Below are 57671 nucleotides of genomic sequence, written 5' to 3' on the forward strand. Positions count from 1 at the left end.
GATACATACATATGTACATGATCTGTCATTGTAGCCGCCTTAATTATTGTTACGCCTTCCATCTTGCACACTTTTCCTAATAGCTGTCCTACCTCCGCTTGTAGTTTTCCATACATTACTTTACGTCTGTATTTCGGAATGAACACGATATGATATGTGCAATTATACTTGCTATGTGATAAACTTTGATTGTCCATTGGACCTAATCCTCCGTTTCAATTAGTGTGGTTTGCTAGACCTGCACTTATTGTACACCGGAGGTTTTAGTTTATGTTACTCCGTTTATCGCTTCCGCTTTTATTGCTCCCCCAGCTCAGCTGGGGGATTAAGACTGTTTCATTCATATCATAAAACTTAAAAATACCGAAATATTATAGCTGAAATAACTATATTTTCTCCATTTCCATATTCTCTATATGCACCGGTTTACGCCAGGATCAAAGCATATTCGTGTCTCACCCGACCTTCCATTCCGTCATCTGCCTGGTCTCCGAGCTGAAATTCACCCCGATCTTATACAGCTTCCTGCTGTCCGCTGCATAAGGCTCTGCATAATGCATATCCTCGATCTGTTTAAGAGCTGCATCGGCACTCTCGTCACGCTTAAACTCAAAAATGTAGATAAACTGCTTTGTCCTTAGGATACAGTCGATCCTGCCAGTATATGTATGCTGCTCACACTCAACATATTGTCCGAGCAGCGTGAAGGTGATATGAAATACTGTCTGGAAATAATGTTCAAAAGGTGTGTCATTAGCTGTATAAACAATACTTGCAAACAATGCCTTGAAAACATTCATGATAGCTTCGGTATCTCCGTTTTCAACATGCCTCCTCAGTGCAAGCACATCCTTTCCCGAGCCTGATCCGCATTCCCTGACATATTCCGGCATGAGACTCTGCAGGAACGCAAGCCTGACTTAAGAATTGGGAAATCCAAGGGTATATATTCCGTTTTCGTCATAGTCCGTAACAGTAAGATATCCTTTCTGGTAAAGCAGAGGCACAGGATCCGGATTATCTGCCCTGTAATCAGAAAGGATAGTTTCCGTGGACTCGATCGTCTTTTCACTGAACTGCCGCACATCAAAATCCATTTCCTTCAGGCGGTGAACAAGAAATGCAGGCGTTCCTGTCTCAAACCAGAAGTTACCGAATCTCCGTTTCTGAAGAGCAGACAAAAGACTGTAGGGATTATATACTCCGACACCGTCAGCAGAAAAGTGATATCCATCATAGGTCGATCTAAGCTTTCCGATACACTCCTCTAATGTAATGGAGCGCTCATTTGCCATTCTCTCTATTTCAGGTTTAAATCCCGCCAGCATTTCCTCCTCTGTGATACCGCACAATCCGGAATAGTCATCGTCAAAGGAGATATCCTCCAACTGGTTCAGGTCACTGAAGATACTCACCTTGCTGAACTTCGTGACTCCTGTAATAAAAACAAAACGTATATATGCATCCTCACTTTTCAGGGAACTGAAAAAACCCTTGAACACAGCCTTGTTATGCTCCACCAGCTCCCTGTTCCCCATGGTTTCAAGCAGCGGCTTATCATACTCATCCACCAGCACCACACAGCGTTTACCGGTCTGTTCCGAAGCTGCCCTCAGCACTCTTTTGAACCGGTCACCAAGAGAAAGCTTTGCATCAGTTAATGTATGATACTGCTCTTCCCAAAGCATCAGCTTAGCATTAAGAGCGCTTTCAAGCGAATCCCTTTCCTGATAGTCATTACCGTTGAAATCAAAGTACAACACAGGATATTTCTGCCAGGCTTCCGGATCATCCTGTTCCAGCCTCTCGATGGCAAGCCCACGGAACAACTCCCTCTTTCCCTCCCAGTAAGCCTTCATGGTAGATAACAGAAGACTCTTTCCGAATCGCCTCGGACGGCTCAGGAAATAGGGCTTCCCCGTATGGACCAGTTTATAAATATACTCAGTTTTGTCTATCAGCAAATATTTATCCTGAACAATTTGTTCAAAGCTCTGAATACCAACCGGCAGCTTTCTCTCTTCCATAATTTACCCAGTATAATCTTTTTCTGCTCTCATACTCACAGATTCATTTTTCTTTCAATTTCAAAACAAACACGGCGTATGCTTACTCGTCTGAATACCTGTCGGCACCGCAAATCACGTATCTCTTAAATTCCAATCCGCTTCTCATCAAGCTTCTTTTACGATTATCCGGCTTAACTACTCAAGATGTAATATTGGCATTCCTGCCGCAGCACTTCTTGTATTTCTTTCCGCTGCCGCAGGGACAGGGGTCATTAGGATAAACCTTTTTCGTCGAGGTAACCTCTCTGCCGATCACTTCTACAGGCATGGATCCGCTACGGGTCTTTGTGCTATCAGGCATGCTTACGACATTAACGCCCATCTTCTCTAAATTGCCTCTTCCTGTATTTAAAACATTTCCGATAATCGGGTTTACGGGGCTGCCTGTCGGTCCCACCGTTGTTACTTCCTGAGGCATAAGCTGATAAACTTCATCGGTTGTGTGCCCATGCATATGAACATTTCTCGTATTATTATAGACATCGATAACCAGCTTCATGATTTTTCTGATTTCATCCGGATTATCTCTGGGAAAACCTTTTTCATATAATTCTTCCAGATATTCAGGCACATCTTCATCATATGAAAAACCTCTGGCCGCTTCCGTGCACATTGCTGCAGCCTTTTTCTTTTTCCATTTAAGCTTCCGGATAAAGTATTTATACAGTTCAATGTATTGCGGTACATCTGAAGGATACCGGTCTCTTGAATATGCCTCAATGTTTTCAACTGAAGGAATATAGTATCCTATATCCAGCATCCTTTTTTCCAGCTTTTTATAACGATCATCCTTTATAAGATCGTTCTCAACAACCTTATCTCCCACAAGGGAACAGATCGAATAATCCTGTGGGATTTCATGGAAAATGGCTCTGAAAGCGTCGATACCTATGTCCATTCCCGCTTTTTGACTGAATATCCTGTAAAGCTTTTTAATGGGCATCACAGCATAAAACAATCCCACATACCCTAAACAGTCACGAAGCCATCTTGCCTGCCTGTGTGTGCTCCTGAAGCCGGACTTCTTAAGAATTTCATATGCATCTGCTATGTCTCCGGTCACGCCTGCGTAATCGTCAGAATATCCGAGATAATATCCCCGCATGTAAATATTATCGTATTTCTTCCAATCATTTACCTTGAAGAATGTATCTCTTTTTTTAATAGCTTCCTCAAATATATCCAGCTCATCTTCCGTTGCCCATAACAACTGTCGTTTCATGGTATCAGGTGATAAATATCTTTCCGCCAGAGCCTTTGCAAGCTTTCTTTTATCTTTTTCCGCAGTTTGGAAATTAATTTCTTCGGCAGATTCCATTAAATCTTCATAGGATAGATGTTCTAAAAAGCCTTCAAGAGATGAATGTCTGGAACCGGCTCCGGCATTTGAATGCTGCTCTTCGATACTGCTTGTATTAACAATGCCGGAATGGATCGAGTCATTGTTATAGTGATCGGACTTTCTTTGATTCTCAGACATTAACTCAAAATTTTCAGCGAATTCCTTAAAATAGCTTTGAAATGATCTCTCAACATGTGTCCTGCGATTCACAGGAGCATTGCTGTAAAGGATCCCTTTGCCACTATCTATCCTTTCATGAACCTCAGAATAAACGTCAAAAGAAGGACCTTCTTCAACGATAAAGTAATCCCTTCTCATAATCTCATTCACTTCATAAAGACTGCTGAAATAGTCGTCATTTGTATCAAAGACCTGCTTTTCTATCAGAGGAAATACAAGCTCTTTAACATCTCCTGTTACCTTGTCCTTCAAAGTGATACCTTCAATACTTTTTTCTATTTCCAGACGATACCCCGGAACTACATCCTTCATATCCGGAATAGTAAAGGAAAAACTATTCTTAGCATCAAAATACTCATTAATATAATTTTCAGCAGCATCATAAGCTGAATAGTAGTTATTTGAAGGAAGCTTCTTCCCATCCTTATATTCAGAAAACCTCACCTGAGACGAATAAGATTCGAACATATAAGTATCATGAGGAGGAATCTCCAGAATCCCCTCCAGTATGACTGCAAGCTGCGAGAATGTGATATTGGCCGGAACCAGGATTCTTCTCCAGACAGGCGGTTTAATATTTTTTCTTATTGCTTTGATCTGATAAAACTTCATATGTCTCCAATCAATATCCCACTACTTAACCTTCCACTCCGTCATCTGCCTTGTCTCCGAGCTGAAGTTCACTCCTATCTTAATTCCCCGCATAGACCGGGAATAAGCTCTTTAAAAGCCCATACTTGACTTCCTCATTGGGGAATCCCAGGGTATAAGCTGATTTTGCGGCATCATACTCCGAGATCGTCAGATACCCCGTCTGATACAAAAGCGGGATTACATCCGGATTATCATCCCGGTAATCCTTTAGCTCGCTCTTTGTTGCAAATATTGTATTATCTGTAAAACGTCTCGGGTCAAACTGCAGCTTCTTTAGCCGCTCTACAAGAAAAGTGGGGGTTCCTGTTTCAAACCAGTATGCGTCAAATTCCCTGTCCGCAAATGCACAGAGCAGGCTGTAAGGGTTATATACTCCCTCAACCTTTTGATGAAAATGATAGCCATCATATTCCTTCTTAAGCTTAAAAAGACACTCACTGCGGCTCATATCCTGCTCTTCGGCAAGTGCATCGATCTCCGGCATAAAGACATCCGTCATTTCCTGTTCCGTGATACCGCATATCTCCGCATAGTCCATACTCATGGATATATCCCGAAGCTAGTTCAGGTCACTGAAGATGCTCACCTTACTAAACTTCGTGACTCCTGTAATAAAAACAAAACGTATATATGCATCCTCACTTTTCAGGGAACTGAAAAAACCCTTGAACACAGCCTTGTTATGCTCCACCAGCTCCCTGTTCCCCATGGTCTCAAGCAGCGGCTTATCATATTCATCCACCAGCACCACACAGCGCTTTCCGGTCTGTTCCGCAGCTGCCCTAAGCAATTGTCCAAATCTGGCACCAAGGGGCGCATCTTCAGTGGTTTTTCCGTACTGCTTTTCCCACTCTTCAATATGCAGTTTCAGGACTGACTTCAGTGCCACGTTTTCATGATAGTCTGCCTTATTGAAGTCCAGATAAAACACAGGGTATGTCTGCCAGGCTTCCGGATCATCCTGCTCCAGCCTCTCGATGGCAAGTCCCCGGAACAGCTCCTTCTTTCCCTCCCAGTATGCCTTCATGGTGGATAGCAGAAGACTCTTTCCAAATCGCCTGGGTCTGCTTAAGAAATAGGGCATACCCGTATGTACAAGCTTATAGATATACTCCGTCTTATCTACGTAGAGGTTATGGTTTTCAATTATTTTCTCAAAGCTCTGAATACCTACCGGCAGCTTTCTCTCTTCCATCGCTTTTCTCCATTCAATCTGCTTTCTCTGCCATCGTACCCGTAAACACAATTATCTGACTTTTCCAAATCCGGCATGATGTAAGTTTACTTGTTGTACTTAAATGATTTTACTATTGTAAAGACAGGAATATTATAAAAATATCGAAAAATGCTACGATACAAACGGCAGACAATTCTGTCTTAACCTGCTTATATCGTAGCATATTCTTAACTTATAAAAAATGATGTTTTTCTATCCCGGATAATCTTCTACCGCATAAATATCTGCACCGGTACAACCGCAGGATTACATCCTGATCAACCACACATCGTTTACCGGGTCGGCTCCGGTAAGCTTAAAGTCCGTTTGCTCTGTTGTAAGCGCTGCAGATGGCATTGATATTCTTTATGAGAATATACCATGCAACCAGCGGACCGATACCGCACAAAAATGAACCGAGTACATACCACATAAGGATCGTTGTACCGTTTTCCTGAATTGACAGACCGTATCTGTATGAATTAGCGGATAATCTGTTACCGAGCTTATACAGCCAGATAAGAGAATAGATACCGCAGGTGATTATCGAAAGCAGCATGTACTTTACAAGTCCGGCAGTTTCTTCACCGTCTCCGTTGCAGGCGGTGTTCACATCCTCCGCAAGCTTATAAATAAAGAAAAATGAATATATACCGCAGGTAACGATAGTGAGGACTATGTACATCAAAAGACTTCTGTCTTCCTTAAGTCTTAGGCCTCCGTTATAACCGCCGTTTGGGGCATTGTTATATCCCTGGTTATAACCGCCGTTTGGAGCATTATTGTAACCCTGGTTGTTCATTCCGTTTGGAGTATTATTAAAGCCCTGGCTGTTCATGCCATTGGAATCACTGTTATATCCCTGGCTGTTCATGCCATTCTGTGCATTATTGTATCCGTTGTTATAACCATTATTATAACCACTTATATTTCCTGCCATCTGGCGTGCAGCTTCTCCCAGTTCATTCTCAGCACGGTTAAATGCAGCGTTGGCAGCATTAACAGCACCTGCACCTAAGTCTTTTAAATTAACAGAATCGACCGGTTCTCCGCACACAGGACAGAACTTAGCATTATCCTCAATCTGATTTCCACATTTCTGACAAAACATAATGTTTCCCCTCCAAAATTGCAGTTTTGAAAAATTACTCTTTTATTATAGCATAGTTAATCCATTTTTTTATATCACCCGTCGGGATTCTAAAATACTTCGGTTACAGGCATGTAAAACAGAAATACCGGTAATCTTTTTCAAGATCACCGGCACTGTAAAACCAGTCTGAAAACTATACAGCCCTTTCCTGCAGAATTCCAAAACGCAGTTCGTCAAGCATTGCTTTTTTATCAGCCGCTCTCATGAGGGTTTCGCCGATGAGCACGCCGTTAACATTACCCGCTTCCAGCTCAAGGATATCTTCGTGACAGGTTATACCGCTCTCTGCAATGAATAGTACGTCCTCCGGTACTGTTTTTCTCAGATTAATGCTGTTATGAATGTCAACCGTGAAATCCTTCAGATTACGGTTATTTACACCGATTATCCTGGCTCCCGCCCTCACTGCCTTCTGAATCTCCCGCTCGTCGTGGGCTTCAACGATAGCAGATAGACCAAGACTGTCAGCAATCTCCATGTAGGATTTTAATGTCTCCTCATCCAGCAATGCACAGATAAGCAGCACGATCTTCGCCCCCAGAACCTTTGCCTCATAGATCATATAAGGATCGATCACAAAATCCTTCCTGAGACACGGAAGCTTCACGGTCTCTGCAATCTGTCTGAGATACTCATTGTTGCCCTTAAACCATTTTGGCTCTGTAAGTACCGAGATTGCAGCAGCTCCTGCTTTTTCATACTCGTACGCGATCTTGAGATAAGGAAAATCCATTGCGATGATCCCTTTTGAAGGTGACGCTTTTTTGCATTCGCATATGAAGCTCATTCCGGGTTCTCTGAGAATCTTCTCGAAAGGGAAACCCGTATTGGGATCCATAGCCTCAGCTTTTTTCTTCATTTCCTCAAACGACACTAACCTTTTTGCCTTTTCCACCCGTTTAAAAGTGTAGGCGGCAATATCCTCAAGAATATTAGCCATTTTCGTCTTCTCCCCTGTTGATGATTGACTGATTTCAGCCATAGACATTCACACCCAAAAATGTCTGACATCAAATTAAATTACCACATCTGATATTTATATGCAGACATAACTGCATATAATCCTATAACAGCATCGTATCACAAGGAGTTATGATTGTAATCTATCAAAAATGACTGGCAGATATAACAAAAAATCCTCTTTCAGGCACTAAAAAAGGAGCAGATTTACTGCTCCTTTAAAAACAAAGTAACCTTAGCATATCTTTTTCAGCAGAAAAGAAAATCTCTGAAAAAATATTATAGGTTTATCACTTTTAAACTATACTGTTATAACTCAGGGACTATAAGGGTTCCTTTATTAAACGGCTGCTTTCTGCTTCCTGGTCTGAAGTACGTCGATACCCATGATCACAGCGATGGTTCCGATACCGATTACATCTGTAAGAGTTCCCGGATAAAGCATCATAAGACCTGCAACGGCAAGCAATATACGTACTACCATGTTGATCGGCTTAACCGTATAGCCCTCAAGTGCTGCTGAAATCGCGAACATTCCGAGGAAGCTGGTGATAACGATCATCACAACTCCTAAAGCATCTGTATCTATAAGAAGCATAGACGGATTGAGCGAGAATATGTAAGGCACCAGGAATGCTCCTATAGCAAGTCTCGTCGCATTGATAGCTGTCTTCATAGGATCAGCCTTTGCGATAGCAGAACCCGCATAAGCTGCAAGTGCAACCGGCGGTGTGATATCCGCAACGATACCAAAGTAGAATACAAACATATTTGCGCTCAATGCATTAAGTCCCATACCAGTGGTAAGGATCGGTGCACATGTTGTTGCCATGATGATGTAGGTTGCTGTTGTAGGCACACCCATTCCCAGGATGATACAGCAGATCATGGTAAGGAAAAGGGCAATCAGAAGGTTACCGTGTGATACACCAACGATGGCTGTGATGAATACCTGGCCAAGTCCTGTCATGGTAACGACTCCGGCAATGATTCCGGCGATACCGCAGGCAGCTGCAATTGACAGAGTATTTTTCGCACCTGTTACAAGAGCATTGAACATATCCTTCGGAGACATACGGTGATCCTTGTCAAACATACTTACAACTACACAAAGTATGGTGGCAATGATGGCTGCACGGCTCATGGTATATCCGGCACAGATAAGATAGATCAGCGCAATGATAGGAATCAGAAGGTAAATTCTCGGAAGAAGCACCTTCCACTTAGGAAGCTCCTCTTTTGGAATTCCCTTAAGTCCAAGTCTCTTGGCTCGGAGATGAACCATAAGGAAGATACCGGTGAAATAAAGTATCGCTGGCAGAATGGCTCTCACAACGATATTGGAATACGGCACACCGATCATCTCTGCCATAAGAAATGCAGCTGCACCCATGATAGGCGGCATGATCTGTCCTCCTGTAGAGGAAGCTGCTTCAACCGCACCTGCGAACTCTCCCGGGAATCCGGTTTCCTTCATCATAGGGATAGTAACTGAACCTGTGGTAACAGTATTACCAACAGAAGATCCTGAAACCATACCGCAAAGAGCACTGGAAATAACGGAAACCTTTGCGGGACCGCCGGTTGCTGAACCGGCTAAAGCATTGGCACACTGGATAAAGAACTCGGAAATACCTGTTGCTTCCAAGAATGCTCCGAAAATGATGAAAAGTACGATGTAGGTACTGCATACGCCTATAGGAGTACCTATAACACCTGTTGTAGTATAGAACAGGTTGTAAACTATCTTACGTAAAGATGCTCCGGTACTGAAAGCGTAAACCACAAAGAGTGCGGCAACCACAACGATAGGAATACCTGTCACTCTTCGGCAGCACTCGGCAAGAACTATGATACCGATAACACCGAGGATGATCTCTGTCTGGTTGATACGGGTCGCATGATTGATGATCTCACGATTGTTGATTACAAAATAGAAAAAGCTGAAGGAACCTGCCACCGCAAGGATCAGATCATAAAACGGTATGTGGTTCTGCTTCTGTGGCTTCAGATGGTTTTTACCTGACGGATACAATATGAATATGAATACGATAACTATACCAACGAATAAAGGACGTCTGATACGCTCATCCCACACCGCAAAAAGATTCATGTAGATCATAAAAAGCGAGAATAATGCAAGAAGCACCTTGATAACCTTGTCGTAGACACCTTTCCAGGGTCTGACATTTGACTCACGGTCATACTTTTTCATGATCTCATCGACAACTGCCTGAGCTTCAGCAGATTGTCCGCCCTGCGGGATGCTGTTCACACCCACATCTTTTGTTGTGTTGTTTGTTTTTTCTTCCAAAGTTGTGTCCTCCATTCCCATCGGTTTAAAAAAACTTCCACTTCATATATGAAAATCTGACCCGTGAATTCCTGCCGCAAAGATCCCTCAGGCTAATGTCTTTTCCTTCATTGATCCTTAAGGTATGATCAGATACCGTTCCCACAAAATAAGTGAGATCAGGCATCTTCTTATCAAAGCCCGAAACTATCATACTTCCATCCTGCCCGTATTCAAGTTTCTCCCCTTCGGAAAGCTCTGTCTGAACCCCGGCACCAAAACCGTAATAAACGGTTTTCTCCACATATATTCCGTCAGCCTTTATTTCATAATAATCAATGAGCGGGCTCTTGTTTACAGAATGAATAAATCCAATGCTGAAGGTATCTCCAACCCTTACAGGATACATCCCGTACAATTTGCCATCCGATGCATCGGAAACAGCCAGAACTCCGATTCCCACCAATTGAATATAAATAACAACGGTAGCGGTAACCGCTAATAAAGCAATCACCGCCACTAAGATCTTCTTATGATTTATAAACTGATTTTTCATCAGTCAACTGTGATACCCTGCTCTTCATAATACTTCTTAGCACCCGGATGGAATGGAATGGTAATTCCCTTTGTTGCATCTTCAAGGTTAAGAAGCTCGAACTTTGCATGACCTGCAGCAAGAGCGTCCTTGTTATCAAACATAGCCTTGAGCATCTCGTAAACAACATCCTCGGAAAGCTTTGTTGAAGCGATGATAGTTGCTCTTACGGAAACAGTCTTGGCATCTGCATCAACACCTGTGTAGGTGCCGCCGGGAATTGTGGTCGGTGTATAGAAGCTGTACTTGTCCTGAAGTGCCTTGATATGCTCGTCATCAAGCTCTACAAGGTGAACTGCCTTTGTTGTTGAAAGATCAACTACTGCTGTTGTAGGAGCACCTGCAACGATAAATGCTGCATCGATCTTCTCATCCTTAAGAGAATCAGCTGAATCACCGAAGGAAGCATTAACAACCTTGATGTCATCAAAGCTGATGCCGTAAGCATCAAGGATCTGACGTGCGTTGAACTCAACACCTGAACCTGCATCACCAACGGATACTGTCTTGCCCTTAAGATCTGCTACTGTCTTGATATCGTCGGTGCATGTGATGATCTGAACTGTCTCATCATAAAGACCTGCAACAGGTGCAAATGTCTCATAAGCACCTTCGTCAGCGAAAAGGTCTGTTCCTTCGTGAGCATAAGACATAACGTCGTTCTGAACGATAGCGAGGTCTGCATCACCGTCATCGATAAGCTGGATGTTTGCCTTTGAAGCACCGGTTGATGTAACAGTGAGATGAGAATTCTGCATAAGAGGATTCAGAACTGTTGCCATAACACCACCAACTGCATAGTAGGTACCTGTTGTTCCACCTGTACCGAATACAACTTCTTCTCCGGAGTTTCCGGTTGAAGCTGCACCGGCAGCAGCGGTCTCTGCAGCAGCTGCGGCTGTAGTTTCAGCACCTGCAGCAGCCTGAGTTGCTGTTGTAGAACCGCTGGAACCGCATGCTGTTAAAGCACTTGCTGCGAGAACACCTGTCATCACTAAAGACAATAACTTCTTCATAATATTTCTCCCTCTCTGAAGACAAATCATATATTCTTTGTTATGGAATACTGATTTTCCATAACCTTTGCCTCAGGTATTGATTAAAATGATAAAGCCCTGAATGTGTTTTGTCAACCTGTTTTTATATGCATAAAAAATGCATATATTTCACGCGATTCCTGCATAAATCGTATATCTATGCATTGAACGTAAATATATGCATGTTTATGAGTATTATAGTTAAAGGACGCATATTCATATGTCCTTTTACTTTGTTTTGGTTATGTCTGATATTCCCTGTGTTTCACCATCCCTCATAAGTGCTGATCTTATACTTCTGCAGCTTGTACTCATAATTCTCGGGATGATTTCTCCATTCATGTGTAGTCATTCCCACAAATTTCATGAAGTTTCTCTGGAAAGTCGACATCGATGTAAAACCTGTCTCATAGGCCACGGTACGTATAGGTTTGTCAGAAGTCCTCAGTTCCTTGCAGGCCTCATGTATACGTATGGAATTGACATATTCAAGAGGAGAAAGGTGCAGGTTATCATTAAACAGCCGTCTGAAATGTGTTTCCGATAATGCGCAAAGCTCCGCAAGCTTTCCTATGTATATCTCCTCCATAAAATGCGCCTTAATGTAATCTATTGCAGGAGCAAGTCTCTCCATATCTCCGGGTTCTTCCTTAAAGGCATCCTTCTCAACCTGTTCCGATTCAGACGAGGTCTCATTCATACGTATGATGTTGATAAGAAGATCCACCAGATAAGCATCACTCTTTTGCTTATAGAGATTTTTTCTCTCATTCTGCTCTTCAAATATTGAAGCTATATCCTTCATGAGAGCTTCCCCATCACCGGATTTGAAAAAGTAGGGTCTCCTATAGAGCTCATCCAGGGCAGCCCTTGCTTTATCTTCATTTTTTGAGAACATCAGCTTGATCAGTCCTTCACAATCAACAAACAGATATTCCCAAAAGCCCAGTGTTCCGGGATCGGAATTGGTTGTATGAGGATAGTTCGGAGGTATCAGCGTAAAACAGCCCGGTTCAAAGCGGTAAACTGTATTTTCATAAACCATCTCTCCCGTACCCTTATGGCATACCCCGATCTCCAGATAATTATGAAAATGAAGATAGGGTATTCCGTCTCCGTATATTCTTACCCAGGACTGACCCGTAAGTGCAAGCACATAGGAGTCCTCAGGCATTTCGTAATATCTGTATTGCATTTCCTGTTTCTTCTTTGACATACAGGCTATCCCCTTTCTGTAGTTTCAAGCCCTAAATCATTGATTTTATGACTTGTTGATTCAATATGATGCCTTTCCTTAATCATATCATTCAGCAGATCCGGCAATGAACACTGCCGGAGACCATACTGAAAAAACTCTGATCATCCTTAATCTGATAAAACCCCGAAAAAGGGCAGGTTTCCGCAAAAGAAACCTGCCCATAACAACCGGATAATGCTCATCAAACACCCTTAAATTCAAAGCTGAATGTCAATGGACTCTTATTGTCAAGCAGAAACTCTTTATGGGTCATTGCTCCCCATGAATCATCTCCCGCAATGCCCATCTGTTTCATAGAGCATCTGACCACAGTATTCATAACTCTCGGGAGTTCATAGGGATGTCTTGCTTCTTCCAGCTGCTCCGGTGTGAATGGAATAGCAGAAAACTCCATACCATCAGGATCTACTGAACGGAAGCTCATTCCTCTTCCCAGTCTGTCGGTCACAGTAGCCCATCTCACAGCTGTATGATTGCCGGTTTCCTGAGGAACAAGATAAGGTGCCATGGAATCTCCGGCAGTAGTTCTGTAAACTCCAAGTCTTGATCCTGCATTTCTATCACAGTAGTTTTCTTCCGGACCGTTTCCATAAAAGCAGATTTTATCATAATCCGCATCAAGTTTCATCATGAAACCAAACTCAGGCATCGGTGGAAGCGCCTTTCTCGAAGAAGGATCATAGTTCATTGTTACTCTGCAGGTTCCGTCGCCGAACACACTGTAGGTCACAGTCACAAAACAATCCTTCTCCATAGGGAACAGCCAATGTTTAAATGTTACATTAACATGATCCTCAAGCTCCAGAACCTCCGGATAAGCCATAACCTCTTTCTGCCAGCCTTCATCCCCGACTATATTCTTCGGTGTTGTAGTCTGATAAAGGCTTGCCAGCTTCCATACTCCATATCTACCAGGCATCTGATTACCCTCATCATTGGCAGTTGGTGCCCTCCAGAAATTAGGTCTGGGAACAACACCTATCATTTCCTTTCCGCCATAGCGGTAGGAAGTGATTCCTCCTTTAAGCGTAGAGATAAGGATGTCAAAATTTTCACCCTTTACACCTACGTTTACGGAGCCTCTAATTACCTTAAAAGGTTTCTTCAATGAAAGCTCATGCCGTTTTTCCATATCCTCGGCATTAACCCTCACAATTCCCTGACCATACGCTACTTCATGCCCCCTCTTTGCATAAAGTGTATCGTTTTTTAATGTGAAAGATACGTCGACCGTATACTCACCCGCTTCTTCCGGCAGTGTAAACGGCAAATCAAAACTCTTATCTGAAAGAGGCGGAACAGAAACTTCTATCTCTTTTCTCAAAAGCTCTTCACCATATTTATTTAAGGTAACATGGCAGTCAAATGCATTCGCATCTGTAAAAAGATTTCTGTTGAAGACATTGATCTTTCCATCCTGAACCCTGATTCTCAGAGTCTGGAAGTTAAAACGTACTTCCTGCATCTTGCCTTTATATTCATGACGGGTTCCGTCCATGATACCGTTACCGCTGAACTCATAGTCGTTGGGTCTTTCACCGCAGTCACCGCCATATGCCTGATACTCTTCACCAAAGCGGTTTTTGCGTCTCAGAGACTGATCAACATAATCCCAGATAAATCCGCCCTGGTATCTCGGTTCTCTGTCGGATAGCTCTATATACTTGAACATATCTCCGTTGGAGTTACCCATGGAGTGTGTGTATTCGCAAAGAATGAATGGCTTATCTGTATGAGCTTTCAGGAACTTTTCAATGTTTTCAGCCGAAGTATACATCTGGCTGTACATATCCGTAGTTTCCGGATATCTCGGATCATGATCCACTCCCTCATAATGTACAAGTCTTTCATGATCCAGCTCACGGAACTGATCAGCCATCTTTAACGGTACTCTTCCGCCGAAGGACTCATTACCGATGGACCAGATAAGAACCGACGGATGATTCTTGTCAAGCTGGTAGGTACTGTTTATACGATCCGTAAGCATGGGAAGGTACTCTTCTCTGTTGCCGGGAAGCGCATACTCCAAAGGCTTCTGGCCTCTTGCGATCATCTCCCATACGCCGTGAGTCTCCATATTGTTCTCAGCAATCATGTAAAGTCCGTACTCATCGCAAAGACTGTAGATGTAAGAAGCATTCTGATAATGTGAAGTTCTTACGGCATTGATATTGTTACGCTTCATGGAGATAACATCTTCTCTGACGTCTTCGAGAGTAACATTGGCTCTGCCTTTATCTGTATAGAACTCATGTCTGTTGACACCGTTAAATACGATACGCTTTCCGTTCAGCATCATGATTCCATCAACCATTTCAAAACGGCGGAATCCTACTGCCTGCTCGATAATCTCGTTTATATTTCCGTTGTCATCCTTAAGTATCAACTTAAGTCTGTAAAGAGCAGGATTCTCGGCAGACCACAATGCAGGAGCCGCAACATTTCCATTGATCTGAAGATTTCCGGCAGCATTCTTTACAGCTCCCTTCAATACATCCTCACCCTGATAGGTAAGCACATATTCTGTCGAACCGCCTGCTTTTCCGAGATCCAGTGTGATCTCCAATGTTCCTCCGGTAAAAGTATCGTCCAGAAGCGCTCTTACCTTGAGATCATAAACATGAACTTCAGGAACCGTATAAAGATAAACATCCCTGTAAATTCCCGAGAAGCGATAAAAATCCTGATCTTCCAGCCAGCTTGAAGCAGTCCACTTAAAGACCTGTACCGAAAGCTTGTTTTCGCCTTCCTTTATGTAAGGTGTCAGATCAAAATTACTTGAGGTAAAGCTGTCCTCACTGTAGCCCACGAATTTCCCGTTAAGCCAGAGAGCAAAACCCGATTCAACTCCCTGGAAGGATATGAAGAGCGGTTTTCCTTTAAAATCCTCAGGCACAGTAAAGTACTTTACATAACTACCTACAGGATTAAATGCCTCAGGTATCTCACCGGGTTCGATTTCTTCTCTTCCATCCCATGGATACTGTGTATTTACATAAGCCGGAATGTCATAGCCTTCCATCTGAATATGCGCAGGAACACGTATGTCATCCCATGTCTTTGCGTCATAATCTTCCTCGAAAAAACCCGGAATGGTACTTCCGTAATTTTTTGCATATGAGAACTTCCATAAGCCGTTAAGAGAATGTCTGAAACCTGACTCTTTTCTCAAAAGCTCCTCTTCTGTTCTGTATACTACATGGTCTGATGCAGCGGGAAGAACATTTATCTTAAATATCTTTGGATCCTTTACGATGTCGTAATTGAATTTTTCCATATACTCATTTCCTTTTTCGGTTCATAAGTCCCTTGCGCAAGGATATACAATTGCGCAGGGACTTATATTTAAATTCTGTCTTACTGAATACTTATTTAACAGATCCTGTGATACCCTCTGCAAACTGCTTCTGCAGAATGAAGAAAATGATCATAGTCGGTACTGAGCAGAAAAGAACGCCCATCATAAGTGTACCGTAATCAACTGTATAACCGGCTGCAAGATTAGCTATAAGCATCGGCATGTTCATGGCACTTGTATCGGTATTCATTACTACCTTTGGCCACATGTAGGAGTTCCAGGCATTCATAAAGCTGATAACAGCGGCTGCGGCATAGGTGGATTTCATTACCGGAAGATACATGCGGAAGAATATGGCCAGCTCTGACAATCCATCCAGTCTTGCAGCCTCCATGATATCTACCGGGAAGTTTCTTGAGTTCTGTCTGAACATCATGATCATAAACGGTGTCGAGATAGAAGGAAGTATGAAAGCCCATACTGTGTTAAGGAGGTGAGCATCAGATATCATACGGAAAAGAGGTATCATGGTTGCTACCTGAGGTACCATCATCGCAAGAAGCAGTATTCCGAAAAGCTTATCCTTTGCCTTGTCGTGGTAAAGCTCAAAACCATAGCCTGCCAGTGAACAGATAAAGAGGCAGAGTACTGTCTGAACTATAGAATACTTAAAAGAGTTGGCAAGGGACTTAAAGAGCGGCTCTGCAGCAAGAAGATTCTTAAAGTTTGTTGCCGCGTATGTTCCGAACACAATCTTACCTCTTGCAACCTCGATGGAGGCATTGGTGGCAGCAGTGATCATCCAGTAAAGAGGAAACACTGAGAAAAGGCACCAAAAGACAAGAAAGATATATGTTGGTATCAGACGTTTCTGTATAGCAGAAGAATTTGCTTTTATTAATTTAGTATCAGTCACGTTTGTCACCTACTTTCAGATTGATAAATGCAAGAACAGCAACCATTATAAATACTATGAAGCTCAATGCTGATGAATAACCGAAGTTACCTACACCCTGTCCAAAGGAGTTATTGTAAATATAATGTGACATGGTAATAGTGGAGTTTGCAGGTCCGCCTCCCGTAAGGTTCATAGACTCATCGAAGAGCTGCAGTGTACCGTTGATGGACATGATAAATGTCATTACGATGACCGGTCTTAAAAGAGGAACCGTGATGCCCCAGAAGGTTTCCCATCCGTTAGCGCCGTCGATCTTGGCAGCTTCATAAACCGAATACTCGATATTCTGGAGACCTGCCAGATAGAAAACCATGTTGTATCCGGTCCATCTCCAGATAAGCGCGATGATGATAACCATCTTTGCTGACCAGGGAGTTCCCAGGAAATTGAAATTTTCCTTAAAGATCCCTAAGTTTACAAGAACCGAATTGATGAGTCCCTGAGTGGCAAATAGCGATTTAAAAATCAATGCATACGAAACAAGCGATGTTGCACAAGGCAGGAATACCATTGTACGGAAAAGTCCACGAAATATTAAATCCTTATTATTGAGAAGCTGTGCAAGCAGGATTGCAAGTACAAGCATGATAGGAACCTGTATCAGGAGATAAAGGAAAGTATTACCTACCGAACGGATAAACAGCTTATCCTGCAGCATACGGGTATAGTTATTGAAAATCGGTGTTGTCCACTGTAAAGCAGCCGGAGATCCCTTCTTTAAAGAAATGATGAAGGCCTGGAACATCGGATAAAAATTCAATACAAAGATCAGTATCGTTGCCGGAAGCAGGAAAAACCATCCTGCTCTATGCTGCTTGGCAAGAACACTGGTTTCTTTACTGTTTGTGTTCATAAAAGTTCTCCTTTTTTTGATAAAATAAGGGCGGGGAGGTATCATTTTCTCCCCGCCCAATAAGGGGTTAACCCTGCATTGCAAATCTAACCTGATCTTCAGCATCCTTTATGGAAGCATCTGCATCAGCACCATTGATGATGTTCTGAATAGCAGCTGCAACCTGTGTACGTGTAGGATAGTGATAATCACTCTGCTCTACTACAGGAACATTGGCACTCATCTTAACGATCTCTGCATAAATAGGTGTGTTGTTGAAATAAGGAACACCCTCATTGTATACTGCAGACTCACCAGCCTTAGCTGAACATGTGATAACACCGCCGTTCTTAAGAGCTGCGTCATAGGTTTCTGTAGAACCTGCGCCAAATGTCTTTGCAAGGAAGTCCTGAGCAAGCTCAAGGTTCTGGCAGTTTGATGTGATGTAAAGTGAAGAACCACCGTTTGAAGCGAAGCCCTCTTTGCCGTTTCCTTCAAGAGTAGGCATGCTTGTGATCTCCCACTTTCCGCTGTTATCAGCTACCTGCTGGATTGTAGGAATGATCCAGTTACCATTCATAACACCGGCAACCATATCACCAACGATAGTCTGATCTGTGTAATCTGACCAGTCGTTTGCAAGGTAGATAACATTATCCTTAGCGCCTCTTACGATAACATCGATTATCTTCTTGAAGGTTTCATTCTCTGAAAGGTTAATGTCTCCATCCTTGAACTGTGAAACACCTTCAGCCTGGAGCATCATGTAAGGAAGATCGTTTCCGTCTCCGTCCATGGAAAGAAGATATTTGCCTGTTGTGTCGTAAACCTTCTTACCGATCTCGAGCCACTCATCCCATGAGATACCCTTCATGTCGTCGATGGTGTAGCCTGCCTGCTCAAGGAGATCTGTCCTGTAAGCGAATATTACTGTTCCGTTATCTACAGGCATGCCATAATGAACACCGTCGATGGTTGAATATGAAAGCTTCTCAGCTCCGAAATCATCCCAGTTTACATCAGCGCCTTCAAAGCTTGCCCATGCATCAGGGAAATCAGTAACATACTTCTTAAAATAGTGATCCTGGAAAAGAACGATATCGGGAAGTGTGCTGTAATCGCCGGCTGAGCCTGCAAGTGTTACTGCATTCTCAACATCAGATGACTGTGACTGCTCAACGATGTTAAGCTTGAAATCAGGATTGACATTCTTCTGGTAATCAGCTTCAGCTGCCTGAAGTGCAGGAATGTTGAAGTTCTTGTCCCATGCGTAAACTGTAAGTGTATTGGCATCCTCTGATGCAGCTGCAGTAGCCTGTGTTTCACCGGCAGCCTGTGTTTCACCGGCAGCCTGTGTCTCAGCGGCAGCTTTTGTTTCACCGGCAGCTTTTGTCTCAGCAGGTGTTGCAGGTGCCTCAGGTGATGGACTGCAGGCTGCAAGTGAAGCAACCATTGTTCCGGCTATAATAGCAGATACTATTCTCTTCTTCATAAATATTTTCCTCCAATTTGTGCAATCTTTATTGTTTTTTGGGGTTGATTGCTTTAACTATGTGTATTTTAACAGTAAACAATGCATAAATGTTCACGATTTTGCCTATAATATATTCATTTTCGACCATGATTTGATCCGTAGTTGAAAAAGCTGTTTTTTGGAACTTATTTTAAGCCTTAAAAAGTTGTTATTGATGTATATTTAACAATTTTGAAGGCATTTTCACTCCGGTTTTTCACTTTAAACCAATAAAAAGCCGCCCTTTTCAGGGCAGCTTTAATTAACAGTTGTTTTTGAACCGTTTATGGTTGTTTATGACTTTTACGCAGTTTTTACTGCATGAACCTTTTCATTCTTCTTGATGATAGGAAGAATTACGCCAAGTGCTGTAAGTACACAAGGAGTGATGATATTAAGAGCCATTGTGAACGGATCTGTGTCATAAACACCAAGTAAGCAGCAGGCTGCTGTTACGAAGAAGCACCATCCTCCGGCTACAAGTGCAAGAGTGTTGTTCTTAACAAAACGATACTCAGGATTGTACTTTTCTCCTGCCTTACGAAGGGCGATATATGCAGTGAATACCCAGAGGTATCTCATAGGCATACATACAGAGTTAAGCTTTGTAAGCTGCTTAAGAACTGCGGCAGCACCGGGAACGAAAGACTGGATAAGGATGATAGCTCCTGAAAGAACTGCTACCATCTTGATACCATTTATGTATGCGCCCGCATCATTCTTCTTAAGAAGAGCTGTAGGGATAAACTCCTGTGCGTCTTCATTATCAAGAAGCATACGAAGCGGTGCGTCGATACTGATGACAAGTGTTGAAAGCTGGCCTACCATGTTACATACAGCATAGATGATGAGAAGTGTATCACCGATACCATAGTAAGCTCCCAGCTTCTGGAAAGCCCAGTATGAACCGTTTGAGACATATGCGTTAAAGTTCTCATTGATCGCTACAGGGTCAAACATCATACCCATAGCGACAGTTCCAAGGATAGCACAAACCACAACCATGATGGCAAGTGTGATCATTGCTCTCGGGAAGCCCTTGCTTGGGTTCTCTACCTTATTAACATAAGGTGAGATCTTCTCACATCCGCCTACTGCGAATACAAGGATGGAAAGTGATGTGAAATACTTTACATCAAACTGCGGAATAAGGTTCTTCATGCTGAAATCCATAGATACATAATCAGCACCGGGATTTATGGCCCGGGCAGTGAAGATCATGATTATATACAGGATAGACATCACAAACATACTTGTTCCTGCGATGGTGGCCAGCTTCTTTAAGGGATTGAGACCGCGGCTGGCAACCCAGCAGAAGAAAAGAAGTACCGCAAATGTCACGAGCTGAACTGCCAGGGTCGGGAAGGTATCATAGGTCTCAGCATTACGGAATACTGCCCAGCTGAGAGCCTTAAGTCCGCCTGAAGACTTGCTGGCAATATATGTGATGTGGCAAGCCCAGTAGGTCCAGCCTGCATAGTAGGCAAGCTTGGGGCCTGTGGTCTTAAGGATCCATGAGCTGACTCCGCCGCCGGACTCCTTGAAGGCTGATCCAAGCTCACCAACCATAAGTGCATATGGGATGAAGTAAAGTGCGAACATAAGGATCCAGCTGAAAATAACCTGGATACCGTTGAAGTAGACGAAACCATTCAGAACGTTTCCAAATCCCCACACTGTTGAAAACGCCATGAATGCGAGAGTCGTCCAAGTGATACGTTTTGAATCCATAATAAAACTCTCCTTTTCATAACCGCAAAGCTGATTCATACTTTGCTTTTTATTTATGTTTCTCCAAACACATAATGTTTGAAAAATCAAGATGCCCTTATTCGAGATCACATCCCCTTCAGTAAAACCGCTTGAACATGAACATCTCTTGATTCATGGTTTTCCGACCAGGCAACCTATTCCCCCATCGAAAAGCCGTGTCTCCGATTAGAACTTAAGCTTGTAGTTACCGTTTCCTGTACCTTCCATGGTCGAAGAGAACAGAACTCTTGCTGCTTCTATAAGATATGCCGTATCCTTTGCACCAGCTGTCTCGTAGGGTGAATGCATGGCAAGCTGAGGGAGTCCGATATCAACCGTATTTAATGCAACCTGACTCTGGGAAATGTTTCCGAGGGTGGAACCCCCAAGCATGTCGGAGCGGTTTGTAAATACCTGGAAAGGCACATCCGCTTCCTTACAGATAGCCCGCATTATCGCGCCGGATATGGCATCGGTCGTATATTTCTGATTTGCGCTGTACTTGATAACGATTCCCTTATTGAGATAAGGGCGGTTTGTAGGATCTGATTTTTCGGCATGGTTAGGATGTACGGCATGAGCATTATCCGCCGATACAAGGAAGCTTGAAGCGATGCTCATGAGGTACTCCTCTTCCGACTTGCCCATGGCGCTGTTTATGCGGCGGAGTGTATCCTTAAGAAATGTTCCGGCTGCACCCTGTTTGGTTCCTGAGCCAACCTCTTCGTTATCATACACACAATGAACCGCAACAGAATCCTTAGGTTCTGCTTTGAGGAAGCCCTGGAGGGATGCATAGGCACACTGAAGATCATCCAGCCTGCCGCTAGCCACGAACTCGTTGTTAAGCCCCAGCATCGTACCCTTCATGCGGTTGTACAGGAACAGGTCTGTATCCAGAATATCCTCTGCCTTAACCCCGGCCTCCTGAGCAATCATCTTAATGAATACATCAGACTCCTCACCCTTCTCACAGAAAAGGGGAAGCATATCAACCTGTGCATTGAACTTGTAGCCGTCATTTACCTCGCGATTCATGTGTATGGCAAGATTGGGAATGATCAGAAGATCACGATCTATGTTTACAAGTCTGGTCTCAATGCCCTCTTCCGTACGGACAATTATACGGCCTGCAACAGAAAGCGGCCTGTCAAGCCAGGGTGCACAGAGCATTCCGCCGTATTTTTCAACATTAAGCTTTATATACTGCTTGTCCATGGTTATCTCAGCATTATTCTTGATCTTAAACACAGGCGAATCGCAGTGGCTTGCCATCATCTGAAAGCCTGTGTAATCCTTCTTCGGAATGCGGAACGCTATCACAGCCGAATCATTTCTTGTTACGTAGTAGCCTTTTCCCGCCTCAAGTGCCCACGGCTTTCCCTCATATAAACGGATAAGTCCGGAAGCCTCCAGCATCCTGCACATATTATTAACGGCAAAGAATGCATTGGGACTGTTGTCAAGAAAAGCTATGAGTTCTTTATTCACATCATCAAAATTCATTGGTTTCTCCTCATATTAAACATATGCCCTTCAAACTCTTACCTGAAAAAAGTATTCAGATCCGAGCAGCTTCTGAAATTGAATCTATAAACAAAATTCATCCTTAAATTTAATATAATTTATGTCAATATTTAACATGCCTGCCGATTATATCATTTTGTTTAATAATCCTCAACCTGTTGCTTTCATAATGTTTTCCGCAATATATAAGTCTTTTTAATACATTTGATAATCTCATGTTATGTCTTTTATTCTTTCAGCGAATACATCTGTCCGCGCAAAAAGGACATCCTGTCATCGCCGCTTTAAATCGTTGATGAACAAGATCACCAAAAAAGCGCCGATTGAAGGATGCCCTTTTCATATTCTGTATACAGTATAAGATGTCTGTAATGTCCTTTGGTTTTTTGAACTATCTGCCCAAAAGCTTTGTGACCGTAAGCTGAGCCATGGTCTTTTCAGGATAAACTATCTCATCCGCACCTATCTTTTTAAGTACCTTTCCCATGCGCTCCGAGCCGGCCTTTGCTATAACCTTGTGTACTCCCTGCTCCTTTGCAACCATGATGCACATGATGCTGGGATCCATGCTGCTTCCCATACATACTATAACTGCATCCATATTCCCAAGGCCAAGCTTCTCAACGGCATCCGGATCCGAAAGATCACAGGCAACAGCGATCTCAGCTATATCAGATAACTGATTGATAGTCTCTTCACTCTTATCTGCGATAAGCAGGTCCACGCCATTCTCAAAAAGCGCCTTTGCCGTGAATTTTCCATATCTCCCAAGTCCCAATACTGCAACTGAAAGTGTTTTTTTCTCTGACATATTTCCTCCCGCATGATCAAAAATCTATTTCATATATAATCGCATATTTTTTGTGGGTTTACCTAACATGAAGATGCAGATCTGATCGACCCCACACGAACACTATCTTTAAAACTCCAAAACAACAGACCGGGCAGCCGGAGTTAAATCCCATTAAGCTAATGTTTCCTTTGACGATCCCATCATCCCATGTAGTATTTACCTTCCGCAGTGGCCAGAAGCTTCTTCCCGGTCTTTTGCCCTCTGAAGAACATTACCAAAGATATAGGACCGATCCTTCCGAGATACATGGCGGCGATTATGATCAGCCTTCCTGCCGGCGTGAGAGTCGATGTAAGATTTCTGGAAAGACCCACAGTGGCTGTTGCACTGACGGTTTCGAAAAGTGCATCCGTCATGAGGATTCCGTGATCCGTAAACATTAACATGATACTGAGAAGTGAGGTCACAAGAAAGCTTATAAGTATGACAGCAACAGCCTTCCGTATGGTTTCTTTAGAAAATGACCTGTTGAAGACCACAGGCTTTTCGCGATCCCGAAGGAAACTGATGGCATAAAGGATAAGTGCAAAGAAAGTGACCGTTTTGACGCCTCCGGCTGTTCCCATGGGTGAGCCGCCGATAAACATATATATCAATCCGAAAAGGGCAGTTACCTCTCTTAATCCCTTTTGGGGAACTGTCATAAACCCTGCAGTCCTGAAGGTTACGGACTGGAAAAAGCTGTTCCAGATCTTACCGCCAAGGCTCATTCCCTGCATGGTTCCCGGATTATCCCTTTCCGCAAGAAATGTAAGTACCGCTCCGCTCACTATAAGTGCCGTTGTCAATGTCAGCACAAGCTTAGTCTGTTCATGAAGCCGGAAACGCCTTACCCCTTCGGTTTTTTCGAACAACGCCTTTACCTCATTGATCACATCAAACCATACCACAAAGCCAAGTCCGCCCAGAACGATAAGAGTCATGGTAACGGACAGAAAAAAGTAATTTCCTGAATATCTGCATAGGCTGTCGGATCCTATCACATCGATACCGGCATTACAGAAAGCAGAAACCGAATGGAATATCGAAACATAGATACCCTTGGCATTACCAAACTCCGGTACAAAAACTATCGCCGACAACAGCGCCCCTATGCCCTCAACTATCAGTATATCCTTCACGACTCTCCTGCAAAAAACCGCAACGCCCTTTATGGAGTCAAGGTTAAAGGAGTCCATCATCAGCACCCTTGTTTTAAGAGACAGCCTCTTATGCATGAGCATCATAAGCACCGCTGAGAGACATACAACTCCTATACCTCCCACCTGTATGAGCACAAGGATCACGATCTGCCCAAACAGTGTCCAGTGTGAGAATGTATCCACCACCACAAGACCTGTCACGCACACAGATGTCGTTGCAGTAAAGAGTGCCGTCAAAAAATCCGTTTCCTCCCCCGGCACCGTCGCCCACGGAAGCATCAGAAGCAAAGTCCCCGAAAGAATCGCCGATAAAAAACTAAGTGAGATCACCTGAGTCGTACTCAGCTCCGCCTTCCGCTCCTTCTTTCTTCTATATCTTACGCTCTTGTCCCCTTCACTCATCGCTTTCATACCCACAGTCCTAATAATATTATCGCTGATGCATCCATTGGTATAAGTATAGCATTACATACGCATTGGTTTAACAATTTTATGAAGGATATAATTCCAACGAAATCTACTCTAAGCCAACCTTCCCCAGTGGATTATGAAACACAGAAGATCTTTGTTTTCTCAATAACTGTTACAATTCATTTATTTTTTCGTCCGGGTAACACAAAAAGCGCCGGGGACATAAACCCCGGCGCCGAAAACGCGTAACGTTTTAAATTAATCTCTAGGATTGCTGATCTGAGCCTGAGCTGCAGCAAGACGTGCAACAGGTACACGGAACGGTGAACATGATACATAATCAAGACCGATCTTGTGGCAGAACTCAACAGATGAAGGATCGCCGCCGTGCTCACCGCAGATACCTACGTGAAGCTTAGGGTTAACCGGCTTTCCAAGCTTAAGAGACATCTCCATAAGCTTACCAACACCAGTCTGGTCAAGCTTAGCAAACGGATCTGACTCGAAGATCTTCGTATCATAGTAAGCATTAAGGAACTTACCTGCATCATCACGTGAGAATCCGAAGGTCATCTGTGTAAGGTCGTTTGTACCGAAGCAGAAGAAATCAGCTTCCTTAGCGATCTCGTCAGCAGTAAGAGCTGCTCTAGGGATCTCGATCATTGTACCAACCTCATACTCGAGCTTAGCACCTGCAGCTGCGATCTCAGCATCAGCTGTAGAAACAACGATATCCTTAACATACTTAAGCTCCTTAACCTCGCATACAAGCGGGATCATGATCTCAGGCTTAACATTCCATTCAGGATGAGCCTTCTGAACCTCGAGAGCTGCACGGATAACAGCCTTTGTCTGCATCTTAGCGATCTCAGGATATGTAACAGCAAGACGGCATCCTCTGTGACCCATCATAGGGTTGAACTCGTGAAGTGAGCTGATGATAGCCTTGATCTCTTCTACAGACTTATGCTTTGCATCTGCAAGCTTCTTGATCTCGTCCTCAGTTGTAGGAACGAACTCGTGAAGTGGCGGATCAAGGAATCTGATTGTTACAGGGCAGCCCTCAAGAGCCTCATAAAGAGCCTTGAAGTCATTCTGCTGGTAAGGAAGGATCTTCTCAAGAGCTTCTTCTCTTTCCTCAACTGTATCTGAGCAGATCATCTCGCGGAATGCAGCGATTCTGTCTTCCTCGAAGAACATGTGCTCTGTACGGCAGAGACCGATACCCTCAGCACCCAGCTCTCTTGCCTTCTTGGCATCAGCAGGTGTATCAGCATTAGTACGAACCTTAAGCTTTCTGAACTCATCAGCCCAAGCCATGATACGTCCGAACTCGCCTGCGATCTGAGCATCTACAGTCTTGATCTGTCCGTCATAGATATTACCGGTTGTACCATCGATGGAAATGAAATCTCCCTCGTGGAACTCCTTACCGCCGAGAGTGAACTTCTTGTTCTCCTCATCCATTACGATATCGCCGCAGCCTGATACGCAGCACTCACCCATACCACGGGCAACAACGGCAGCGTGTGATGTCATACCGCCACGAACTGTAAGGATTCCCTGAGCAGCCTTCATACCTGTGATATCCTCAGGTGAAGTCTCAAGTCTTACAAGAACAACCTTCTCTCCTCTTGCAGCCCACTTCTCAGCGTCATCAGCTGTGAATACAACCTTACCGCAGGCAGCTCCCGGAGAAGCACCAAGTCCCTTTCCAAGTGGTGTTGCAGCCTTAAGAGCAGCAGCATCAAACTGAGGGTGAAGAAGTGTATCAAGGTTACGAGGATCGATCATGGCAACAGCCTCTTCAGGTGTCTTATGTCCCTCGTCTACAAGATCACATGCGATCTTAAGAGCTGCAGGAGCTGTTCTCTTACCGTTACGGCACTGGAGCATGTAGAGCTTCTTGTTCTCAACTGTGAACTCCATATCCTGCATGTCATGATAGTGGTTCTCAAGAGTTTCACAAACCTTGATGAACTCTGCGTAAGCCTCAGGGAACTCCTTCTCCATCTGAGCGATAGGCATAGGTGTACGAACACCTGCAACTACGTCCTCGCCCTGAGCATTGATAAGGAACTCACCCATGAGCTTGTTCTCACCTGTAGCCGGGTCACGTGTGAATGCAACACCTGTACCTGACTGGTTGTTAAGGTTACCGAATACCATCGGCATAACGTTTACAGCTGTTCCCCATGAATAAGGAATATCGTTGTCACGGCGATATACGTTGGCACGCGGGTTATCCCATGAACGGAATACAGCCTCGATAGCAAGCTTTAACTGCTCTACAGGATCTGAAGGGAAGTCCTTTCCAAGCTGCTTCTTATACTCAGCCTTGAACTGCTCTGCAAGCTCCTTAAGGTCAGCTGCTGTAAGATCAACGTCGAACTTAACACCCTTCTCCTCTTTCATCTTGTCGATAAGCTGCTCGAAATACTTCTTACCAACCTCCATAACTACGTCTGAGAACATCTGGATGAAACGACGATATGAATCATATACGAAACGCTCGAATGCAGGATCAGGATTGCCCTTGATCATAGCTGCAACTACTTCGTCATTAAGACCAAGATTAAGGATAGTATCCATCATACCCGGCATAGATGCACGGGCACCTGAACGGACTGATACTAAAAGAGGATTCTGGAGATCTCCGAACTTTTTGCCGTTCTCCTTCTCCATCCATGCTACGCCTTCCATAGCCTGACCCATGATCTCGTCGTTTATCTTACGACCATCCTCATAGTACTGAGTACAAGCCTCTGTTGTGATTGTGAAACCCTGTGGAACCGGAAGTCCGATCTCGGTCATCTCTGCAAGGTTTGCACCCTTACCTCCAAGTAAGTTTCTCATGGACATGTTACCTTCTTTGAAGGTGTAGACCCATTTTTTAGCCATTGCTGATCCTCCTAATATTACTTCTTTGTTTTTATATGTCTTTGTATACAGAGTTACCCATTAAATGCCAGTAAAATAGGATAACCCTTACAAAAAGCACCTTTGAATTTTCCCATTCATTCGGGAAAATCACCATTGAGATTATACTCGACTAATTTTTCTTAGTAAAGGAAACATTTTTATGAAAACGGTTACAATTAGTATTAATTTTCTATAAATAAAAAAAACCTTGGAAATTCTATGAATAACCAAAGAATTTCTAAGGCTTTTTGTCTTATACGCAGTGTAAACAGCGCAAGAAACAAGAGCTATATCACAATATAAATCAGTTTACACCTTAAATCTGTACCCCACTCCCCATATGGTTTCGATATACTGAGGTTTTGCGGAATCCATTTCGATCTTTTCCCTTATCTTTTTTATATGTACGGTTACTGTGGCGATGTCTCCAACTGAATCCATCTTCCATATCTCCTTGAAAAGCTCAGACTTTGTGTACACATGGTTTGGATGAGAAGCAAGGAAATATAAAAGATCAAACTCCTTGGTAGTAAAGGTCTTTTCTTCATTGCCAACCCATACACGTCTTGCGGAAGGGTCTATCTTCAGGCCGCGGATCTCGATAAGATCGTTTCCTTCTTTTCCGTTGCCGACCAGTCTTTCATATCTTGCAAGATGTGCCTTGACTCTGGCCACAAGCTCTGATGCCGAAAATGGCTTCGTCATATAGTCATCGGCACCAAGTCCCAGTCCGCGGATTTTGTCAATGTCATCCTTTTTCGCAGAAACGATAATGATAGGGATGTCTTTAACCGATCTTACTTCTTTACAGACTTCAAAGCCATCTTTTCCCGGCAGCATAAGGTCAAGAATGATGAGATCAAATTCTTCATTAAGAGCTTTCTCAAGACCGATATCTCCGTCATTTGTAATGGTTACAGTAAAGCCGGAAAGTTCAAGATAATCTCTCTCCAGTTCGGCAATGGACTGTTCATCTTCAACTATAAGAATCTTTCTTTTATCATCATCCATTTAAATCAACCTCCTGTACACTGCGGATATATTTCCTCAAAACAAAATTTATCGTTGTACCTTCTCCCTCAACAGATGTTGCCCATATGCGGCCTCCGCTGTCTTCAACTATTTTTTTGACAATGGATAATCCTATGCCCGATCCGCCCTTCATGGAATTTCTGGAGCTGTCTGCTCTGAAAAACCTTTGGAATATATATGGCAGATCTGTCTTTGCTATGCCCTTTCCGTTATCGCTGAGACTTACCTGTATGAAATCTCCCGCATCCTCCAGTACCAGCTCAATCCTTTTCTCTTCCTTGTCCATGTACTTTACGGAATTTGAAACGATATTGTTGATGACTTTTCTAAGCTGCTCCGGATCGGCTATCATTTCCACATCCCGGGATACCTTATTCTCAAAAGTGAATGTGATCTCCTGGGACTCCATATCAAGCCCTATTTCATCAGCACAATCCTGGAAATAATCCTGTACCGGCATGTGCTGAAAATCATAAGGTATCTTATTGGACTCTACCTTAACATAATACCTAAGTTCATCTATGAGGCGGTCCATATCATTCGCTTTTATATTGATGGTCTGAATATATTTCTTCTGCATCTCGGGGCTCTGGGCAATGCCATCCAGTATCCCCTCCGAGTAACCCTTTATAGCCGTAAGCGGAGTTTTCAGATCATGGGCAATGTTTGAGATCAGCTCTCGGTTGGCATTGTCATTGCATATCTTCTCCTCCTGGGTTTCCTTGAGCCTCATGCGCATCTCATCAAAGGCCTGCATCAGCTCGCCAAATTCATCATTGGTCTCAGCCTCAAGGGTGAAATCCAGATCGCCTGATTCTATCTTTTTGGCTGCCGCCTTCAGTTCATCCACAGGTTTCACGATACCCATATAGATCCAGCATATAAAAAATAGTCCGGCAATTATAAGTATCATCACGTTCATGCTCATGGTGGTATAACCCCTGAACATCAGATACATAAGTATCAAAGGAAGGATGGTACTAATGCAAAAGCTTACCGCCACCCGTCCCATCAGTCCGACATGTTTCATGCTGTGTCCCTCTATAAAATTTATAAATCTAACCTAATTATAACATAACTATTATATGAAAAAAAACTCCCAACATCATATTAATGTCGGAAGTTTTTACTATAATTAATATAATTTATCAGAATGCAAGCTTCTCTTCGAAATAGCTCTTAAGCTGATCGATGGCGATACGCTCCTGCTTCATGGAATCTCTCTCACGGATGGTAACACAGTGATCATTCTCTGAGTCAAAATCATAGGTTACGCAGTAAGGAGTACCTATCTCATCCTGTCTTCTGTATCTCTTTCCAATGTTTCCTCTGTCGTCATACTCAACATTCCAGTACTTGGCAAGTTCATCGTGGATAGCCTGAGCACCCTCGGCAAGCTTCTTTGAAAGAGGAAGGACACCTATCTTTACAGGTGCAAGTGCCGGATGGAAGTGAAGAACTGTTCTCTCATCACCGCCCTCAAGCTCCTCTACATCATAGGCTGCGCAAAGGAATGCAAGAGTTACACGGTCAGCCCCAAGTGAAGGCTCTACAACATACGGAACATAATGCTCATTTGTCTCATCATCAAAATAGGTCATATCCTGACCTGAAACCTCCTGATGACGTCCAAGATCATAATCGGTTCTGTCAGCAATACCCCAAAGCTCACCCCATCCAAACGGGAACAGGAACTCAAGGTCAGTTGTTGCCTTTGAATAGAAGCTGAGCTCTTCCTTCTCATGATCTCTTGCACGGAGCATCTCCTTAGGCATTCCAAGGCTCAGGAGCCAGTCCTGACAGAACTGCTTCCAGTATGCAAACCACTCAAGATCTGTGTCAGGCTTACAGAAGAACTCAAGCTCCATCTGTTCGAACTCTCTTGTACGGAATGTGAAGTTACCCGGTGTAATCTCATTACGGAATGACTTACCGATCTGACCGATACCGAAAGGAAGCTTCTTACGGGAAGTTCTCTGAACATTCTTAAAGTTTACGAAGATACCCTGTGCAGTCTCCGGACGGAGATAAACTGCGTTCTTTGCATCCTCTGTTACACCCTGGAAGGTCTTGAACATAAGGTTGAACTGACGGATACCTGTAAAGTTATGCTTACCACATGAAGGACATGCTACCTTGTGATCCTCGATGAATTTCTCCATCTCTTCGTTTGACCAGCCGTCAACTGAGCCTTCAAGCTCAAGTGCGTTCTCTGCTGCGAAATCCTCGATGATCTTGTCTGCACGGAATCTCTCGTGGCATTCCTTACAATCCATAAGAGGATCAGAGAAGGATGCGAGATGTCCTGAAGCAATCCAGGTCTGAGGGTTCATAAGGATAGCACAGTCGATTCCGACATTGTACTTTGACTCCTGAATGAACTTCTTCCACCAGGCTTTCTTAACGTTGTTCTTTAATTCAACACCAAGATTTCCATAATCCCATGTGTTGGCAAGTCCGCCGTAGATTTCGGAGCCCGGATAAACAAATCCTCTTGACTTTGCAAGGGAAACGATAGTGTCCATTGTGTATTCTTTTGCCATTTTTTCCTCTTTCTGCCGCCGGAGTGCGGCTAAGAATAAAGTATTTAGTTTCACGCTTCTGCGCTGTTTTTCACTATACAACCTGGAGCCGAAAAAATCCAGTTAAATCTGTTCACCCTTAACGGGCGGACAGAGCCAGAGGGCATCCAGCTACAACCGAATCGCTTCGTCAGAAAAATCTAAAATCGAACCCCTAAGAACCACTAGGCCCTCGCCAATGTCTGAGTTTACTTTTATGAAAACTCAGACTTGGCGAGGGGGCTAAGGAAAAGGAACCAAGTGGTTCTAAGGGGTTCGATTTTGATTTTTCATGACTCAGCTCAACGGTTGTAGCTGGATGCCCTCTGGCTCTGTCCTGTCTTTCTCGACCGGTACAATTCTCATCTGAGTGTTTTCAGTATCTCCAGCGATCTGAAGTTATGCGGCATCACGTCACCGAGGAGGGCGTCGACATTGGAAGCAAACTCCTCGAAAACCTCCTGTTTAAGTGTGAAGGTGTAAAGCTTCATAATGGGTGTCGACAGGACGTACTGCCAGGCAAAGGCACAGGCCTGGGAGCATGGGAAGGGCGGTTCCTCCGTGTACTCACCGCTTATATAAAGGAGTCTGAGTTCATATACTCTTCTCACCAGCTCATTATCAAGATTTGAATTCAGTATGGCCTTTAACGAAAGGAAAATAAGGTTCACCATCTCCGAGGCTTCCAGATTCTCCTGGGCAAGGTAGTCGGCAAATTCCAGCACATAGGAGCCGTAGCAGGCATTAACAAGATCCGTGGCTATCTCCTCAAAGTAATTATTTACTTTGATATCCCTAAGGTTGTAGCCGCTTTTTCCTGCTGTCAGGGTAAATGTCCCGAAAACGAAGCTTCTTGTGGCTGCCATAAACCGGGATCCCGGCTTTTTTGCTCCCGCCGCCCAGACAGTGATCTTTCCCTGTTCATTTGTAAGTACAGACAGTCTTTTATCAAAGTCACGGGATGGTGCCGAGCTCAGCACCACCCCGTGAAGTTCTAATTCATCACGCATATTTTCTCCTGAGAACCGTTTCCGGTCCGGAATTACGTTTCATCCTTGTAGCCGTAGTTTTTCAGGAATGTGTCCGAATCTCTCCAGTCCTTTCGTACCTTGACAAAAAGCTGGAGGTTGACCTTGTCGTCCACCATTTTTTCTATCTGGATACGGGCGCCTGTGCCTATACGTTTAAGCATTGAACCGCCCTTTCCTATGATAATGCCTTTATGGGCATCCCTCTCGCATACTATAGTAGCTTTTATATCCCAGAGGCCGTCCTGTCTCTGGTGCATCTGGTCTATGAGAACCGCTATGCCATGAGGCACCTCGTCATTTAACTTGCGGAGTGCCTGTTCCCGGATAAGTTCCGCTGCGATCTCACGCATGGACTGATCCGTAACAGTATCCCGGTCATAATATCTCGGTCCCTCAGGCAGGTACCTGAAAACAGCATTCTTGAAACCGTCAATGTTTTCGGCCCTTGATGCAGACAAGGGAACTATCTCTGCAAAATCCATCAGAGTTTTATATTTTTCTATGGCAGCTTCAAGCTCCTCAGGCTTGTCCTTCATGGTGTCTATCTTGTTCACCACAAGTATCTTCGGTTTCCCTGAGTTTTTGATGACCTCAGCTATATGCTGTTCCCCTGCTCCGATATAGGTTGTCGGTTCCACTAGCCAGACGATGACATCCACATCCTTAAGTGTATTTTCGGCAACATTGTCCATGTACTCCCCAAGCTTGTTTTTTGCTTTATGTATGCCAGGAGTATCCAGGAAAATGATCTGTCCGCGGTCATCGTCATAGACCGTCTGTATCCTGCCTCTGGTGGTCTGCGGCTTGTTGGAGACTATTGCGATCTTCTGACCTATGACATGATTCATAAGTGTAGACTTTCCGACATTCGGTCTTCCAACCAGGGCCACGAAACCGGTTTTTATCTTTTTATCTTTCATATATTTCCCATTAAATTAGTTTTGCTTAAAGAGTTCCTCTGTGGTGTAGAACTTATCCTTATTGTCCTCAATAAGCTTGTTGTTTCCAACAGTACATGCCGCACCTTTCTCAAGGATTTCCTTTGCGTAATCTGAGAGTGCATTAATCTTTGCCTCGCTTGTTGCAAGGATCTGGTCTCTCTCCTCCTGAAGCATGTCATTGGTTACATGTGACAGGAATGCGCTTAAGGTCAATGCAGCCTTTGCGGAATTTGTCCTCGGTGTATCAAGCTCGGAAATAGCGCCTATGATGTACTTTGTCATATCTCTTTCCGAAGTCTTGAAGTCCTTGATGAACTTAGGTATGCCCTCGTAAATATCCAGAGTCTCCTTAAGATGAGGATCTCTGTAGGATACAAAATAACCTTCACCTGATCTTCCGAAACCTGACATACATCCGTAGGCTCCGCCTTTGACACGAAGATTGAGCCAGAGATACTGGTAATTCAGAATCACCTTAAGTACCTTAAGGGCACCTGTATACGGATGCTTCTTTGTATCATAAAGACCTGATCTTGCGACATAGTTAACCTGTGACGGAGTCTTGAAGCCTTCATTGAGATTACCGCTGAGTGTAAGCTGCGGCAAAGCCTTTCCGGCTGAAGCCTTGTATGGTTTGAAACCTTTATCAAGCTTTCCTGCCTTCTCTTCCAGCTTCCGGATGCCCTGCTCAAAGTTCTTTTTGAACTTAGGGAATTCCTTTGCGAAGGCATCATTACCCTCTTTCTCACATGCAAGTGATATAAACATATTTTCAGGTCTGAAGAGCTTGCAGGCCACTTCCCTTAACTTCTTCTGAAGTGTCTTTTTATCCTTCTTAAACTCATCGGATATTCTGTTGATGAAACGGTAGTAGCTTATGCCCCCGGTAAGGTCAGCATATCTTCCGGTTGCGGAAAAATATGAGGTTGCCCTGTTAACGGCATAGCTGTGGCTTGAGCCTTCAACCTTCATTCTTTCTCTTGAACGGGCCTCGTTCAGGATTTCCTGCATCCTCTTATCATCTTCAAATTTTGTTGTATGAACGATCTCGTTAACTATATCGAGACCGAAAGAAAAGCCATCATACAAAAGCTTTACATCGATACTGAAGATACCAGTGTACCAGCCATACTTACTGATATTGGGATAAGCACTTGCGTCAAAGTTGATGCCTCCGGTGTTCAAAAGGATGTCGGAAGTCAGATCCTGATAAGTATGCTTTTCAGTATCCATATAGCCGAGAACTGTCTTCAAAAATCCTGCGTATGGAAGCTCCTCTTCTGTAAGGCAGGCTGTATTGAAATTGAATCGGAGATAAGCAATACCTCTTGTTTCAAGCTCGGTACCGATAAGAAGTGTGTCGGAAAGCCGTGTTTCCTTCCAGCTGAAGGTCTCTGCCTTTTTATCTATATCGCTAATGCTTAAGAGCGGCAGCTTCTCAAGATTCTCTTCGCTTGTAGGCTCCTCCTGATACTCCTTGAGCATCTTTGTATCGGAAACACACTTTTTGATCTCTTCTTTTGACATCTTTGCCTTAACGGCTGCCAGCTTTTTCTTTAACTCCTCCTCACGTTTCTCCGTAAGACCTCTTTCCGGCTTACAGATAACCAGGGCTGAATGCTTATTTCCGAGAAGATATTTCTCGATAAGCTTCTCGAAATAGCCTTCTTCAACATCTTTTCTGAGCTCTTTATAATATTTCTCACAGAAAAGATAATCCCATGGCTTTCCGCCATAGAGCCAGGTATCAAGTGATGTAAGGCTGTAGACAAGCCCCTTTGGAGTACGTCCGTAATCAGCCTCTCTGTACTGAAACTCGTCATGATTTATTGCAGCCAGTAATGTCTTCTTATCAAGTCCCTCTTTTGCAAGTTTCTTTAAAGTACCCTCAATTATCTCCAGGAATTTTTTCTTGTCTTTCTTATCGGTCCCCTTGGCAGTAACAGAGAAATATGGCTGTTTGATTCCGTCCTGAAAGCCTCCGAAGATATCTTCTCCTATGCCTGCATCGATAAGTGCCTGCTTAAGAGGCGCTCCCGGAGATGAAAGAAGTGCATAATCCAAGATGTCGAGAGCAAGGTTTGACTTGCTGTCCAAAGCGTCCACTACTACATTCCATGAAAGGTATGTATTTTTCTCAAGAGGTTCATTTTCACCCACAGAATAGGAAATCTCTTCCTCCTGCATCTTATCGAAGGGCTTCTGTGCGGCAATGTCTGAGTTAGGCTCGATGGCTGTATACTCTGAAAGATATGCTTTATCAAGCCACTCAAGCTTCTTCTCCATATCCATATCGCCATACAGGAAAATGTAGGAATTGGAAGGATGATAGAAACGGGCATGGAATGCTTTGAAATCCTCAAAGGTAAGATCCGGGATGTTCACAGGATCTCCGCCGGATTCATTACCATAAGTTGTATCCGGGAAAAGCGCATGCATGATATAACGCTCAAGTACTGATTCGGGATTTGAAAAAACGCCCTTCATCTCGTTGTAAACAACACCGTTATAGATAAGGTCATCCTTCTCATCCTGCATTTCATAATGCCATCCCTCCTGCATCATGATGCGGGGATCCTTAACGGAATTCGGATGGAAAACCGCATCCATGTAGACATCCATGAGATTATCGAAATCCTTATCGTTTCGTGAAGCGATGGGATAAACCGTCTTATCAGGATAGGTCATGGCATTTAAAAATGTATTGAGGGATCCCTTGGCAAGCTCAACAAAGGGATCCTTCAGCGGGAATTTATCGGATCCGCAAAGGACAGAATGCTCCGTGATGTGCGCAACTCCTGTGCTGTCTTCTGCCGGCGTGCGGAACGCTATGCCGAACACCTTATTGTCATCAGAGTTTTTCATGGTGAAAATTCTAGCTCCGCTTTTCTTATGCCTGTAAATGCAGGCATCCGTTGATAACTCTTCTATCCTCTTTTTTTCTATCAGCTCATAATTCTTCATGAAGCCTTTCTCCTCTCTTTAACGCTTTTTCAAGCCGTAATATCTGACACACAGATACAAATCTGACAGGCTCTTATATAAAACCGGGTATCCCGGAATACCGGGGTAATGATCGAAAGCTCTGCCTTATGGATTAGATGCCGGTTTAAATATTACCTATAAGTCTGTCCTTAAACAGGGCAACCGCTTCCCTTACCGCCAGATGAACAAGCATCAGCTCATCTGTCTTTGTGGCCATGGGGCAGGCATCCATAACACCATATTTTTTTGCGATCTCCTTTGCACGCAACAGATTGAAATCCGAGGTAATGATACCTATGGACAAAGGACGTTCCACTCCGACAATTATATCATCTCTTTTTGGGGTTTGTCTCATAAATGGTTTACCCGGGTGCCGGAGCTTTTCGGCAAGGAGCTTTTGTTCATGATCCTGATGAATTGTCATCAAGGAAAACCCTATCTTTTCCTGAGTGGAATCCGAATAGAATTCCAAAAGGAGGTTTTTGTCGGGTATCCCTGCATTTATCATGTAATGATACATGACCGTAGCTTCCGTGTTTCTCCCGTACTCACTCCTGCCTCCCGACAGTACAAAAACCGTGTTGGGATTTTCCTTGGCATATTCTATGGCCCGGTCCAGTCTTCTTTCCAGTGATTTGGAAATCTTGTTGTCAACGAGATTTGTTCCCACGACTATTACATAATCAAGATTGTTCTGCACCCTGGTGTATGCATTGGAAAATATCACCGCAAGTATGGTCAGAAGAGTCACAACAGAGAGACCGTAGCTGGCAAAGTAGAAGACAAAGGGTCTCAGGGGGATTTCCTTTTTTTCCTTAAACTTCTTTCTGACATATCTCACCATGAAAAACATAATGAAATTCAACAACGCAAATAACGGCCAAAACCACATAAAAGAGGTCAGGCCGTATTCAACAAATATCAGAAATACGTATGCAAGCGATGCTATTCCTATTGCTACAAAGATTAGTTCCATAAGATGTTTTACCTTTTAAGGCTGTTTTGGAGCCCCTCCGCAAGATATGAAGTCAGATTTCCCCGGATCAGGCTTTACTCCACGTCCTGTTTCTCCGGAGTTGTTTTTCTGATAATGTCTCCGGCTTCAGGCGCTATCGAAAATCTCACCTTGATCTGCTGGCATGCATGAGGGCAGGAATCCTGAGGTACATCTGTTTCTGCATCACGGATCTCAAGTACTTCGATAGGGATATCCTCACCGTTCGGCTTCATTATCTCTATCATCTCTCCCACTGAGAACTTGTTCTTCTGTTCAAGATAACTCCAGCCTTCCTCATCGCTGCGCTTTATGGTTCCGAGATAAACAGACCCTGTTACATAGGTATTGTTATCATAGATATGGTCATCGGCAGAGGGCTTTCCGTAATAGAAGCCTGTGGTGAACTCACGATAGGTACACTTTGCTATCTCAGACTTATACCACTCCATATTGGCTCTGTACTTCTCTTCGCTTTCCTTAAGATCGTCAAGAGCCTTACGATAGGTTCTGGCAACGGTCGCCACATAAAGAGCCGTCTTCATTCTTCCCTCGATCTTAAGGGAATCAATGCCTGCATCTATGAGCTCAGGCACATGCTCGATCATGCAGAGATCCTTTGAGTTAAAAATAAATGTGCCCCTCTCATTTTCATAAATCGGGAAATACTGTCCCGGTCTCGTCTCTTCAACGATATTGTACTTCCAGCGGCAGGGATGTGTACACTCTCCTCTGTTGGCGTCTCTTCCGGTGAAGTAATTGCTGAGCATGCATCTTCCGGAATAAGACATACACATAGCACCATGGATAAATGCCTCGATATCCAGTTCCTCAGGGATATGCTGTCTTATCTCCTTGATTTCCTTGAGACTAAGCTCTCTTGCGCATACCACACGCTTTGCCCCGAGCTTCCACCAGAAAAGGAAGGTTTCATAATTGGTATTGTTTGCCTGGGTTGAGATATGAAGCTCTATGGAATCCGGCAGAACCTCCTTTGCGATCATAAATACACCGGGATCTGCAATAAGGACTGCATCGATGCCTGTTGTGGCAAGCTCCTTAAAGTACTCTCTGACACCTTCCATATCACCATTATGCGCCAGGATGTTTGCAGTTACAAACACTTTTACATTTCTTTCATGTGCAAATTGAACGCCCTCACGAATCTCGTCAAGAGTAAAATTCTTGGCATTGGCACGGAGTCCGAAAGCCTCTCCGCCGAGATAAACAGCATTTGCCCCATAGTTTACAGCAGTTTTAAGTACATCCAGTGATCCTGCGGGGATCAGCAGTTCAGTTTCCTTTAACATTATTTTTCAATCCTCTCCTCATTTATTAACCTCAGCGTTTTACACTTATGGAAATGCCGTCGCCATCGGCAAGTATGGCAGTTTCCAACAGTTCGTTATGCTTCAGCTCAAAAAGATATTCTCTCATGCGGCTGTGGATGGTACGGTCCCGCCTTTCCACCTGATACCGGCTTTCTATGATACGGCCATCCTGAAGGATGTTGTCGCTGAAAAGCACTGCCCCCTTCGGCAGCATCTTTATGATATCCGGAAGCCACACTATGTACTGGGCTTTTGCGGCATCCATAAAGATAAAATCAAATTTTTCGCCGTTCTCTGCAAAGCTTTTTATCACTTTGCCGGCATCATCATTAATGAGCCTGATCCTGTCTCTGTATATGCTTCCGGAAATGTTTTTAACCGCCTCTTTAACTCTCGGCTCATAGTTTTCCACTGTGATAATGCTTCCGTCCGAAGGCTGCACCTCTGCCATGGTCAGGGCAGAATAGCCGACAGCCGTGCCTATCTCAAGGATCCTCTTCGGCCTGAGCATAGTTATGAAACATTTAAGAAGCGCCGCCGTTTCATCCCTTATAATGGGGATTTCCGCCGCAAGCGCTTCTTTTCTTACATTCTCCAGAAGCTCACTCCGATCAGGTTCAAGTGAATGTATATAATTCACAAGTTTCTCGTTTACGATCAAAGCTTCACTTCCTCTTTATAATACTGTATAAGTCCTGCACACATTTTATATAAAGCTGTGCCGGAGACTATACGTGATCGGTGCCGGTGCTGTCCGGATACTACTTTCCTTTGCAGTAAAATCCTAAGTGTCAAAGATTATACGTAGCCGGTGCCGGTATTATATCAGCTTTACTGACCGGCGGCAGCCGCCGCACTTTCAGCCACCTGTGACTCGAAAGCAGCATTGGCAGCATCCTGTGCTATCATGTTCTCATCATCGGAACCTCCGATGACCTCAACTCCATTGGCATCCGTCTCTATCTCTTCAGCAGCCGTAGTGGCTTCCAGATCCATAAGATTCTTATCCTGTAATTCCTGATACTTCACACCTTCCCGGGTCAGATGCTGAATGATATCCGAGGTAGTCATGGACTTTGACAGGCTGTAGGAACCCGGTACGTACTTCGCCTCATAAAGAAGCGACTGAACCTTGAAGGCCTCAACATTATCAATAAATTTCTTTTTATAAAGAGCTTTTGCGATATCCTCAACACCCTGATCTTCGCTTATGACAAATTCTTCTTCAGGAGCTCCCTCAACAGCCATTGCATGATCATACAGGAGACCATGACCATAGCTGTAGGCCATTTTGATGCCGTTGGTCAGTCCATATACCAAAAGTGCTATCAATATGACACGCCAGGCGAGACCGACCACAAAGCCTGTAACCCGCTCCAAGGTATCTCTGTGACCCATTTATCAAACCTCCATTATGATGGGAAGGATAACAGGATTTCTCTTGATTCGCTTCCAGAGGAAGTCGCTGAGAGAATCCTTGATGATGTTCTTGATCTTGCCCCAGTCATTGACATGACGTACAAGACAGTCATCAACCGCATCCTGAACATGCACCCTTGCCTCTTCCATGAGATCCTCTGATTCACGGACATAAACAAAGCCTCGTGACACAAGATCCGGTCCCGCAAGAAGATGTCCGGAATACTTTTCGAGAGTAAGAACAACTACGATGATACCATTCTGGGCGAGATTCTGACGATCTCTCAAAACGATGTTGCCTACATCTCCGACTCCGAGTCCGTCAACAAAAACTCCTCCGGCCTGAACATGCTCTTTTATCTCTGATTTACTCTTGCCATCCTTCATGGAAAGCTCAAGCACGTCTCCGTTTTCTATAAGGAGGCACTTTTCATTTTGAACACCGATCTGTTCTGCAATTCTGGCCGCAGCCATACGGTGATGGTACTCACCATGAACCGGGATAGAATACTCAGGTCTCACAAGTGAAAACAGAAGCTTCAGATCATCTGCGCAGGCATGTCCCGAAACGTGGGTATCCTGAAGGATGACCTTGGCATGAAGCATGCATAACTCATTGACCACCTTATCCACTGCCTTCTCATTTCCCGGAATAGGATGTGAAGAAAGCACAACAACATCATTGGGTTTAATGCGTACCTTCCGGTGCATTCCACTTGCCATACGGCTTAATGCCGCCATGGACTCGCCCTGTGAACCTGTAGTGATAAGCACAGTCTGTTCATCGGGATAGTTCCTGAGCTGGTCGATATCAATGAGAGTTCCCTCGGGGATATCAATGTAATTAAGCTCTGATGCCACGGTAATGACATTAACCATGGAACGTCCCTCAACCACTACCTTTCTTCCGTACTTGGAAGCCATGTTTATGATCTGCTGAACACGGTCAACATTAGATGCAAATGTTGCAACGATTATACGGTTCTCTCTGTGCTCTGCGAATATCCTGTCCAGAGTAACTCCCACAGAACGTTCCGACATGGTGGAACCAGGCTTTACGGCATTGGTGGAGTCTGACATCATGGCGAGAACACCGGATCTTCCCAGCTCGGCAAAACGCTGAAGGTCGATGGGGTCACCGAAAACCGGCGTATAATCCACCTTGAAATCTCCGGTATGAACTATGGTTCCTGCCGGTGTGAAGATGGCCAATGCTGCCGCATCCTGTATAGAGTGATTGGTTTTTACAAATTCGACTTTTATGTCTCCGAAATCAACGATTCCTCCGAAGGGAACAACGTTCATTTCTATAACCTGATCAAGGCCGCTTTCTTTAAGCTTATTCTCAATGAGAGCCATGGTAAGTCTCGTACCGAACACCGGAACTTTGATCTGCTGGAGAACATACGGAAGTGCTCCGATATGATCTTCATGTCCGTGAGTGATAACAAAACCCTTTACCTTTGAAATGTTATTCTTCAGATAAGTGATATCGGGAATAACAAGATCTATACCAAGCATATCACCTGAAGGAAAAGCAAGACCGCAGTCAACGATCATGATACTGTCTTCCGTTTCAAATGCAGTGATATTCATACCTATCTGATCAAGACCTCCGAGTGGGATGATCCTGACTTTACCATTCGGAACTAAGCTGTCAGATTTCTGCTTTTTTCTCCTGTGGTTTGCTGTTTTGTGTTCCTTTACAGCAGCCTCTGTTTCAGCTGTTTTTTCTGTTTTTTCTATTTTTTCAGTTTTTTCAGTTTTCTCACTTTTTTGGGTGTGGCTTGCCGGCTTTCTTTTACGCTTTTCGCCCTTTTCCAATGTAACAGCCTGTTCATCGTTTTCCTTAACTGCTGTTTCGAGCATATCCATATCCTCTTTGTTTTTATTACTTCTCAATAGTTATACCTTCTCCTTCCAGAAGTGCAGAAAAAATCTGCATCACTGCTTCAGACTCCTTGTCATCGACAAACTCATAATCTGCTTCTGCATCCTCGGGTCCTGATACATCTTTCATGACATAGCACTCACCATCTTCACCTTCGGGAGCATCCGTCACAAGGATATAATTAACTCCCTGTACAGTAGTCTCCTCAAGGATTTCAAGTTCGAGTGTTCCATCCTCAGATTTTAACCGGATAGTATTTTCCATGTTTATCTCCTGATTTCTGCAAATTTAACGGAGAGGTCTCAGCCTCTCAGATATTGTTCCAAGATCAATTGTGCGGCAACCTGGTCGATGACTTTTTTCTGTTCTGATCTTTTTATGCCGCTCTCATCAAGTATCTCCGCTGCTTCCATCGTGGTCAGGCGTTCGTCAGTGAACTCCACCGGCACCGTAACCCTCAGCTTAAGCTTTTCCACAAATGTCCTGGTCTCCCGAGCTCTTTCGCCCTCAGTATCATCCATATTCAGCGGAAGACCCACTACGATTTTTTCTACATCATAGTCCTCGACGATCTTTTGTATCTCCGACAGGGTTTTTCTGAGTTTCGATTCCCTGTCTCTAAGTATAGTTTTAAAAGGCTGTACCGTTATACCCATAGGGTCGGTCATGGCAACGCCAACTGTTTTTGATCCGTAATCCAGTCCCAGAATTCTCAATGAAAATCTCCTATATAAACGCATTTTTTCCGCCGTTTATCTCTTACATACAGATGCAGATCTAATAGGCTCGCTCCTATATCACTAATGTTTAAAATTGCTTACATGAAGCACGATCAAAACCGTGGGCAGAAATATAAAAGAGTCTGCCGACACGGACAGACTCTTCATAGACACACTAAATTACTTGCTGAGTTTCGCCTCAACATATGTCTTCATAAGCTCTTCAAGGATCTCGTCACGCTCAACCTTCATGATAAGGCTTCTTGCGCCCTTGTGGCTTGTGATATAAGTAGGATCACCGGACATAATGTATCCTACGATCTGATTTATGGGATTGTAGCCCTTTTCCGTAAGTGCCTCATAGACACGGGCCAGAACCTCCGTAACATCCAAATCGTATTCCTGCATTGGTCTGATAATCTGTGTACTGCCTAAATCGCTCATATTGTCACGTCCTTTTAATAACTTAGTTAATTCTATACCATTTACAAAATCAATGCAAGTACGCATGTATAACATAATTCTTGGCCCTGCACCCTGATTATTTGTCCTATTTTACCCGTTCCTTCAGCATCATTTGTAAGCGGTACCATAAATCTCACATAGCTTTTGTTGTAACCCCTCAAATATTTTTTTCCGTCAAAGGTGGTGATATCCTCCGGAATGATCTCGGTTTCTTTCCCCAAAAAGCTTCTTCTGAAAACTTCGGATTTTGTTTCATCCAGCCTGATAAGTTTTTCCGAGCGCTCCGACTTTATCTTATCCGGAACCTGATTCTTCATTTTGTCAGCAGCAGTTCCCTGACGTCTGCTGTACTTAAAAACGTGAAGCTCATAAAATCCTATTTCATCTATGAAATCATAGGACTCTCTGAAATCATCTTCCGTTTCTCCCGGAAATCCCACGATCACATCCGTTGTTATAGCCGCATCGTCCCAGGCATTTCTTATAAGCTCGACAGAATGTCTGAAGGCAGCAGTGTCATAATGTCTGTTCATAGCCTTAAGCGTACGGTCACAGCCGCTTTGAAGAGACAGATGAAAATGAGGACATATCTCCGGGATATTTTTAAGCTCTTTAACAAAAGCATCGGTAATTATGCGGGGTTCAAGACTGCCGAGTCTCACTCTGCTGATTCCGGGAACATTGGCCACACTTCTGATAAGCTCCAGCAGGTGCTCCGAGGGCACATCATTTTCCATTGCAAATTCATAATTTGCGTTATCAAAATCCAATCCGTAAGAGGAAAGATGGATACCCGTAAGCACTATCTCACGATAACCTCTGTTGGCGAAATCCGCAGCTTCCTTCACTGTGCTTTCAACAGATCTTGACCTTATACGCCCCCGCACATAGGGAATGATGCAATAGGAACAATACTGGTTGCAGCCATCCTGAACCTTCAAGAACACTCTGCCGTTATCCTCTATCTCACCGGCTCTCAGATCCTCGTAGCTTTGATCCTTTGAAATATCTTTTACATAGCAGGAGGTTCTGCTTTTAAAATTCCGCCTTTCTGAATTACTTTCTGCAGTCCCCACAGAAACTGTTTCTGTGAACCCTCCTTTTGAAAAACTCTCTTCACTTCCGCCAATGTTATTTCCTGTCGTTTCACTTGTCACAGACTCATATTCCTGTCCGTTGTTAAATGAACCTTCTTCATCTGCTTCACCCAGATAGTATTTTTCAATCGCACTCACCAGATTGCCCTTCTCATTATTACCCAGCAGGATGTCAACAGCATTATCATATTTCAGTTCTTCAGCTTTTGCCTGGACATAACATCCCGCTGCTATAACCACCGCATCAGGATTCATGGCACGGGCTTTGTGTATCATCTGCCTGGATTTCCGGTCTGCAATATTTGTAACAGAGCAGGTGTTAATGATATAAATGTCTGCCTTATCCTTATCCCAGGAAACAATCTCTACTCCCGCTTCCCTGAGCTCCCGGATCATAGCTTCGGCTTCGTATGAATTAACCTTGCACCCAAGATTATGCATTGCTGCTTTCTTATTTTTCAGTTCCATATCTTTCTTTTTATTCATGTTTGGAAATATATCCTGTTTCTAATGTCTGAAGTATCTCCGTTTACCGGCTGAACCATCACATGAATCCTTGTTTTCCTTTAGGAAACTTTGACATTCTATTGACTTTTGAAGTTTGTTATTGCTAGAATTATCAGTGTATAAGTGTTTAAAAAATTGATCACTGATAAATATTATTTTTAGGAGGATTTCATCGTGAAAACCGTTCGTATCTCACTTAATTCTATCGATAAAGTAAAATCATTCGTTAATGAACTCGTAAAGTTCTCTGACGTAGATTTCGATCTTGTTTCAGGTCGTTATGTTATCGATGCAAAGTCCATCATGGGTATCTTCTCATTGGACCTTTCAAAGCCTATCGATCTTAACATCCATGCTGATGCAGTTCGTATGGAAGAGATTCTTTCCGCTCTGACACCATACATCATTTCAGAGTGATCGATATCGTTTTATTTTAACGGGAAATCAACAAGTGTCAAGCTGAGTGCGTACTGATATGTACGCACTCAGTTTCTGTTATAAGAAAAGGAGTTCTATGCAATACCAAAGCTTTCTTATCAAGTATGCCGAGATAGGCACCAAGGGAAAGAACCGTTATGTGTTCGAGGATGCACTGGTTCATGACATCAGAAAAAAGCTTGAGCGTGCCGAGGGCGATTTTAAAGTATATCGCGAGCGCGGACGTATCTATGTCACAGTTAAGTCAGAAAATTATGATTATGAGGAAACAGTGGATGCCCTCCAGCACGTATTCGGAATAGTGTCCATTTGTCCTATGATCCAGATGGATTCAACCCACGACTACAAGGTTCTTTCAGACAAGGTCATCTCCTACTTCAAAGAGGTTTACGGCGACCGTAAGCTTACTTTCAAGGTAAATACCAGAAGAGCCGACAAAGAGTTCCCTATGCAATCCAATGAGGTTGATGCAGAGCTCGGTCACGACATACTGGAAGCTTTCCCCAACACCTCCGTAGATGTTCACAACCCCGAAGTGGTTATCCGTGTGGAGATCCGCCAGTTTATAAACATTTACTCAGAAATCATCCCCGGTGTCGGAGGTATGCCTCTGGGAACCAATGGCAAGGCCATGCTGCTTCTTTCAGGCGGAATCGACAGTCCTGTTGCAGGCTATATGATCGCCCGTCGCGGAGCTGTTCTTGAAGCAACCTACTTCCACGCACCTCCATATACCTCAGAGCGTGCAAAGCAGAAGGTTGTCGATCTTGCCAATGAGGTCGCCCTTTACTCAGGACCTATCGCTTTACATGTAGTTAACTTTACAGATATCCAGCTGAAGATTTATGAGAAGTGTCCTCATGAGGAGCTTACCATCATCATGAGAAGATATATGATGCGTATCGCAGAGGCCATTGCCGAAAAGCGTGATTGTATAGCTCTTATCACCGGCGAATCCATCGGCCAGGTGGCAAGCCAGACCATGCAGTCTCTTGTATGTACAAATGAGGTTTGCAAGCTTCCGGTTTACCGTCCGGTTATCGCTTTTGACAAGCAGCAGATTGTTGAGGTTTCACAGAAGATCGGAACTTATGAGACTTCTATCGAGCCTTTCGAGGATTGCTGCACCATCTTTGTGGCTAAGCATCCGGTTACCAAACCTATTCCGGAGAAGATCCGTAAGTCGGAGCAGATAGTTTACGACGAGATGCTGCCGATGGTCGAGAAGGCGGTTAACGAAGCTGAGCTGATATGGTGTGCGGGTAAAGGCCGATAAGCGCTGAAATGGTACAGAAAATGCAAGGCAAGCCTAGCCGCACATCCCTTGCATTTTCTTCACTTTATTGGCAGCCTGTGCAATTCTTCGGTTCATAGCATGACCACAGGTACAAACAATCTTATTGCCCCACAGATGCTTGCAAAGCGACTGCCCCCAATTGCTTTGCCGTTCTTGTCTGTCTTCACGGACTTGTGTTTTTCTCTTAACTCCTGTGCTCTGTCAAAATCTTCTGGCGAAACCAGCTTCTCATGCGAACCTTCTACATATACCTTATCAACTGCCCCATGATATCCTGAATCTTACGAACACCATTGCCAGCCAGGTATAGCTCAAAGATTCTTTTCACAGTGTCGGCCTGTTCCTTATTCACTATAAGCTTATCACCAACTCTGTCATATCCAAGAATATTACCATTCCATGCTATCTGGATTTAGAAGAAAATCATAAACACTCATTACCAATATGCCTTCATCATTATAAAGCGGTGCCACAGCATCCTTTGTAATAATAATTTTTTTAAATCCATCGCCTGTATTCACTAGTGAGCGTTGTTCCTGTTCCATCTTTTCTTTATCAGGCAATGCATAGGCTGATTGAATATAAAATCTCTTTGAACCTTTGTTGCAGACAAAATCTACTTCCAACTGTTTTCGAATCTTCTTACCATTTTTGTCAACTTCATTCATCACAACAACACCAACGTCCACATTATATCCACGAACTTTTAATTCATTAAATATAATGTTTTCCATTGCATGAGTCTCCTCAACCTGTCTAAAATTAAGTCTCGCATTTCTAAGTCCCAAATCGGTAAAATAATACTTCGATGGAGTATTAATGTATTTTTTACCCTTTATATCATATCGAATTGCACTATCAATAAGAAATGAATCTTTAAGGTAATCTATATATTTGATTATGGTTTCTTTGCTTATAGTCTTGTTTTTAACACTTTTAAATGTCGCAGATAACTTGCTTGGATTCGTAAGCGATCCAATTGCTGAGGATAAAATGTTCAGAAGTTCTTCTAACTCTGCTTTATTTCGTATATTATTCCTTCCAGTAATATCAGAAATGTAGGTTTCCTCAAATAGAGATTTTAAAAAACCAGATTTTTGATCAGCCGTTTCAAAGCCTAGCACAAGCGGTATTCCACCGAACAGCACATAATCCCTCCAGCCTTCCTGTTTGTCACCGTCATATACACTCATAAATTCACTATATGTTAACGGATACATGTGAACTTCATCCCCACGTCCACGAAATTCAGTAATAATATCTTTTGACAGAAACTTGGCATTACTTCCCGTTACATATACATCCACATTTTTCTTTCTTCCGAGGCTATTAAGAACTGATTCAAAATCATCGAGCATCTGAACTTCATCTAATAAAACATAATACATTTCTTTATCAGCGATTTTTTCCATTAGATATGGAAATAAAACTTCAGGATCTCGATACTTTCTATTCTCAAAAGAGTCAAATGCAATCTCAATAATATGATTTTCATTAACTCCTTCATTTACCAGATACTCTTTAAAAAGATTAAATAAAAGGTATGATTTTCCGCATCTTCGCATACCTGTTACAACCTTAATTAGTCCGTTATGCTTTTTTGAAATAAGCTTATTCAAATATATCTCTCTGCGTATTTCCATATTGTTCCACCTCGTTACTTATTGAACAAAAATGCGGAATCCGCATTTTTGTTCAATAGAATTATACATCATAGGAATAGCTTATTCAATACTCTAATCGACATTTTTGCGGATTCCGCATTTTTGTTCGATAAGGATTAAATTGTGCCGACTGAGTTGGCACAATCTCTAGAAAAATCTTATTCCTTAGCCCTCAAGAATCTGAATCTGCCTTAGCATTTCAAGTGCAGACTTCTTAGCCTTATCCGTCTTTAAATTGTTTAGAATCTCTATTGCTTCATTCACAATAGGATCAAGATTATCCGGAGTATCACCATTTAATATATAATCAGCAGATACATGAAACAGGCAGCTAAGCCCTTCCTTGCCTCCCACAATAAGCTCACACAAAGACAAGATAAAATCCGCCTTTAAAGCAATCGGATTATCATCTGGCAGGTATTGTCAAGTGTGTTAGTCACCTTTTTCCAGGGCTTTTGACGCGCCTGAATAGGCAGATCAAGGCGAATATGAAGAATTACGGCTTCCCGCATGGTTGCTTACTTTAGGCAAATAGGCACTTGTTTTTACTTTTAGAAATAGAGAATAAAACAGTGCTTCACGCATATAAAAGAATCAGCTCGGATTCCAGATGCCTACCGCCTATAGCCCCATCCTCGGTTTTTCTGCCGAGCTCAATCACAGGTGTGCGTGAGTGTTTTCAGGCGGCATATCTGTGCCGGATGTCGCAGGCTTACTGGACAGCCTGATGATGAACGCCGACGAAAAGAAACAGGAGGTGCTTGGCGGCACCTTGACAAAACCAGAATTCAGCGCATGGCTGAATTCACACCGACTTGAGAAAGGAGACTTATTTCATGAATAACGATATTTGGACTCCTATCGCTTCTGTTTTTACCGGAAAGGGCGGCACGATCAAACTCACGATCGTCGGTTCCCTGATTGCCGCGACGATATACGAAATCTTAGACGCGCTACAACTTCAGTTTTACCAACAAAGAGACTACCGTTTCTCTGACTCCTGCAGGAGAGATGTCTCAACAGGCGCTACAGCCTGAAAGTCGCGAAGATGTCCCTAGGCAGGAAACGGCAGAAGACGGAGCCACTATGGAACCGCAGCCAGCCTGATTCATAGTGCCGCCCAGGATATTATCCTGAGCGGCTTTTTTGTAGGTCGTGGCACGTGGTCACGACCTACAAAAAGAAGACCCCTCGTTTTGAAAGGGGTCTCCAACTTACTGCTCCTCAATATTCGAAGCTATAGTACTGTCTTTTATTTTGTTGTTATTCCCGATAGTTACACTCTGATCATTATATACAATCAAGATGATCCGTTCGGCAATATTCTTCAACTGATCTGACGTCTTTGTTGTAACATCAAGATCCAGCTCGTCAAGATTGCCAAATTCCTTTTCGAGGAGAAGCATAACATCAAGTAGCCGGTTCTCTACAGCAGCAAAAATATCACTGATACATTGTTCTCCAATAATAACTCTAGCAGAAGTAATCATCATGTATGAATCATTATTAAAACTGGCTATACTTGGAAAGAAATCAGCGGGAACTACTTTTCCGAGTTGTCCATCTTTAATAGCTGTACTCTCAGCAAGTTTTCTTAAAGCCTCTACGCTCTGTCGAAATGATATTTGAAGAAGACTTTCTTGAAACTCGTCTGGCATCTTGCCTAATGGGATGGAAACATTCGTCCATGTCATATGTGATGCCATAGACCCCTTGAAGTACGAGCCAAAAAGATTGCCTCTTGTAATTCTATAATCCGGTAATTCAACATTATCTGGGTAACCTGCAATTTCATAGTTCACCCAATTATTCACATCCTCGTTGCCAATTTCTGAAAGTAGTACTTTTGCCCGCTTCAAAGCTGTCATTGTATCAACTGAACTGTTTGCCAAGTCCTTTATAATTTTGCTTTTCGCCATTAAAACAATCCCTCCAGAAAGCTTATTAGCTTCTCCCAAAAAGAGAACAGTAATACTATCCCCGCCACCAATGAAATAAGAAAGCCACAAATAACTGGATGTTTGTCAAAAAAGGTTATCTTCTTGATAGCATCTTTGGTCGCATCTATTTTCTCTGCAATCATGGAATTTTGGATTTTATTATTGTCTCCGATTTTAATTCCCATGCTACTCCTTCTTTCCATACTCAGCCATCGGTTCCGCTACCATCTGTAGCTTCGACGGTTCAAAATTATAAACTACCGGATTTGATGCCGGAGCCGTATCCATGTTATCGGTCCACATCTCACACTGACTGATCACTGTGCTGATAGCTGTTTCATAATCTTCTGGAGGATATTTGTACTTCTTCAAAAGTCGCTTTACCATTTTCCGCATGGTAGCCCTGGCGGTTTCTTTCTTCTGCCAGTCAATCGTGCGGTTCCTGCGAAGCATTTCAGTAAGTTCATGCGTAAGCGCAATCAATTCGTCATTCTGATAGAAGTCCTTGATGTGCTCCGGTTTTGTCAGTGCGTCATAGAACGCAAGTTCTTCCTGCGACAGGCCAAGTTTTGCACCGTTCTTATATAGCTGGGTTATCTCTTCAGCAGCCTTGAGCAGTTCCTTAATGACCTCTTCATTTGTGATCAGGCCATTGTAATAGGCATTCATGAGCTTTGTGATCTTCTCCGAAAACTTCTGCGACTGGACCACGTTCGTTCTCTTGTAAAGTGCTACCTGCTCAGCCATCAGCTTCTTCAGAATCTCAACTGCTATGTTTTTCTCCTTCATTTTAGAGATCTCATCTAGGACAGCCGGATCAAACAGGTTGAAATTTTCACCGACAGATTTACTGTCAAACAGGCTGATGACACCTTCACTCTGCACGCTTGCCTTCAGGAGTTCATTGATCTGAGCATTGATCTCCTTCAGCGAAAGGGTTTTGCCGCCGGTTCCACCATAGGTGATCTTTATAACAGTGGATCTGACAGCCTCCATATAGGCAGCCTCATGCCTTTCCTGATCTGTTACCATACTGGAGCAGAGGGAGTGAGACTGTTTCAGGAGCATTGCTTCTTTCAGGAACAGATCCTTACGATCTGGAGCATGAGGATCCAGGACAAAGTTCACGCCACCAGTGACGGCCTTTGCCATTGCAAGAGGGGATCCGCCGAAGAATGCTCTGAAATTGTATCCGTGAAGCAGATCTTTGCAGACCTGCAGCTTTTCCTTAAACTTCGGATAGGCGACCAGAGCGATGTTCATGTCGCCATACTTGGACTGATCTCGCTTGGTGTATTCCTTCATTGCGGCCTTCAAAGCAGAGGCAATGCCTACATAGTCGACGATCAGACCGCCTTCTTTGTCTCTGAAGACGCGGTTTACACGGGCTATTGCCTGCATCAGGTTATAGCCATGCATCGGTTTATAGACATACATTGTAGCAAGGGAGGGAACGTCAAATCCCGTCAGCCACATATCGACGACAATAGCGATCTTCATCGGATCGTTGTTGTCTTTGAACTTTCTGGCCAACTCTTCCTTGTGAGACTTGGTACCGATAATCTCTTTCCAATCCTCCGGATCGTTATTGCCGCCAGTCATGACGACACCGATCTTTTCATTCCACTCCGGACGCAGTTCAAGAAGCTTCCGATAGATCTTCATGGCAATCGGTCTGGAATAGGCAACGATCATCGCCTTACCGGTCAGAAGGTTTGCTCTGTATTTCTCATAATGCTCGACGATATCATTGCAGAGAGAATCAATCGTGGAATCCGCGCCAAGAACGCTCTCCATCTGTCCAAGCATTTTCTTGCTCTTTTCGATGGTAGCTGCATCGGACTGCTGTTCAAGAATATCGTATGTAGAGTCAATCAGCGCCAGGGTATTCTGATCCAGTTTCAGATGAACAACACGGCTCTCATAATAAACCGGGCGAGTTGCACCATCCTCCACTGCCTGGGTCATGTCATAGATATCAATATAATCACCAAAGACTTCTCTGGTATTACGATCCTTGGAGGAGATAGGCGTTCCGGTAAAGCCGATGAAAGTTGCATTAGGCAGGGCTTCATGGATGATCAACGCATTACCAACAACTGTTCTGGCTTCTTTTTCGCCCTCTTCATTTTCAGAGATGACAATCCGCTCATCAAAACCATACTGGCCACGATGGGCCTCATCTGCCATGACCACAATGTTTCTGCTCTCGGACAGTGGCCGCTCACCGCGCTCAAATTTGAACATCGTGGTAAAGATAATGCCGTTGGCCTCCCGGCCATCCAGCAAGGTTTTCAGATGCTCTTTACTCTCGGCCTGAACCGGTGTTTGCCGGAGGAAGGCAGCGCAGTGAGCAAACTGAGCATAGAGCTGGTCATCCAGGTCAATGCGGTCCGTCATCACTACGATTGTGGGGCTGTCTAGAGCTTCCTGCAGCAGGTGAGCATAAAAGACCATAGAGAGGGACTTGCCACTGCCTTGAGTATGCCAGAACACTCCTCCCTTACCATCTGTCTTTGTTGCGATCTTTGCTTTTTCGATAGCCTTTTTGACCGCAAAGTACTGGTGGTAGCCTGCAAGAATCTTTATGTTCTGCTTGCCATCATGAGAGAAGAGAATGAAGTTTTTCAGAATGTCCAGCAGACGATCCTTCTGGAACATTCCTTCATAGAAAGTATCAAATGCTGCAAAGGCAGTATTCTCATAATCGCCATCCTTGGTCTTCCATTCCATGAAGCGATCAAAGCCGGATGTGATAGTACCCGCTTTATTGGTGGAAAGATCACTGATGACGCAAATAGCGTTATAGTAGAATATCGACGGGATGTCCTGCATGTAGTTCCGAATCTGGTTGAAGGCGTTCTCCGCGCCGACTTCATCCTTAGAGGGACTCTTAAGCTCCATAAGTACCAAAGGAAGGCCGTTGATAAAGAGAATGATATCCGGCCTGCGATTGTTCCCGTTTTCCAGGAAGGTAAACTGATTCACTACATAGAAGGTATTATTCTCCGTCCGGTTATAATCGACCAGCTTCACGATTGAAGAACGTTCTTCGCCCTTAACATAGAACTTGACGGTGACACCATTCTGAAGGTAATCCATGAAAGCCATGTTCTTCTGAACCAGGCTGCCAGAATCAAAGTTCTTCAGTTTTGAGATCGCCTCTTCAATAGCATCTATAGCAAGACCTTTATTGATCCGAACAAGGCTATCCCTCAGTACTGAATCCAAGAGAGGGCTGCTGTAATCCCGATCCATATCAGGAGCATAGATATGGCCGTAGCCCATATTCTCTAATAATTCAATGACAGCCTGTTCAAAGGTGTCTTCTGTAAACAAACTTGGCATTGTCTACCTCCTACATGTCATCAGGACTCGTCTGTCCTTTAGTTTCTATATGCGATATGCTTTACAGCCTTAAACGATAATTTAGCAGCCCAGATAGAAACGTTTCTTCTTGCCTATCTTGATAGTGAAGGTGCATTGCCAGTAAAACTTGGCGACTACCTCTATATAAAAGGGCGAATCGGATGGAAAGGGCTCAAGAAGAGTGAGTATCTTCCTCAATCCGAGTATCGTATTATTAATGGCGAAACCCTTACGCAATCAGGAATCGACTGGAATAAAGCTGGATATATTTCCGAAGAACGTTATATAGAATCTCCGGAAATAATGCTTAAAGTAGGCGATATCCTGCTATCTAAGGATGGTACAATCGGTAAAATCGGATATGTTGATAGCTTGGAGCTCCCCACATCTGTTGCTTCAGGAATCTTTGTTATCCGAAATACCAAACCGGATATTATATCTACTACTTTCATTTACTATTTACTAAAATCCCGGCTCTTTACCTCATTTATCGCTGCTCGGACTGAAGGTAGTGTGATCCCTCATCTATATCAGAAGGATTTTATGGAGTTTGAATTCCCGCTCCCTACAGCCGAAAAAATGGCAGAATTTGAGGATGTTGCCGAACCCATGTTTTCTCAAATTGTAAACAATCTCAACGAAAACAAGAGACTTGCCGCATTGCGGGACAACCTTCTGCCTAAGTTGATGTCCGGTGAGTTGGATGTCTCTGTGCTCAATCTCTAAGCCGCTAAATTATCGTTTATCTCCGTATTCTTTCGTATTTTCTCATCCAAACTTGATAGAATTTCTACAATTCCATCCTGCTGCTGACGAGGTGGAATAGGTATAGGCATTCCTCCCAACGTATGAGCGTTAATATTTCCTCTGGTACTTCCCGTGTTAAAAGAGTGAATCCACCCCTTATAAGCATCAGACATACAGTAGTATTTCACATATTTAGGATTTACCTTTTGAGGATCAATGCTAAATTTAATAAGGAATCCTGCATATACAAATTCACCATCTGTACCATCATAGAAATAGTTCCGACCTGTACTTGCTCCAGTTCGCGCAAATACAATATCGTTTGGCTTAAGAAGATATTGAGAAGCTTTTTCATCATCGACTGATTTCAAATCAGCCATATTGAGTGTCCCATCATCTCGTATATCTGTGATACGAAGATAAGTATATAAATCCTTCGAGCGTTCAACCGCTGATGCTCCGATTCCATATGTTCCTCGTCCGTTCGTAGAAAGGAAAGCTAAAGTTGTATTCATGATTTCCATCATGTCACCATCCTAACCTATATATTTTCTATGAGCATTTTTTACATTGCTCTGTTTTACCATTGCATACTGCAATGTCGTATCTATCCTTTGATGCCCAAGGAGCCTTTGAAGCTGTTCTATAGGCATCCCTTTATCGATAGCCATTGTAGCCAGTGTCCGGCGAAACTTATGCGGATGAACCTTTGATATCTTTAATCGTTTCCCCATTTCTCGAAAACGATGTTCAATACCGCCTATATGTACCCGCTTATATGGCGCCCTCAATGTTACAAACAACGCCGGGTTATCATCAGTTCGACTATCAAGGTATCCCTTTAAATGTAGTTTTGTTCTTGCATCAAAGTAGACGATCCTCTCTTTATCGCCTTTACCGAAGACCACACATTCCCGTTCAGTAAAATCTATATCATCTCTGTTCAAAAGAACCATCTCACCGATACGCATACCCGTTGACGCCAACATATCAATCATTGCCAGATCACGCTGCTCTTTACAGCTATCACGCATCTTTTCCAATTCTTCGTCTGAATATGTTTCCTTAATGTTACTCGCCGTTTTTACTTTATGTATTCGTCGTACCGGGCTCTTAATAATATAGTCTTCCTCTTCCAACCATGAAAAGAAACTGGATAAGATACGGCGTATATTGTCTATAGTAACCCGACTTGAATTATTCCTGCTCTGGTACTCAGTAAGGTATGATCGCAAATCTTCCGTAACAATATGCCTGACATTTTTCCCAAGCGATGATACTAAAGCATCTATCGTTGTTTTGTAATACTTAAGAGTCTTTTCTGAACACCCTTCTATCTTCTTCGCAGCTATGAACTTATCTATAAGATCATTGCTGTCGTCTACTTCCCGCTTATCTTCAACACTGGTCACTTCATAGCGAAAGAGTATAAGCTCCATCGCCTGCTTTAACTGCTTCATCTGTGCATTGTCGAGATACGGCAACATCTGCTGCATCACTTCTGTTATCAGTTCTTCCTTCATGTCGTTTCTCCTTCTATTTTGAATTCCCAGAGAACGACATCAACGGCAGTTCCGTTGGTATAACTCCCGCCGTTGGTGAGAGTTGTTCACATATAAACGATAATTTAGCGGCTTAGAGATCCAACTCAGAGACATCAAGCTCGCCAGACATCAGTTTTGGCAGTAAAGAGTCGCGTAACGCAGCCAAGGTACGGTTTTCTGCTTCCAAAGTGCGTTGTTGCTGAAACAATGGATTACAGAAATCAGAAAAATCCTGAAGTCTTTCATCGTCAGGAATTTTAGCTGGAACAGTACGCATTGCACTGCCGGAGATCTCTTTGAAGGTTGAGCCTGAAGCCATGTTTTCTATAGTGGGTAACACATTCTTAAGAAAATAGTAAACAAATGCAGTTCCAACATTACTATTAGGCACAACCGACTTAAAACCTTGATTGGTTGTTACTTCACCATCGGCGATAGCAATATAGCCTATCGGAGCACGAGAACTGAAAAGCACCGTTCCTTCAGGCATTATTGACGCGCTACTGTTTCTAAGTCCAAGCTCAGTAATGTCATCTGCACCATGCGATATGAATTTGGACTTATCGACAGAAAGATCTTTCGGTGTGATCCAAGCGATGCCGTTATCAGTATAGTATTCCGGCTTAGATTTCGACGGTGTGCTGCCGCCAATGACGGTGCCAAGGTCGCTGATCGTACCTTCTTTCCAAGAAGGATCCGCATTAACAATAAACTGATGATAGAAATATGCCGCAGCTTGCTGCTCTAAATTATCGTTTATTCTCTTATTAAGTTCCTCCTTTAGCACAAGTGTAAAATATAAGTCACCGATTTTTCTCTGCACCTCCATAGGGGGCACAGGAATCAATAACTGGTTAAGGAACTGTTTCTTAAAGTGAGGGATCACATCTCCCACACTGGTATTTGTGATTTGCTCTTGAATGCTCCTGCTACGCAGAACCACAAGCAGAAACCTATTGTAAATCAGCGCAGGATTGGACCGTAGCGCTATCATATCTTGAGCTATACAAAAGTCTATCGGGTCCGGAACCATACAAGTCCGCCCCGGTGTTCCTTTACATACAAAGATAATGTCCCCCGGTACTGGATGCGCTCTAAACCAGTTCTGATAAGTTTCTTCTGAGAGAAGCCTAACCTTCTCATAAGATGGATAAAGATTCTCGTTTCGAATGCAATTCGTTGCAATTAAAACATGATTCCCATCATCTGCAGTTGGAACTGTTTTCCCGCGATTGTCGACGATGAACGACAGCAAATCCGGCAAAGGTATTCTTTTATAATCAGTCCAAATATTCATTGTGAGTCTCCCTGAAATCAATATCCAAGCTTGCTCAACTTTGATCTGATTTCCTCTTCCAAGGACTTCGACTTCTCAAACATTTCATATAACTCAGATGTCAGCCTTGCCATTTTCTCTTCAAACGGCTCCCCATCATCTTCCTGCTCTTCAATCCCAACATATCGACCAGGAGTCAAAATATAATCCTGCTTGGCTATATCTTCGGTGGATACTACAGCACAGTATCCCTTCTCATTTTCAAGCCTTCCGTCAACAAAGCTCTTGTAGGTATCAGCTATTATCTGGATATCATCTTCCGTCAGTTCCCGGAGTTTGCGGCTTACCATTGTGCCAAGCTTTCTTGCATCGATGAACAGGGTCTTGCTCGGCTGCTTTTTCTGCTTATTTAAGAACCAGAGAGAAACCGGGATCTGTGTTGTGTAGAACAACTGCGT

49 protein-coding genes (1 of these 49 running past the window's edge) are annotated in these 57671 nt (G+C 43.5%); 4 read left to right on the forward strand and 45 right to left on the reverse strand.

Going from position 1 to position 57671, the window contains the following annotated elements; all coding sequences use genetic code 11:
- The 36 genes from tnpA to mtaB all read right to left on the reverse strand — a co-directional run.
- Window positions 1-197: IS200/IS605 family transposase (gene tnpA / locus G625_RS0107255; protein ID WP_029200596.1), on the reverse strand; the 197-nt coding region annotated here is incomplete at its 3' end.
- Between the two features lie 258 nt (window positions 198-455).
- Complete coding sequence (locus G625_RS21140) at window positions 456-893, reverse strand: PD-(D/E)XK nuclease domain-containing protein (RefSeq protein WP_049895786.1); 438 nt, start codon at window positions 891-893, stop codon at window positions 456-458.
- A gap of 27 nt (window positions 894-920) precedes the next feature.
- Complete coding sequence (locus G625_RS18825) at window positions 921-2027, reverse strand: ATP-binding protein (protein WP_049895787.1); 1107 nt, start codon at window positions 2025-2027, stop codon at window positions 921-923.
- A gap of 181 nt (window positions 2028-2208) precedes the next feature.
- Window positions 2209-4203 (reverse strand): SEC-C metal-binding domain-containing protein, encoded by a 1995-nt coding sequence (locus tag G625_RS23225; RefSeq protein ID WP_029200597.1) that lies wholly within the window; start codon window positions 4201-4203, stop codon window positions 2209-2211.
- Between the two features lie 79 nt (window positions 4204-4282).
- The gene (locus tag G625_RS23635; RefSeq protein ID WP_049895788.1) at window positions 4283-4789 is read right to left on the reverse strand and encodes an AAA family ATPase; all 507 of its coding nucleotides are present in this window, start codon (window positions 4787-4789) and stop codon (window positions 4283-4285) included.
- Window positions 4790-4804: 15 nt separating this feature from the next.
- Entirely contained in the window at window positions 4805-5440 is a 636-nt protein-coding gene (locus G625_RS23640) for an ATP-binding protein (RefSeq protein WP_049895789.1), read from the reverse strand.
- Between the two features lie 337 nt (window positions 5441-5777).
- The gene (locus G625_RS0107275) at window positions 5778-6572 is read right to left on the reverse strand and encodes a DUF4234 domain-containing protein (RefSeq protein ID WP_029200598.1); all 795 of its coding nucleotides are present in this window, start codon (window positions 6570-6572) and stop codon (window positions 5778-5780) included.
- 175 nt (window positions 6573-6747) lie between these two features.
- Window positions 6748-7554 carry an indole-3-glycerol phosphate synthase TrpC gene (gene trpC, locus G625_RS0107280; protein ID WP_029200599.1) on the reverse strand — a complete coding sequence of 269 codons (807 nt, stop codon included), beginning with the start codon at window positions 7552-7554 and terminating at the stop codon, window positions 6748-6750.
- 360 nt (window positions 7555-7914) lie between these two features.
- Window positions 7915-9888, reverse strand: a complete 1974-nt coding sequence (locus G625_RS0107285) for a TRAP transporter permease (protein WP_242826610.1) — start codon at window positions 9886-9888, stop codon at window positions 7915-7917.
- A 25-nt stretch (window positions 9889-9913) separates the two neighbouring features.
- Window positions 9914-10423 carry a DUF1850 domain-containing protein gene (locus G625_RS21155; RefSeq protein ID WP_029200601.1) on the reverse strand — a complete coding sequence of 170 codons (510 nt, stop codon included), beginning with the start codon at window positions 10421-10423 and terminating at the stop codon, window positions 9914-9916.
- Window positions 10423-11478 carry a TAXI family TRAP transporter solute-binding subunit gene (locus G625_RS0107295; protein WP_029200602.1) on the reverse strand — a complete coding sequence of 352 codons (1056 nt, stop codon included), beginning with the start codon at window positions 11476-11478 and terminating at the stop codon, window positions 10423-10425. The genes G625_RS21155 and G625_RS0107295 overlap by 1 nt, the downstream gene beginning before the upstream one ends.
- A 286-nt stretch (window positions 11479-11764) precedes the next feature.
- On the reverse strand, window positions 11765-12715 hold the full coding sequence (locus G625_RS0107300; RefSeq protein ID WP_029200603.1) for a helix-turn-helix domain-containing protein: 951 nt from the start codon (window positions 12713-12715) through the stop codon (window positions 11765-11767).
- A 223-nt stretch (window positions 12716-12938) separates the two neighbouring features.
- Window positions 12939-16034 carry a glycoside hydrolase family 2 TIM barrel-domain containing protein gene (locus G625_RS0107310; RefSeq protein ID WP_029200604.1) on the reverse strand — a complete coding sequence of 1032 codons (3096 nt, stop codon included), beginning with the start codon at window positions 16032-16034 and terminating at the stop codon, window positions 12939-12941.
- A 91-nt stretch (window positions 16035-16125) separates the two neighbouring features.
- Window positions 16126-16971, reverse strand: a complete 846-nt coding sequence (locus tag G625_RS0107315; protein ID WP_330365008.1) for a carbohydrate ABC transporter permease — start codon at window positions 16969-16971, stop codon at window positions 16126-16128.
- Window positions 16964-17866: a carbohydrate ABC transporter permease gene (locus G625_RS0107320; RefSeq protein ID WP_029200606.1), complete on the reverse strand. Its 903-nt coding sequence runs from the start codon at window positions 17864-17866 to the stop codon at window positions 16964-16966. Before G625_RS0107320 ends, G625_RS0107315 begins: the two co-directional genes overlap by 8 nt.
- 67 nt (window positions 17867-17933) lie before the next feature.
- The gene (locus G625_RS0107325) at window positions 17934-19337 is read right to left on the reverse strand and encodes a sugar ABC transporter substrate-binding protein (RefSeq protein WP_029200607.1); all 1404 of its coding nucleotides are present in this window, start codon (window positions 19335-19337) and stop codon (window positions 17934-17936) included.
- A 324-nt stretch (window positions 19338-19661) separates the two neighbouring features.
- Complete coding sequence (locus G625_RS0107330; protein WP_029200608.1) at window positions 19662-21089, reverse strand: amino acid permease; 1428 nt, start codon at window positions 21087-21089, stop codon at window positions 19662-19664.
- Between the two features lie 207 nt (window positions 21090-21296).
- On the reverse strand, window positions 21297-22616 hold the full coding sequence (locus G625_RS0107335; protein WP_029200609.1) for a M18 family aminopeptidase: 1320 nt from the start codon (window positions 22614-22616) through the stop codon (window positions 21297-21299).
- A 412-nt stretch (window positions 22617-23028) separates the two neighbouring features.
- The gene (locus G625_RS18840; protein ID WP_049895790.1) at window positions 23029-23448 is read right to left on the reverse strand and encodes a potassium channel family protein; all 420 of its coding nucleotides are present in this window, start codon (window positions 23446-23448) and stop codon (window positions 23029-23031) included.
- Between the two features lie 182 nt (window positions 23449-23630).
- Window positions 23631-25043: a TrkH family potassium uptake protein gene (locus G625_RS0107345; RefSeq protein WP_242826611.1), complete on the reverse strand. Its 1413-nt coding sequence runs from the start codon at window positions 25041-25043 to the stop codon at window positions 23631-23633.
- A gap of 258 nt (window positions 25044-25301) precedes the next feature.
- Entirely contained in the window at window positions 25302-27944 is a 2643-nt protein-coding gene (gene ppdK / locus G625_RS0107350; protein WP_029200611.1) for a pyruvate, phosphate dikinase, read from the reverse strand.
- 330 nt (window positions 27945-28274) lie between these two features.
- Window positions 28275-28976, reverse strand: coding sequence for a response regulator transcription factor (locus G625_RS0107355; RefSeq protein WP_029200612.1), 702 nt, complete (start codon window positions 28974-28976; stop codon window positions 28275-28277).
- The gene (locus G625_RS18845; protein ID WP_044931971.1) at window positions 28969-30027 is read right to left on the reverse strand and encodes a sensor histidine kinase; all 1059 of its coding nucleotides are present in this window, start codon (window positions 30025-30027) and stop codon (window positions 28969-28971) included. The genes G625_RS0107355 and G625_RS18845 overlap by 8 nt, the downstream gene beginning before the upstream one ends.
- A gap of 118 nt (window positions 30028-30145) precedes the next feature.
- On the reverse strand, window positions 30146-31540 hold the full coding sequence (locus G625_RS0107365; RefSeq protein WP_029200613.1) for a glycine--tRNA ligase: 1395 nt from the start codon (window positions 31538-31540) through the stop codon (window positions 30146-30148).
- A gap of 380 nt (window positions 31541-31920) precedes the next feature.
- Window positions 31921-32568 (reverse strand): DNA repair protein RecO, encoded by a 648-nt coding sequence (gene recO, locus G625_RS0107370; protein ID WP_029200614.1) that lies wholly within the window; start codon window positions 32566-32568, stop codon window positions 31921-31923.
- A 32-nt stretch (window positions 32569-32600) separates the two neighbouring features.
- Window positions 32601-33509 (reverse strand): GTPase Era, encoded by a 909-nt coding sequence (gene era, locus G625_RS0107375; RefSeq protein ID WP_029200615.1) that lies wholly within the window; start codon window positions 33507-33509, stop codon window positions 32601-32603.
- 15 nt (window positions 33510-33524) lie between these two features.
- Entirely contained in the window at window positions 33525-36494 is a 2970-nt protein-coding gene (locus tag G625_RS0107380; RefSeq protein WP_029200616.1) for an insulinase family protein, read from the reverse strand.
- A gap of 145 nt (window positions 36495-36639) precedes the next feature.
- Window positions 36640-37491 carry a YdcF family protein gene (locus G625_RS0107385; protein WP_029200617.1) on the reverse strand — a complete coding sequence of 284 codons (852 nt, stop codon included), beginning with the start codon at window positions 37489-37491 and terminating at the stop codon, window positions 36640-36642.
- Between the two features lie 74 nt (window positions 37492-37565).
- Complete coding sequence (locus tag G625_RS0107390) at window positions 37566-38819, reverse strand: peptidase U32 family protein (protein ID WP_029200618.1); 1254 nt, start codon at window positions 38817-38819, stop codon at window positions 37566-37568.
- 31 nt (window positions 38820-38850) lie between these two features.
- Window positions 38851-39501 carry an O-methyltransferase gene (locus tag G625_RS0107395; RefSeq protein WP_029200619.1) on the reverse strand — a complete coding sequence of 217 codons (651 nt, stop codon included), beginning with the start codon at window positions 39499-39501 and terminating at the stop codon, window positions 38851-38853.
- 170 nt (window positions 39502-39671) lie between these two features.
- Entirely contained in the window at window positions 39672-40238 is a 567-nt protein-coding gene (locus tag G625_RS18850; protein WP_049895791.1) for an endolytic transglycosylase MltG, read from the reverse strand.
- Window positions 40239-40241: 3 nt separating this feature from the next.
- Window positions 40242-41855 (reverse strand): ribonuclease J, encoded by a 1614-nt coding sequence (locus tag G625_RS18855; RefSeq protein WP_442852567.1) that lies wholly within the window; start codon window positions 41853-41855, stop codon window positions 40242-40244.
- A gap of 295 nt (window positions 41856-42150) precedes the next feature.
- The gene (locus G625_RS0107410; RefSeq protein ID WP_029200620.1) at window positions 42151-42414 is read right to left on the reverse strand and encodes a DUF1292 domain-containing protein; all 264 of its coding nucleotides are present in this window, start codon (window positions 42412-42414) and stop codon (window positions 42151-42153) included.
- A 38-nt stretch (window positions 42415-42452) separates the two neighbouring features.
- Window positions 42453-42866 carry a Holliday junction resolvase RuvX gene (gene ruvX, locus G625_RS0107415; protein ID WP_029200621.1) on the reverse strand — a complete coding sequence of 138 codons (414 nt, stop codon included), beginning with the start codon at window positions 42864-42866 and terminating at the stop codon, window positions 42453-42455.
- Between the two features lie 183 nt (window positions 42867-43049).
- Entirely contained in the window at window positions 43050-43313 is a 264-nt protein-coding gene (locus tag G625_RS0107420; RefSeq protein ID WP_029200622.1) for an IreB family regulatory phosphoprotein, read from the reverse strand.
- A 41-nt stretch (window positions 43314-43354) separates the two neighbouring features.
- Complete coding sequence (gene mtaB / locus G625_RS18860; protein WP_442852568.1) at window positions 43355-44827, reverse strand: tRNA (N(6)-L-threonylcarbamoyladenosine(37)-C(2))-methylthiotransferase MtaB; 1473 nt, start codon at window positions 44825-44827, stop codon at window positions 43355-43357.
- 285 nt (window positions 44828-45112) lie between these two features.
- On the opposite strand from mtaB, the gene G625_RS0107430 reads away from it, so the two are divergent.
- Together G625_RS0107430 and thiI are read left to right on the forward strand one after the other, a co-directional pair.
- Window positions 45113-45355, forward strand: coding sequence for an HPr family phosphocarrier protein (locus G625_RS0107430; RefSeq protein WP_029200623.1), 243 nt, complete (start codon window positions 45113-45115; stop codon window positions 45353-45355).
- 97 nt (window positions 45356-45452) lie between these two features.
- Entirely contained in the window at window positions 45453-46652 is a 1200-nt protein-coding gene (gene thiI, locus G625_RS0107435) for a tRNA uracil 4-sulfurtransferase ThiI (protein ID WP_029200624.1), read from the forward strand.
- Between the two features lie 410 nt (window positions 46653-47062).
- On the opposite strand, the gene G625_RS0107440 is transcribed toward thiI, so the two are convergent.
- Entirely contained in the window at window positions 47063-48316 is a 1254-nt protein-coding gene (locus G625_RS0107440; RefSeq protein WP_029200625.1) for an ATP-binding protein, read from the reverse strand.
- Window positions 48317-48502: 186 nt separating this feature from the next.
- Window positions 48503-48712, reverse strand: coding sequence for a hypothetical protein (locus G625_RS0107445; protein ID WP_029200626.1), 210 nt, complete (start codon window positions 48710-48712; stop codon window positions 48503-48505).
- A gap of 461 nt (window positions 48713-49173) precedes the next feature.
- On the opposite strand from G625_RS0107445, the gene G625_RS0107455 reads away from it, so the two are divergent.
- Window positions 49174-49374: a hypothetical protein gene (locus tag G625_RS0107455; RefSeq protein ID WP_029200627.1), complete on the forward strand. Its 201-nt coding sequence runs from the start codon at window positions 49174-49176 to the stop codon at window positions 49372-49374.
- A 177-nt stretch (window positions 49375-49551) separates the two neighbouring features.
- On the opposite strand, the gene G625_RS0107460 is transcribed toward G625_RS0107455, so the two are convergent.
- Genes G625_RS0107460 through G625_RS0107470 form a run of 3 tightly spaced genes read right to left on the reverse strand, consistent with a single transcriptional unit; the run spans window position 49552 to window position 53625 of the window.
- Window positions 49552-50256 (reverse strand): AbiTii domain-containing protein, encoded by a 705-nt coding sequence (locus tag G625_RS0107460; protein ID WP_029200628.1) that lies wholly within the window; start codon window positions 50254-50256, stop codon window positions 49552-49554.
- Window positions 50256-50462, reverse strand: a complete 207-nt coding sequence (locus G625_RS0107465; RefSeq protein WP_029200629.1) for a hypothetical protein — start codon at window positions 50460-50462, stop codon at window positions 50256-50258. Before G625_RS0107465 ends, G625_RS0107460 begins: the two co-directional genes overlap by 1 nt.
- 1 nt (window position 50463) lies before the next feature.
- The gene (locus G625_RS0107470; RefSeq protein WP_029200630.1) at window positions 50464-53625 is read right to left on the reverse strand and encodes a type I restriction endonuclease subunit R; all 3162 of its coding nucleotides are present in this window, start codon (window positions 53623-53625) and stop codon (window positions 50464-50466) included.
- A gap of 135 nt (window positions 53626-53760) precedes the next feature.
- Between G625_RS0107470 and G625_RS18865 the strand changes: the two genes are divergently transcribed.
- Window positions 53761-54372 (forward strand): restriction endonuclease subunit S, encoded by a 612-nt coding sequence (locus G625_RS18865; RefSeq protein WP_049895792.1) that lies wholly within the window; start codon window positions 53761-53763, stop codon window positions 54370-54372.
- Here the strand turns inward: G625_RS18865 and G625_RS0107480 are convergent.
- From G625_RS0107480 to G625_RS0107495, 4 genes are all read right to left on the reverse strand, one after another.
- Window positions 54369-54920: a restriction endonuclease subunit S gene (locus G625_RS0107480; RefSeq protein ID WP_049895793.1), complete on the reverse strand. Its 552-nt coding sequence runs from the start codon at window positions 54918-54920 to the stop codon at window positions 54369-54371. The genes G625_RS18865 and G625_RS0107480 overlap by 4 nt on opposite strands.
- A gap of 9 nt (window positions 54921-54929) precedes the next feature.
- Window positions 54930-55916, reverse strand: coding sequence for a site-specific tyrosine recombinase/integron integrase (gene xerA / locus G625_RS0107485; RefSeq protein ID WP_029200632.1), 987 nt, complete (start codon window positions 55914-55916; stop codon window positions 54930-54932).
- Window positions 55917-56028: 112 nt separating this feature from the next.
- Window positions 56029-57234, reverse strand: coding sequence for a restriction endonuclease subunit S (locus G625_RS21905; protein WP_029200633.1), 1206 nt, complete (start codon window positions 57232-57234; stop codon window positions 56029-56031).
- 17 nt (window positions 57235-57251) lie between these two features.
- Window positions 57252-57671 carry the 3' portion of a class I SAM-dependent DNA methyltransferase gene (locus tag G625_RS0107495; protein WP_029200634.1) on the reverse strand. The gene runs 1077 nt beyond the window's last position, so the window shows 420 of its 1497 coding nt (coding positions 1078-1497); its start codon lies beyond the right edge, outside the window; it ends in the stop codon at window positions 57252-57254.

Origin of the sequence: Oribacterium sp. NK2B42 (assembly GCF_000424445.1) — a bacterium.
In the GTDB taxonomy this organism is placed as follows: Bacteria; Bacillota; Clostridia; order Lachnospirales; family Lachnospiraceae; genus Oribacterium.

Bases quoted from the DNA above. Each gene is read 5' to 3' on its own strand.
- G625_RS21140 (WP_049895786.1), bottom strand. From the start codon at position 893: ATGCCGGAATATGTCAGGGAATGCGGATCAGGCTCGGGAAAGGATGTG.
- G625_RS18825 (WP_049895787.1), bottom strand. From the start codon at position 2,027: ATGGAAGAGAGAAAGCTGCCGGTTGGTATTCAGAGCTTTGAACAAATT.
- G625_RS23225 (WP_029200597.1), bottom strand. From the start codon at position 4,203: ATGAAGTTTTATCAGATCAAAGCAATAAGAAAAAATATTAAACCGCCT.
- G625_RS23635 (WP_049895788.1), bottom strand. From the start codon at position 4,789: ATGAGTATGGACTATGCGGAGATATGCGGTATCACGGAACAGGAAATG.
- G625_RS23640 (WP_049895789.1), bottom strand. From the start codon at position 5,440: ATGGAAGAGAGAAAGCTGCCGGTAGGTATTCAGAGCTTTGAGAAAATA.
- G625_RS0107275 (WP_029200598.1), bottom strand. From the start codon at position 6,572: ATGTTTTGTCAGAAATGTGGAAATCAGATTGAGGATAATGCTAAGTTC.
- trpC (WP_029200599.1), bottom strand. From the start codon at position 7,554: ATGGCTAATATTCTTGAGGATATTGCCGCCTACACTTTTAAACGGGTG.
- G625_RS21155 (WP_029200601.1), bottom strand. From the start codon at position 10,423: ATGAAAAATCAGTTTATAAATCATAAGAAGATCTTAGTGGCGGTGATT.
- G625_RS0107295 (WP_029200602.1), bottom strand. From the start codon at position 11,478: ATGAAGAAGTTATTGTCTTTAGTGATGACAGGTGTTCTCGCAGCAAGT.
- G625_RS0107300 (WP_029200603.1), bottom strand. From the start codon at position 12,715: ATGTCAAAGAAGAAACAGGAAATGCAATACAGATATTACGAAATGCCT.
- G625_RS0107310 (WP_029200604.1), bottom strand. From the start codon at position 16,034: ATGGAAAAATTCAATTACGACATCGTAAAGGATCCAAAGATATTTAAG.
- G625_RS0107320 (WP_029200606.1), bottom strand. From the start codon at position 17,866: ATGAACACAAACAGTAAAGAAACCAGTGTTCTTGCCAAGCAGCATAGA.
- G625_RS0107325 (WP_029200607.1), bottom strand. From the start codon at position 19,337: ATGAAGAAGAGAATAGTATCTGCTATTATAGCCGGAACAATGGTTGCT.
- G625_RS0107330 (WP_029200608.1), bottom strand. From the start codon at position 21,089: ATGGATTCAAAACGTATCACTTGGACGACTCTCGCATTCATGGCGTTT.
- G625_RS0107335 (WP_029200609.1), bottom strand. From the start codon at position 22,616: ATGAATTTTGATGATGTGAATAAAGAACTCATAGCTTTTCTTGACAAC.
- G625_RS18840 (WP_049895790.1), bottom strand. From the start codon at position 23,448: ATGTCAGAGAAAAAAACACTTTCAGTTGCAGTATTGGGACTTGGGAGA.
- G625_RS0107345 (WP_242826611.1), bottom strand. From the start codon at position 25,043: ATGAAAGCGATGAGTGAAGGGGACAAGAGCGTAAGATATAGAAGAAAG.
- ppdK (WP_029200611.1), bottom strand. From the start codon at position 27,944: ATGGCTAAAAAATGGGTCTACACCTTCAAAGAAGGTAACATGTCCATG.
- G625_RS0107355 (WP_029200612.1), bottom strand. From the start codon at position 28,976: ATGGATGATGATAAAAGAAAGATTCTTATAGTTGAAGATGAACAGTCC.
- G625_RS18845 (WP_044931971.1), bottom strand. From the start codon at position 30,027: ATGAAACATGTCGGACTGATGGGACGGGTGGCGGTAAGCTTTTGCATT.
- G625_RS0107365 (WP_029200613.1), bottom strand. From the start codon at position 31,540: ATGGCAAAAGAATACACAATGGACACTATCGTTTCCCTTGCAAAGTCA.
- recO (WP_029200614.1), bottom strand. From the start codon at position 32,568: ATGCGTGATGAATTAGAACTTCACGGGGTGGTGCTGAGCTCGGCACCA.
- era (WP_029200615.1), bottom strand. From the start codon at position 33,509: ATGAAAGATAAAAAGATAAAAACCGGTTTCGTGGCCCTGGTTGGAAGA.
- G625_RS0107380 (WP_029200616.1), bottom strand. From the start codon at position 36,494: ATGAAGAATTATGAGCTGATAGAAAAAAAGAGGATAGAAGAGTTATCA.
- G625_RS0107385 (WP_029200617.1), bottom strand. From the start codon at position 37,491: ATGGAACTAATCTTTGTAGCAATAGGAATAGCATCGCTTGCATACGTA.
- G625_RS0107390 (WP_029200618.1), bottom strand. From the start codon at position 38,819: ATGTTAAAGGAAACTGAACTGCTGATCCCCGCAGGATCACTGGATGTA.
- G625_RS18850 (WP_049895791.1), bottom strand. From the start codon at position 40,238: ATGGGTCACAGAGATACCTTGGAGCGGGTTACAGGCTTTGTGGTCGGT.
- G625_RS18855 (WP_442852567.1), bottom strand. From the start codon at position 41,855: ATGAATATCACTGCATTTGAAACGGAAGACAGTATCATGATCGTTGAC.
- G625_RS0107410 (WP_029200620.1), bottom strand. From the start codon at position 42,414: ATGGAAAATACTATCCGGTTAAAATCTGAGGATGGAACACTCGAACTT.
- G625_RS0107420 (WP_029200622.1), bottom strand. From the start codon at position 43,313: ATGAGCGATTTAGGCAGTACACAGATTATCAGACCAATGCAGGAATAC.
- mtaB (WP_442852568.1), bottom strand. From the start codon at position 44,827: ATGATCCGGGAGCTCAGGGAAGCGGGAGTAGAGATTGTTTCCTGGGAT.
- thiI (WP_029200624.1), top strand. From the start codon at position 45,453: ATGCAATACCAAAGCTTTCTTATCAAGTATGCCGAGATAGGCACCAAG.
- G625_RS0107440 (WP_029200625.1), bottom strand. From the start codon at position 48,316: ATGGAAATACGCAGAGAGATATATTTGAATAAGCTTATTTCAAAAAAG.
- G625_RS0107455 (WP_029200627.1), top strand. From the start codon at position 49,174: ATGAATAACGATATTTGGACTCCTATCGCTTCTGTTTTTACCGGAAAG.
- G625_RS0107460 (WP_029200628.1), bottom strand. From the start codon at position 50,256: ATGGCGAAAAGCAAAATTATAAAGGACTTGGCAAACAGTTCAGTTGAT.
- G625_RS0107465 (WP_029200629.1), bottom strand. From the start codon at position 50,462: ATGGGAATTAAAATCGGAGACAATAATAAAATCCAAAATTCCATGATT.
- G625_RS0107470 (WP_029200630.1), bottom strand. From the start codon at position 53,625: ATGCCAAGTTTGTTTACAGAAGACACCTTTGAACAGGCTGTCATTGAA.
- G625_RS0107480 (WP_049895793.1), bottom strand. From the start codon at position 54,920: ATGATGGAAATCATGAATACAACTTTAGCTTTCCTTTCTACGAACGGA.
- xerA (WP_029200632.1), bottom strand. From the start codon at position 55,916: ATGAAGGAAGAACTGATAACAGAAGTGATGCAGCAGATGTTGCCGTAT.
- G625_RS21905 (WP_029200633.1), bottom strand. From the start codon at position 57,234: ATGAATATTTGGACTGATTATAAAAGAATACCTTTGCCGGATTTGCTG.